This is a genomic window from bacterium (assembly GCA_031082185.1).
Lineage (GTDB): Bacteria > Sysuimicrobiota > Sysuimicrobiia > Sysuimicrobiales > Humicultoraceae > VGFA01.
Map to the genome: position 1 here is coordinate 56,996 of JAVHLI010000002.1, position 56,722 is coordinate 113,717.

59 protein-coding genes and 1 other RNA gene (1 of these 60 only partly in view) are annotated in these 56,722 nt (G+C 67.9%); 2 read left to right on the plus strand and 58 right to left on the minus strand.

The annotated features are described in order from the left end of the window. Positions 1-11 precede the first annotated feature (11 nt). The 58 genes from RDU83_02635 to RDU83_02920 all read right to left on the minus strand — a co-directional run bounded on the left by RDU83_02635 (position 12) and on the right by RDU83_02920 (position 55,163). The gene (locus RDU83_02635) at positions 12-1,148 is read right to left on the minus strand and encodes a hypothetical protein (GenBank protein ID MDQ7839907.1); all 1,137 of its coding nucleotides are present in this window, start codon (positions 1,146-1,148) and stop codon (positions 12-14) included. 361 nt (positions 1,149-1,509) lie between these two features. Further along, the gene (locus RDU83_02640; protein ID MDQ7839908.1) at positions 1,510-2,322 is read right to left on the minus strand and encodes a VanW family protein; all 813 of its coding nucleotides are present in this window, start codon (positions 2,320-2,322) and stop codon (positions 1,510-1,512) included. A gap of 13 nt (positions 2,323-2,335) precedes the next feature. Then, on the minus strand, positions 2,336-7,120 hold the full coding sequence (locus tag RDU83_02645) for an MG2 domain-containing protein (protein MDQ7839909.1): 4,785 nt from the start codon (positions 7,118-7,120) through the stop codon (positions 2,336-2,338). Between the two features lie 8 nt (positions 7,121-7,128). After that, positions 7,129-8,772 (minus strand): hypothetical protein, encoded by a 1,644-nt coding sequence (locus RDU83_02650; GenBank protein ID MDQ7839910.1) that lies wholly within the window; start codon positions 8,770-8,772, stop codon positions 7,129-7,131. A gap of 630 nt (positions 8,773-9,402) precedes the next feature. Beyond that, positions 9,403-9,752, minus strand: a transfer-messenger RNA (tmRNA) gene (gene ssrA, locus RDU83_02655). Positions 9,753-9,805: 53 nt separating this feature from the next. Beyond that, a complete protein-coding gene (locus tag RDU83_02660) occupies positions 9,806-10,900 on the minus strand; it encodes an L-threonylcarbamoyladenylate synthase (GenBank protein ID MDQ7839911.1) in 1,095 nt (364 codons plus the stop codon). 5 nt (positions 10,901-10,905) lie between these two features. Next, the gene (locus tag RDU83_02665) at positions 10,906-12,117 is read right to left on the minus strand and encodes a 5-(carboxyamino)imidazole ribonucleotide synthase (GenBank protein MDQ7839912.1); all 1,212 of its coding nucleotides are present in this window, start codon (positions 12,115-12,117) and stop codon (positions 10,906-10,908) included. After that, complete coding sequence (purE, locus tag RDU83_02670; GenBank protein MDQ7839913.1) at positions 12,114-12,614, minus strand: 5-(carboxyamino)imidazole ribonucleotide mutase; 501 nt, start codon at positions 12,612-12,614, stop codon at positions 12,114-12,116. The genes RDU83_02665 and purE overlap by 4 nt, the downstream gene beginning before the upstream one ends. Beyond that, positions 12,611-13,111: an SsrA-binding protein SmpB gene (gene smpB, locus RDU83_02675; protein ID MDQ7839914.1), complete on the minus strand. Its 501-nt coding sequence runs from the start codon at positions 13,109-13,111 to the stop codon at positions 12,611-12,613. The genes purE and smpB overlap by 4 nt, the downstream gene beginning before the upstream one ends. Further along, entirely contained in the window at positions 13,104-13,370 is a 267-nt protein-coding gene (locus RDU83_02680) for a hypothetical protein (GenBank protein ID MDQ7839915.1), read from the minus strand. Before RDU83_02680 ends, smpB begins: the two co-directional genes overlap by 8 nt. 54 nt (positions 13,371-13,424) lie before the next feature. Then, positions 13,425-15,869 (minus strand): DUF4962 domain-containing protein, encoded by a 2,445-nt coding sequence (locus RDU83_02685; protein ID MDQ7839916.1) that lies wholly within the window; start codon positions 15,867-15,869, stop codon positions 13,425-13,427. A gap of 21 nt (positions 15,870-15,890) precedes the next feature. Continuing rightward, positions 15,891-16,763 (minus strand): GNAT family N-acetyltransferase, encoded by an 873-nt coding sequence (locus tag RDU83_02690; protein ID MDQ7839917.1) that lies wholly within the window; start codon positions 16,761-16,763, stop codon positions 15,891-15,893. A 7-nt stretch (positions 16,764-16,770) separates the two neighbouring features. Beyond that, complete coding sequence (gene rsfS / locus RDU83_02695; protein ID MDQ7839918.1) at positions 16,771-17,157, minus strand: ribosome silencing factor; 387 nt, start codon at positions 17,155-17,157, stop codon at positions 16,771-16,773. Then, the gene (gene nadD / locus RDU83_02700) at positions 17,150-17,791 is read right to left on the minus strand and encodes a nicotinate-nucleotide adenylyltransferase (GenBank protein MDQ7839919.1); all 642 of its coding nucleotides are present in this window, start codon (positions 17,789-17,791) and stop codon (positions 17,150-17,152) included. The genes rsfS and nadD overlap by 8 nt, the downstream gene beginning before the upstream one ends. Then, positions 17,788-18,870 (minus strand): GTPase ObgE, encoded by a 1,083-nt coding sequence (gene obgE, locus RDU83_02705; protein ID MDQ7839920.1) that lies wholly within the window; start codon positions 18,868-18,870, stop codon positions 17,788-17,790. The genes nadD and obgE overlap by 4 nt, the downstream gene beginning before the upstream one ends. Positions 18,871-18,941: 71 nt before the next feature. After that, entirely contained in the window at positions 18,942-19,208 is a 267-nt protein-coding gene (gene rpmA / locus RDU83_02710) for a 50S ribosomal protein L27 (protein MDQ7839921.1), read from the minus strand. 21 nt (positions 19,209-19,229) lie between these two features. Further along, positions 19,230-19,547, minus strand: coding sequence for a 50S ribosomal protein L21 (gene rplU, locus RDU83_02715; GenBank protein MDQ7839922.1), 318 nt, complete (start codon positions 19,545-19,547; stop codon positions 19,230-19,232). Positions 19,548-19,597: 50 nt separating this feature from the next. Next, entirely contained in the window at positions 19,598-21,286 is a 1,689-nt protein-coding gene (locus RDU83_02720) for an Rne/Rng family ribonuclease (GenBank protein ID MDQ7839923.1), read from the minus strand. A 38-nt stretch (positions 21,287-21,324) separates the two neighbouring features. Next, positions 21,325-22,416, minus strand: coding sequence for a rod shape-determining protein RodA (gene rodA, locus RDU83_02725; protein ID MDQ7839924.1), 1,092 nt, complete (start codon positions 22,414-22,416; stop codon positions 21,325-21,327). Continuing rightward, positions 22,413-24,185, minus strand: coding sequence for a penicillin-binding protein 2 (mrdA, locus tag RDU83_02730; protein MDQ7839925.1), 1,773 nt, complete (start codon positions 24,183-24,185; stop codon positions 22,413-22,415). The genes rodA and mrdA overlap by 4 nt, the downstream gene beginning before the upstream one ends. Next, on the minus strand, positions 24,182-24,712 hold the full coding sequence (locus RDU83_02735) for a hypothetical protein (GenBank protein MDQ7839926.1): 531 nt from the start codon (positions 24,710-24,712) through the stop codon (positions 24,182-24,184). Before RDU83_02735 ends, mrdA begins: the two co-directional genes overlap by 4 nt. Then, positions 24,709-25,524 carry a rod shape-determining protein MreC gene (gene mreC / locus RDU83_02740; GenBank protein MDQ7839927.1) on the minus strand — a complete coding sequence of 272 codons (816 nt, stop codon included), beginning with the start codon at positions 25,522-25,524 and terminating at the stop codon, positions 24,709-24,711. Before mreC ends, RDU83_02735 begins: the two co-directional genes overlap by 4 nt. A gap of 36 nt (positions 25,525-25,560) precedes the next feature. Continuing rightward, on the minus strand, positions 25,561-26,598 hold the full coding sequence (locus RDU83_02745) for a rod shape-determining protein (protein MDQ7839928.1): 1,038 nt from the start codon (positions 26,596-26,598) through the stop codon (positions 25,561-25,563). Between the two features lie 24 nt (positions 26,599-26,622). Continuing rightward, positions 26,623-27,321 (minus strand): DNA repair protein RadC, encoded by a 699-nt coding sequence (gene radC, locus RDU83_02750; protein ID MDQ7839929.1) that lies wholly within the window; start codon positions 27,319-27,321, stop codon positions 26,623-26,625. An 85-nt stretch (positions 27,322-27,406) separates the two neighbouring features. After that, positions 27,407-28,018, minus strand: a complete 612-nt coding sequence (locus tag RDU83_02755) for a nucleoside triphosphate pyrophosphatase (GenBank protein ID MDQ7839930.1) — start codon at positions 28,016-28,018, stop codon at positions 27,407-27,409. A 62-nt stretch (positions 28,019-28,080) separates the two neighbouring features. After that, entirely contained in the window at positions 28,081-28,341 is a 261-nt protein-coding gene (locus tag RDU83_02760) for a DUF4321 domain-containing protein (GenBank protein ID MDQ7839931.1), read from the minus strand. A gap of 9 nt (positions 28,342-28,350) precedes the next feature. Beyond that, positions 28,351-29,085, minus strand: a complete 735-nt coding sequence (tatC, locus tag RDU83_02765; protein MDQ7839932.1) for a twin-arginine translocase subunit TatC — start codon at positions 29,083-29,085, stop codon at positions 28,351-28,353. A gap of 5 nt (positions 29,086-29,090) precedes the next feature. Then, positions 29,091-29,276: a twin-arginine translocase TatA/TatE family subunit gene (gene tatA / locus RDU83_02770; GenBank protein MDQ7839933.1), complete on the minus strand. Its 186-nt coding sequence runs from the start codon at positions 29,274-29,276 to the stop codon at positions 29,091-29,093. A 252-nt stretch (positions 29,277-29,528) separates the two neighbouring features. Then, complete coding sequence (locus RDU83_02775) at positions 29,529-29,930, minus strand: phage holin family protein (GenBank protein ID MDQ7839934.1); 402 nt, start codon at positions 29,928-29,930, stop codon at positions 29,529-29,531. Positions 29,931-30,004: 74 nt separating this feature from the next. Beyond that, positions 30,005-30,697 (minus strand): deoxyribose-phosphate aldolase, encoded by a 693-nt coding sequence (gene deoC, locus RDU83_02780; protein ID MDQ7839935.1) that lies wholly within the window; start codon positions 30,695-30,697, stop codon positions 30,005-30,007. Next, positions 30,694-31,380: a response regulator transcription factor gene (locus RDU83_02785; protein ID MDQ7839936.1), complete on the minus strand. Its 687-nt coding sequence runs from the start codon at positions 31,378-31,380 to the stop codon at positions 30,694-30,696. The genes deoC and RDU83_02785 overlap by 4 nt, the downstream gene beginning before the upstream one ends. Then, on the minus strand, positions 31,377-31,916 hold the full coding sequence (locus tag RDU83_02790; protein ID MDQ7839937.1) for a 2-oxoacid:acceptor oxidoreductase family protein: 540 nt from the start codon (positions 31,914-31,916) through the stop codon (positions 31,377-31,379). The genes RDU83_02785 and RDU83_02790 overlap by 4 nt, the downstream gene beginning before the upstream one ends. A 4-nt stretch (positions 31,917-31,920) precedes the next feature. Next, positions 31,921-32,670 (minus strand): thiamine pyrophosphate-dependent enzyme, encoded by a 750-nt coding sequence (locus tag RDU83_02795; GenBank protein ID MDQ7839938.1) that lies wholly within the window; start codon positions 32,668-32,670, stop codon positions 31,921-31,923. Positions 32,671-32,678: 8 nt separating this feature from the next. Further along, positions 32,679-33,731 (minus strand): 3-methyl-2-oxobutanoate dehydrogenase subunit VorB, encoded by a 1,053-nt coding sequence (vorB, locus tag RDU83_02800; GenBank protein ID MDQ7839939.1) that lies wholly within the window; start codon positions 33,729-33,731, stop codon positions 32,679-32,681. Then, a complete protein-coding gene (locus RDU83_02805; protein ID MDQ7839940.1) occupies positions 33,728-34,009 on the minus strand; it encodes a 4Fe-4S binding protein in 282 nt (93 codons plus the stop codon). Before RDU83_02805 ends, vorB begins: the two co-directional genes overlap by 4 nt. After that, the gene (locus tag RDU83_02810) at positions 34,006-34,653 is read right to left on the minus strand and encodes a CBS domain-containing protein (protein MDQ7839941.1); all 648 of its coding nucleotides are present in this window, start codon (positions 34,651-34,653) and stop codon (positions 34,006-34,008) included. Before RDU83_02810 ends, RDU83_02805 begins: the two co-directional genes overlap by 4 nt. A 10-nt stretch (positions 34,654-34,663) precedes the next feature. Beyond that, on the minus strand, positions 34,664-35,284 hold the full coding sequence (locus tag RDU83_02815; protein MDQ7839942.1) for a GNAT family N-acetyltransferase: 621 nt from the start codon (positions 35,282-35,284) through the stop codon (positions 34,664-34,666). An 87-nt stretch (positions 35,285-35,371) separates the two neighbouring features. Then, complete coding sequence (locus RDU83_02820; GenBank protein ID MDQ7839943.1) at positions 35,372-35,881, minus strand: hydrogenase maturation protease; 510 nt, start codon at positions 35,879-35,881, stop codon at positions 35,372-35,374. Then, positions 35,868-37,172, minus strand: a complete 1,305-nt coding sequence (locus RDU83_02825; GenBank protein ID MDQ7839944.1) for a Ni/Fe hydrogenase subunit alpha — start codon at positions 37,170-37,172, stop codon at positions 35,868-35,870. Before RDU83_02825 ends, RDU83_02820 begins: the two co-directional genes overlap by 14 nt. A gap of 16 nt (positions 37,173-37,188) precedes the next feature. Beyond that, complete coding sequence (locus tag RDU83_02830) at positions 37,189-37,989, minus strand: oxidoreductase (protein ID MDQ7839945.1); 801 nt, start codon at positions 37,987-37,989, stop codon at positions 37,189-37,191. Further along, the gene (locus RDU83_02835; protein ID MDQ7839946.1) at positions 37,989-38,858 is read right to left on the minus strand and encodes an FAD/NAD(P)-binding protein; all 870 of its coding nucleotides are present in this window, start codon (positions 38,856-38,858) and stop codon (positions 37,989-37,991) included. The genes RDU83_02830 and RDU83_02835 overlap by 1 nt, the downstream gene beginning before the upstream one ends. Continuing rightward, a complete protein-coding gene (locus RDU83_02840) occupies positions 38,855-39,979 on the minus strand; it encodes a 4Fe-4S dicluster domain-containing protein (GenBank protein MDQ7839947.1) in 1,125 nt (374 codons plus the stop codon). Before RDU83_02840 ends, RDU83_02835 begins: the two co-directional genes overlap by 4 nt. Before the next feature lie 10 nt (positions 39,980-39,989). Beyond that, positions 39,990-40,466 carry a Crp/Fnr family transcriptional regulator gene (locus RDU83_02845; protein ID MDQ7839948.1) on the minus strand — a complete coding sequence of 159 codons (477 nt, stop codon included), beginning with the start codon at positions 40,464-40,466 and terminating at the stop codon, positions 39,990-39,992. Between the two features lie 68 nt (positions 40,467-40,534). Continuing rightward, complete coding sequence (gene hypB / locus RDU83_02850; GenBank protein MDQ7839949.1) at positions 40,535-41,218, minus strand: hydrogenase nickel incorporation protein HypB; 684 nt, start codon at positions 41,216-41,218, stop codon at positions 40,535-40,537. Then, on the minus strand, positions 41,215-41,454 hold the full coding sequence (locus tag RDU83_02855; GenBank protein ID MDQ7839950.1) for a hydrogenase maturation nickel metallochaperone HypA: 240 nt from the start codon (positions 41,452-41,454) through the stop codon (positions 41,215-41,217). The genes hypB and RDU83_02855 overlap by 4 nt, the downstream gene beginning before the upstream one ends. Positions 41,455-41,465: 11 nt before the next feature. Continuing rightward, on the minus strand, positions 41,466-42,245 hold the full coding sequence (locus RDU83_02860; protein ID MDQ7839951.1) for a DUF6390 family protein: 780 nt from the start codon (positions 42,243-42,245) through the stop codon (positions 41,466-41,468). 92 nt (positions 42,246-42,337) lie between these two features. Beyond that, positions 42,338-43,189, minus strand: coding sequence for an ABC transporter permease (locus RDU83_02865; protein ID MDQ7839952.1), 852 nt, complete (start codon positions 43,187-43,189; stop codon positions 42,338-42,340). Next, complete coding sequence (locus tag RDU83_02870) at positions 43,186-44,145, minus strand: ABC transporter permease (protein ID MDQ7839953.1); 960 nt, start codon at positions 44,143-44,145, stop codon at positions 43,186-43,188. The genes RDU83_02865 and RDU83_02870 overlap by 4 nt, the downstream gene beginning before the upstream one ends. Positions 44,146-44,164: 19 nt before the next feature. Further along, positions 44,165-45,679, minus strand: coding sequence for an ABC transporter substrate-binding protein (locus RDU83_02875; GenBank protein MDQ7839954.1), 1,515 nt, complete (start codon positions 45,677-45,679; stop codon positions 44,165-44,167). Between the two features lie 451 nt (positions 45,680-46,130). Continuing rightward, positions 46,131-46,841, minus strand: coding sequence for a CBS and ACT domain-containing protein (locus RDU83_02880; GenBank protein MDQ7839955.1), 711 nt, complete (start codon positions 46,839-46,841; stop codon positions 46,131-46,133). Between the two features lie 119 nt (positions 46,842-46,960). Further along, the gene (locus RDU83_02885) at positions 46,961-47,452 is read right to left on the minus strand and encodes a vitamin K epoxide reductase family protein (protein MDQ7839956.1); all 492 of its coding nucleotides are present in this window, start codon (positions 47,450-47,452) and stop codon (positions 46,961-46,963) included. Further along, complete coding sequence (locus RDU83_02890; protein MDQ7839957.1) at positions 47,421-47,897, minus strand: thioredoxin domain-containing protein; 477 nt, start codon at positions 47,895-47,897, stop codon at positions 47,421-47,423. Before RDU83_02890 ends, RDU83_02885 begins: the two co-directional genes overlap by 32 nt. Before the next feature lie 179 nt (positions 47,898-48,076). Beyond that, a complete protein-coding gene (locus RDU83_02895) occupies positions 48,077-48,529 on the minus strand; it encodes a universal stress protein (protein MDQ7839958.1) in 453 nt (150 codons plus the stop codon). 70 nt (positions 48,530-48,599) lie between these two features. Beyond that, positions 48,600-49,820 carry an alcohol dehydrogenase catalytic domain-containing protein gene (locus RDU83_02900; protein ID MDQ7839959.1) on the minus strand — a complete coding sequence of 407 codons (1,221 nt, stop codon included), beginning with the start codon at positions 49,818-49,820 and terminating at the stop codon, positions 48,600-48,602. A gap of 4 nt (positions 49,821-49,824) precedes the next feature. Next, a complete protein-coding gene (locus tag RDU83_02905) occupies positions 49,825-50,436 on the minus strand; it encodes a molybdenum cofactor guanylyltransferase (protein MDQ7839960.1) in 612 nt (203 codons plus the stop codon). Beyond that, the gene (gene mobB, locus RDU83_02910) at positions 50,433-52,178 is read right to left on the minus strand and encodes a molybdopterin-guanine dinucleotide biosynthesis protein B (protein ID MDQ7839961.1); all 1,746 of its coding nucleotides are present in this window, start codon (positions 52,176-52,178) and stop codon (positions 50,433-50,435) included. The genes RDU83_02905 and mobB overlap by 4 nt, the downstream gene beginning before the upstream one ends. 121 nt (positions 52,179-52,299) lie before the next feature. After that, positions 52,300-52,740, minus strand: coding sequence for a rhodanese-like domain-containing protein (locus RDU83_02915; protein ID MDQ7839962.1), 441 nt, complete (start codon positions 52,738-52,740; stop codon positions 52,300-52,302). A gap of 293 nt (positions 52,741-53,033) precedes the next feature. Continuing rightward, the gene (locus RDU83_02920) at positions 53,034-55,163 is read right to left on the minus strand and encodes an acetate--CoA ligase family protein (protein ID MDQ7839963.1); all 2,130 of its coding nucleotides are present in this window, start codon (positions 55,161-55,163) and stop codon (positions 53,034-53,036) included. A gap of 185 nt (positions 55,164-55,348) precedes the next feature. On the opposite strand from RDU83_02920, the gene RDU83_02925 reads away from it, so the two are divergent. Next, a complete protein-coding gene (locus tag RDU83_02925; protein ID MDQ7839964.1) occupies positions 55,349-56,596 on the plus strand; it encodes a (Fe-S)-binding protein in 1,248 nt (415 codons plus the stop codon). Continuing rightward, positions 56,593-56,722, plus strand: the 5' portion of a protein-coding gene (locus RDU83_02930) for an electron transfer flavoprotein subunit beta (protein MDQ7839965.1). The gene runs 641 nt beyond the window's last position; the window shows 130 of its 771 coding nt (coding positions 1-130); its start codon is at positions 56,593-56,595; its stop codon lies off the right edge, out of view. Before RDU83_02925 ends, RDU83_02930 begins: the two co-directional genes overlap by 4 nt.

Genomic DNA, 56,722 nt, shown 5'->3' on the forward strand with positions numbered 1-56,722 from the left:
CGGGGATAGGATCATCCGCGCGCGTGGGGGCGCTGGGACGCGCCGGGCTTTTCCTTGTAGTAGCAGTCACTTCCGCCCCCGGCACCCTGTCTGCGCGTGGTGTCGCCCTTCCGCCACCATCGCACTTCTCCGCACATCTTGCGACCGTCCGGGAATACCTTCCAGGCGGTGTACTCCCCATCGTGGAGGCCCCCGGGATTGTGGGTATCCCTGAAGGTCCCACTGAGGACGCCGGCGACGTAGGTGCCGTGCCCCTCGTGCCTGATCCCGGCGGATGGGATCTCAAGGACCCAGCGCACCCTGGTGCCCGTCTGCTCGATCAAGAAGGTACCCCCACCCTTCAACCACCACGTCCCCGAGATATCTGACGTGGACCGGGCGGTTGTGACGCGGCCTCTGCCTTTGCGGGCTTCCGTCTCCAGGGCCCGGGCCAGATCCCGGAGCTTCAGGGCAAGGAGTTCCGCCGTCTTCGCCTTCCAGTAGTCGCGCAACCGGGGCCACCCCCGGTCGGCTTCCTGGCGGATCGATCCGGGCATACCGCGCAAGGGGCTCGTATAAGAGTCCCAGATCTCTCTCAGCCGCCGCTCGGTCTTCACCTTCACGGCTATGTTGACCTCGGTGATCCCGAACTTCCGACCGGCCACCTCGAAGAAGGACGGATGGCCCCGCAGTGGATTTCGCAGGTCGCGGAGGAGGTCGAAGCGCGAACCGCCGAACACGATCCGGTCAATTTGCCGCTCGTCGGCGGCCTCATAGAGCCGCAGCACCGCATAGGTGGACCCGCCGATCACCACCCTGCCGGCGTTGATTGCGATGCCCAGGGCGGGGAACTGCATCGCCACCCCGCTCTCCAGCAGCGCCCGGTAGGCCGCGCCTAGCCGCTCGGTCTCGCCGGTGGTGAAGTAGGCGACGAGTGGGGAGATCACGATGGCGTCAACGTCGCCTGCTATCTTGCCGCCCACCGACCCTGCCGCGCGGAACACTACCTCTTTGGCCAGGCCTTCGAGCCCTTCCCCGACCGGTCCCGGCGATTGCGCCCCTGCCGCAGGAGGCGGGATCAGCAACGCGGTCAGAAGAGCTGCCAGCAGTACTGCGTGCAGGCGACCCACGATGTCGGCTGGTGATCTTCGGTGAACTCTGCGGCTCATTGCAGCCACCTCCTGGGTTGTACGTGGGTTTTGCCCGGGTGTGTTCGGGCCCAGACCGGTCGAAGGTCACGAGGCCCGCCCCCGTTTCCTGTGGGACCCCCTTCAGTATCGGGTGTCTGACGAAGCCGGGCGCGGTGCAACCGCTGGCGGCGCGCATCGACATTCTGCAGGTATGCCGCCAACCCTGAATCCGCCACTACGACCTTTGGGGTCTTGAGCAGTCGCTTCCGTAGGGTGGCTGTCCACACCGGCACCCGGACGACGAGGAAGGTAGCCTCAAGGAGCGTGAGGTGGCGCAGCACGGTTCGCTGGGAGATCTCGGAGGCCCTCGAGGGAGATCAACGGGATGCTCGCCGGAGGCCTATGGTGCCTGCGCCTGCATCAGTGTGACGACACGGTTGGCGGCTTGATAGGTATCGTCGGACAGCAACTCGCGCCGCACCACCTGCCCGTCTTGAGAGACGATGCGGTAGGTCAGCACCCGGTAGCCGGTCGCGCCCGGACTCCGCTGCCGGGTGCGGCCATTCGGCTCACCCGCCTGGTCCGGCGCGAGAGTCAAGCGGGCCGGGGTGGTGACCGAGGACACATCAGAGGTGACCTCAATGGTCGGATCCAGACGCTGGCGGCCGAAGAGCCGGACTTCGAGGCGATCACCAACGACCCGCGCCTGGATTCGCACCGGCCAGGCGTAAGGATTGCGGAAGCGCAGGTCGATGTCGTGCTGCGCCACAGCCGCGTCGCGACCGGGTGCTACGTAAGTCGGGGCGAAGACATGAGAGTGCCGCTCGACGATGGGCAGCCCGGCCAGGAGCGCCGCGTTGTAGAGGGTCGTAGACGTCTGGCAGACGCCGCCGCCGAATGCTCGTATCAGTTCGCCGTCGAAGCTTACCGGCGCTTTGACATAGCCGCGGTCTACGGTCCAGGACCGCACCGTGCGATTGTACGAGAAGGTGGCGCCCGGTGCGATCCGCACGCCGGTCAGCGCCTGGGCCGCGAGGCGGGCGTTGTGACGCTGGCCTCCCGACCGACCGGTCAGTCTTGTGGCGTAGCCGGCCAGTTCGACCTCCTGTGGCTGGGTCGCAACGATGCGGGCGATCCCGGCTGCGCCGAACACGAGGATGGCCGCCAGCGCCGCGCCGGTAGCGAGCATCTGGAGGTCGGGGCGCCGCGTCACGCGATCACCGCCATCACCGAATGATCACCCGCGCGCCCGAGGACTCGGCGCGCATCTTCGGCGTGTACATGCCCTCCAGGAGCGTCGGCATCGCGTTGTATGTGCCCGGAGTCTGCGCCCGCACGTTGTACTCGATCACGTGCTTGCCCGCCGGAATGCGGCGAGCGAAGATCGCGATGCGGTCGTCGCGCACGTCCGTGTAGTCCCACCACCAGCGCCAGTCGTCAATGGCGACTTCAGCGCGTCCGCGCTCGGTAACCTCGAAGCCTGCGGGGAACGGATCTTCGATGATCACGTACGCCAGATCACGCGGGGTGGTGATGGTCAGCCGCACCAGCACCCGGTCGCCCTGTCGCAGCACGTTTCGCGTCGGCTCGGTTTGCAGCGACCAGATGCCGGCGCCGGCGCGCTTCGGGAGCAGGCGCAGGTATTCACGCGCGATGCGGATATCGGCGGGAGCAAGCGCGGGTATCGCGTCCATGGCGATCGTTTGCCGCAGCGTCACGGTGTAGAACACCCGGCTTGTGCCACCCGCGCGCTCCACGGTGATCCGGTTCTCGCCTGGCTGGAGCGCGCTGCCCGACAGGGTGAGGACCAGATCGCGCGCCTCACGCACGGTCGGCGTGAGGCGGTAGGTCTGCACCACCCGGCCGTTGAGCGCCACGCGCACTTCGCCGGTTGCCGAGGCCGCGCCACCTTCGGCCCGCAGGTAGTCGGCCAGCGCCGCCAGCACCCACGACGTGTCTCGCGTGCTCCACCAGTAGGAGCCGGTGCGGTTCAACATCAACCAGCGGATGATTCCCTCGATCCGCGGATCGCGGGAATCTACCGCGAGGATCGCCCGCAGCGCCAGGGCGGTGGCCATCCGCTCGTTCCAGTCCCAGCGCGTCGCATCGTCCGACCGCCAGGACACGGTGCCGTCCTCGGTAACCGACCGCCGGCCCAGTTCGGCGAAGGCCGGCCGCACATTGCGGCCGAGCAGCCGGTCGAGCAGCACCGCGTATGCCACGCCCTCGGTCTTGAGTTCGGACAGCGTGGTCTTCGCTCGGAGTCCTCGCGCCGTCTCGGGGTCACCCGCCAGCGCCACCGCGTAGAGCAGGAACATGCGTGTGTCGGGGTCGGCCCGGCCGGCCAGTTCCAGGGCCGCCCGCCGGCCTGATTCGAGCACGCTCTCCCGCACCGGGTACCCCTCGGCCTTCGCCGTGGCGAGGCCGTACAGCACGTAGGCGGTCATCCACGCGCTGCCCTCGTCGAACTCCCACCAACCCCATCCGCCCTCTTCGTTCTGGAACCGGTACAGGCGGATGAGACCATCCTGCACCATGTCCGGAATCCGGCGCTCCAAGTCGGGCTGCGGCAGACCGCCCGCCCGCAGCACCCGCTGTACCATCACCGTGGGCAGGAACCGGCTCATGGTTTGCTCGACGCAGCCCCAGGGATAGCCGATGAGGTACTCCAACGCGCCGGCCGCGGCCTGCGTCACCGACGGCGTGATCCGCACGGTCAGGCGGCTCGCCTCGGGAATGGCGCTGCGCTGCAGCACCACTGTCTCGGTCTTCGGCCCCTCGGCGGTGATGTCTCCCGTCTGCCCCGTGATCTGCGTGCGTCCGTAGGGCCGGACGGGAACGGTGATCTCCACGCCGTCCGAGCGCGACGGCTGGCCCGCAGCCTCCGCGGTCACCAGAATGCGGGCCTCGCCGGGCCGCCGGGCGGAGACGGGCCAGATGACCTCCTCCACCTTGCGCGGCGCGAGGGTGACGGTCTGCTGCGGCGATCCTGCGGTCTGGAGCCCGTCGGCCTTCAGCCGTACTGTGGCCTGCAGCGGCGTGTCGGTCTCGTTGTGAACGAGCGCGGTGATGCGCGACTGGTCGTCCTGCGAGAACAGCCGCGGCGTCTCGATTCGCACGAAGAACTCTCTGGCCACGATGGCCTTGTAGACACCCCGGCCCAGCCGCGTCTCCTTGGTGTGCGCCAGCACCGTGGTCCGCCACGTGGTCAGGTTGTCAGGAAGGTCAAACGACATGGTGGCTCTTCCCTGCGCGTCGGTCACGAGCGCCGGCTGCCAGTAGGCGGTGTCCTTGAACCGCCGGCGGATCATGATCTGGCTGGCGTCCTTGTCCGCGTCACCCAGATACCACAGCTCGAACGAGAAGTGCGTGCGCACCAGATTCCATCGCCGAGGGTAGAACGCGTTGCGCAGCGCCCTTGGATCGTCTTCCTGCAGGGCATATATGGCCTCGTCCACGACAGCGAGGGAGAGCTCGGCCTGCTGTGGCCGACCGGCCGCGTCGGTGACCTGCACCTTGTAGGTGGCGCGGTCGCCCGGGCCGTAGCGCGGCCTGTCGGATGTCACCGTGACCTTCAACTCACGCTCGGGCACGGTGACGTTGAGCGCCACCTCGCCCCGCGCCAGCTTCTTGTCCCTCACGTAGAGCGCCGACAGGAAGACGTTGGGTCCGTACTCCGGGAGCAGCGGCACGCTGATCACGGTCGTACGGCGCACGACCGGCACGGCAAACACCCGGTGGATGCGATCGCCCTCGATGGTCACCAGGGCGGTCTGGCCGGTCTTGTCGGCGTTGAGCAGCACCCGCGCCGTCTCGCCCGCCCGGTACCGTCGCTTGTCGGTCTGCAACGAGAGGTCGGTGTATCGCACCCCGAAGTCGCCGCCTGCTTCACTGGAGGCCCACAGCCAGGTGTCGCCTCGGATCTCGCGGCCGGCAGTGTCTCTGGCGATCGCCAATATCTGCACATAGCCGCTGCGCGGCAGCGTCACCGTCGCCGGGACCGAACCGTCCGGTCCGGTGGTGACCGTTTGCGTCCACGCCTTCAGGCCAACATACTCTCGGCGGCCGTAGTCCCACCGCACGTACGACGTCTCCAGCGTCACGCTGACGCCGGGCACCGGGCGCCGGTCGAGGTCGCGCACCAGCACCGTCGTACTCACCGGGCGCCCCGGCTCGACGAAGTATCGCTCGGGCCTCAGCATCACCCTGAAATCACCGGCGGCCACCTCAATGTCGCGCGAGACCGTCACCTCCCGGCCGCTGGTATCACTCACCGACACCTGGACGCTGAAGATCTGATCTTGCGGCGTGTCGGTGGCGTCGGGGAACTCCGCGCGGAAGCCGATCGCCGCCTTGCCCTGCTCGTCGAGCTTCACTTCGCCCTCGGCGACCGGGCGACCGTCGCCGTAGTAGCCCTCGGACGTCCCCATGTCCTCGTCCGGTTCCTCGTCGTAGAGTGCCTGCCACTGGGCATACCAGTTGGGCGTCCGGTATACCGTGTAGCTTGCCTTCGCGCCCGCCACCGGCGCGCCGAAGTAGAACTGCGCCGACAGCTCGATCCGCACCTGATCGCCGCGGAGGTACCGCGGCTTCTCCGCGGCCAGCGAGACCGAAAACTCGGGCTTGCGGTAGGCCGCGACCACGATGTCGTGCGTAGTCGTGGACTCGCCCGCAGTGAGCACCAGGGAGTAGAAGCCTGTGGGCGCCTCAGGGCTGAGGTCGAACTCGCTGTGGAACGACCCAAAGGCGTTGGTAAGGTGCCGCTGCCGCAGCAGTGGTTCGCCGTCTGGATCCTGCACCTCGATGCGCACGGCCTCGCCGGCGGGCACCGCGTACGGCGCGCCGCGACCGACCTTCCGCCGGACGATGCCCTTGAAGTGGATGCGCTGACCGGGCCGGTAGATGGGACGGTCGGTGTAGGCATGCAGGGCAAACGGACCGCCCTGCTCGAGACGGTAATCCCTCCTGCCGATCACGGCCTCATCGGCGCCACGTTGCGCTATGGTCATGAGGTAGAACGTGTCCAGGGTCGCAGGGAGTGCGATCCGGGCGATGCCCTCCTTCGAGGTGCGACCCTTCGCAAGGACTTTTCCGTCCTTGTAGAGGCGGACCGTGCTATCGGCGACGGGCGTGCCGGCCAGCGCGTCTGCGACGAAAGCCAGGGCCTCACCGGGTGCCCGTTTCAGTACCAGCGCGGTGTCTGACACCAGCAGCCAAGTGGACACCGTGGCGCCAACGTACCGGGCTTCGACGAGATACAAACCCACCGGCTGTTGTCCGAAGTCGAGCGTCTTCGTGTAGAAACCCTCTATGCCAGCTTCATTGACACGATACCCGCGTTCCAGAACCACCCGGGGTGGCGCCACCCCGGGTGGATGGAGCAGGACCTCGGGGAGGGGTCTGTCGGGCCGCCAATCCTCGCCGCCGTAGGACAGCGCGCGGGCGGTCCTCTGATCGCTCAACAGATCTGAGAGGCGCGTTCGAAAGACCCGGACCGCGATCTCCCGCGCCGCGCCCGTCGTGGAATCCACGTACCCACGCACCGGCAGGGTCATGCTCTCCGCCGTCGTGAAGTGGCGTTTCGGTCCAACGAGCTGCAACTGCGGTCTGGCAAAGGACAGCGCGAGCCTGATGGAGGACGTGCGGGCCTCATCAACGCGCACATATTCTTCCTCGACCGAGAAGGTGTCCAGATAGGCGGCGACCTGGTACTCGCCCGCCCGGACATGCGCCAGGGAGAACCCGCCGGACGCATCGGTCAGCGCATAGTACAACTTCGGTTTCTCCTCACCCTCGGCGTTCACGGAAGTCAAGACCACCTGGGCGCCGGCCACCGGCACATAGGTCTTGGCATTGACGACCTGGCCCTGGACGCGGCCGACCGGCGGCTGCTCAACTATCGCGTAGGCCAGGACCGCTCCGACGCACACGCAGGCCGCGATCGCCGCGGCGAAACGAGGCCGGATCAAGTGCGCAATGCGGACCGCCGGGGATGCCGAAGGGCTACTCACGACTCGACTCATTTCTGCGCTCCCTCGGCGGCGAGGAGCTCACGCCGCCTGTTCCACCAGCCTGCGATCCGCGGCCAGTAGTCCACGGCCAGGATCGCCACAAGCACTACCGCGGCCAGCCAGCCCAGCACGCGGAGTTTCTCGGCCCGCGGCAGGTCGGCGACCCTGAGCACCTCATGCGACCACTGGGTCAGCGGCAGCGCCAGTGCGAGCGCCACCAGCGCATGCAGCCGGCCTCCCTGCACGATCGCACACGACAGCGCAAGCCCGGCCAGCAGCCCGATGGCCGCGCGCGCTCCCCACAGGACCAGCAGCGCACCCGGCAGTGCCAGCGCAACGACCAGGACGAACAGCAGTCTCATCAGGCCTCGCCCGGGCGATTCCCCACCGCCGCCCCCGGACGACAGCATGCCGGCCAGCAGCGATGGGGCCACTGCGCCGGCGATGAGCGTGAAGATCGCGAAGTGATCGGTCAACACCGCGCCCGACAGATCGGTCTGGAATCGCTGGAGGAACAACCGGTAGAGCAGCACGATCACACCGAGGGTCAGCAGCGAGGTGATGCGGGCGGCCGGGTCGCTCACCGCCTCCTGCGCCGGGCCGCCGCCCTCGGGTGCGCGGCCGACGCCGAGCGCCAGCACGACACCGGCAGGCAGCCAGGCAGCCACCAGCATGACCCCCACGCCATAGCCGATCAGCAGATAGAAGGACGCCACCGTGGCGCCCAGCACCACGAGCGCCGCGAGCGCCACGTCCACAGGGAGTCCGTTCGCAGGGGAGCGTGAGCCGCCGCGGGCCTCGCGCATGCCTTCGCTGGTGAGCCACCAGAGGATGAAGGGCGCAACCAGACCAACGGCTGCGGCCAGCACGAACCGCGGCTGCATCAGGATGTGCTGCCCCACGATGTACGCCAGTGCGGCCAGCAGGAGCGCGCCCAGCAGCGTCCACAAGGCGCCGGAGGACCGGCCGGAGCGGCTCGCGCCGCCGCGACCGGCCGAGGCCAGCAGTCCGGTCACCAGCACGATGAGCGGGACACCGGCCGCCAGGATCACCGCGGCAATGCTCCACTCCGCGCCTTCTGAGGCGGCCGTATCCCGGTAGTGCCCCATGGCGGCGGTCGCGAAGAGCGTAACGGCGAAACCGGTCCCCGCGGCAAGCAGAGTGGAAGGCGCGAGGCCGGATGAAGCCGTGTCCGCAGACGCCGGCCCTGGGACGCGGATTGCGCCGAGCGCCAGGATCAGCGAGACCAGGAGCCATCCCGACGCGGCGCCTATCAGACTATCCACGAGAGTGGGGCGCAACCAGAGCAGAACACCTGCGGCGGCGGCCACCGCCGCGAAGTACGATGCGACGATCGCTGCCATGCCCCTAGATCTGCTGGTCGCATTCCCAGCGGGCAGCGCGACCCATCCTGCCAGCAGCGCCGCCAGACCGCCGAGCACCGCGCCATGGCCCCATCCCTGACCTGCCGGCCACAAGGCCCGCCCCGGAATTGTCAGGGCGGCGATGAGGACAAGCGCTCCAAAGGCGGCCACCGCGAACACCGGAGTGAACCGGCGTCCGTCTGCGCGCTCCCGCCGGATCAGCAGCCATCCGGCGATCCACCCGAGCAACCCAAGGATGAAGACCCCGAGCAAAAGGCTACGGTCCATACGACACGCTCCTCCGCCACTTCCAGATCGAGAACGTCGCCGCCGCGAGAACCATGAAGGCGACGATGCCCGCTGCAAGGCATGGGGGTGATTGGGAAATAGCGCTTGCCGACGTGTGTTGAGGGACGGTAGTCGGAACTTCAGGGTCTAGAGGGCTACCGCACACCATGGCGACGCTCCCCTCTGCGTAGAGTGACTGCCGCGAGCATCGCCCTTCCGGCGGGCGGCCATCGGACAACCCATTGCGTCTATTCGGTCCGGCGGCGATCCTCCCTCTTGAGATTCAGCCCTCGCGCCGGAAGTCGCACCTCCCTCAGAACCGATCACCGATGCGGGGGAGGCCCCGCATTGCGGGCAGTGTGCTGCGACGGACGGGGCAGAACACTTGGGAAGAAGCCCGCGCCCGGCGACAGCAGATTCGACAGAACCGGCCAGGGGCCAAGGAGCGGCGCGGGTTCACGAGCGAGCAGGGAGGCCGCGAGAGGCACTTTGCGACCCATCCGGTTCGAACCAACACGTGGGGACTTCGGCAGGCCGTACTGCCTGGCGCGGACATCAATCGACACCTTGGCGCTGCTCGACACGCTACCCGAGGGGGACAGTCTGGAAAACGGTTCGAATTCTTTGCGATGGTGGAGGCGGCGGGAATCGAACCCGCGTCCTGAGTGGATGAGGGCGGAGCCTCTACGAGCGTAGTCCGCGCTTTGGTTCTCGCCGTCTGGGCCTCCCGCAGACCGGATGCCCGAACAGCCAGCCCGTTGGGATTCCCGTCACGCGTCCCGGGCCAGGACGCCCGACGGTAGCCGGCTTGTGGCGCTCAGCCCGGGCCGCCGGCCCTACCAGGTGAGCGTCGACGCTATTTAAGCGGCGAGTGCGTACTGTGTGTTGGCGTTTATGCGCCTGCCAGTTGATTAACGAGGACCTGACCACCTCGGCTCGCAGCTCTGCTGCTTCCCACCCAGTCGAAACCGATCGCCCCCACATTCTGGCTGCGGTCGCAACCAAGCACCCTCATTATACCATGAACACGGGCTCACCCGGCCTGGCCTGCCGCCCTGCGCAGCCGGTCCATGACCGCCCTGCCCAGGCCCTGTTCCGGAATTCCCTCCACGACGATCGCGTCGAGACCCGCGTCGTCGAGCTCGCGCAGGAGGGCGAACAGCTTGGCGGCGACCGCCGCCGGATCGGTGCGCGGCCCCATCACCCGCACGACCGCACCCTCGGGAACTCCGGAAGCGGCCTCGGCGGTCACCATAACGCCGACGCGCAGGCCCTCGTCCCACAGCAGGCGCACGGCCGCGGACAGCTCGGCGCCGGGCTGCGCGGCGCCGACCTCCTCCGGCAGAACCTTCTCCGGTGGGACCTCCACCAGCACCACCCTTGCCCGCGGCGCGTAGTGACGGTATCGCGTGCCGGGCGAGCGTTCCAGCGCGACCTGCACCTCCGGCGCAGCGGTGCCTGCCGCGGCGGCACCCGGCGCGGGAACGGTCACCTGACCGACGATCGTCACAAGTTGTTCCAGCGATACCCCGCCCGGCCGCAGGAGCACTGGAGGATCGCAGGTGAGGTCGAGCACCGTGGACTCCACCCCCACCGGGGTCGGGCCCCCGTCGAGCACGAGTTCAACCGACCCACCCAGGTCGGCAAGCACGTGCTGCGCCGTGGTCGGACTGGGCCGGCCCGACCGGTTCGCGCTGGGCGCGGCCACCGGGCATCCGGCGGCGCGGATCAAGGCAAGTGCAACCGGGTGCGCGGGCATGCGCACGGCCACCGTCGGCAGTCCGCCTCTCGTCACGGAAGGCACCACCGGCGCGGCCGGCAGGACGAGGGTCAGCGGTCCAGGCCAGCAGCGCGCTATCAGGGTCTGCGCCGCCGCGGGCACGTTGCTGACCAGTCCGCCCAGGGCGTTGGAATCGGCGATATGGACGATGATCGGGTTATCCACCGGGCGGCCCTTGGCGGCGAAGATACGCTCCACCGCACGCGGGTTCAGGGCATCCGCGCCCAAGCCGTAGACCGTCTCCGTGGGAAAGGCCACAAGGCCGCCGTCAGAGAGGACCGCGGCCGCCTCGCCGATGGCCGCGGGGTCGGGTGTGCCGGGATCAACCGTCAGGATGCGTGCGGGCATCTGCCTCAGGCGCGGAGGGGCGCCGGCTCCCACCGGAGCATCGCTGCCGCGCGCCGCGCGCGGTCCAACGCCTCCTCGGCGATCTCCCCTAGCGCGGTGACGTGCCCCATCTTGCGCCGGGGCCACGCCTCGGCCTTCCCGTAGAGGTGCAGCGAGATCCCGGCCACGGCCAGAGCCTCCTCGACCCCCACCAGCCGGACCGGACCCTCGCGATCGCCCAGCAGGTTAACCATCGCAGCAGGCGCCAGCAGGCCCGCGTCACCCAGCGGCAACCCGCAGATCGCACGCACGTGCTGCTCGAACTGCGACGTTGGACAGGCGTTGATCGTGTAGTGGCCTGAGTTGTGGGGACGCGGCGCCAGCTCGTTCACGAGAACTTCGCCGCGATCCATCACGAACATCTCGACCGCCAGGACGCCGACGAGATCGAGCGCCGTGGCGATGGACTCGGCGATGCCGGCTGCCCGGTCGGCGACAGTGGCAGGAACCTGCGCCGGCGCCGCCACCTCCACCAGGATTCCGTCGTCGTGCACCGTGCGCACGACCGGGTAGACGCGCCGCCCGCCGTCCATCCCGCGCGCGACAACGACCGCGACCTCGCACGCGAAAGGGATGTGCCGCTCCACGACCAGCGGCCCGCGCTCGAACCCCAGCGCGGCGGCTGCCGGAAGATCGTCGTGCGACGCGACGCGCACCTGTCCGCGCCCATCGTATCCAAAGAAGGGAATCTTCACCACACAGGGCAGACCCAGGCTGCCTACCGCCTCCTCCATCTCGGCAGCGGAACCGGCCTGGCGCCAGGGGGCCGTAGGAAACCCGTGCTCCCGCAGGAACTCCTTTTCCCGGATGCGGTGCTGGCAGGCGGCCAGGACCTGGCTCGAAGGCCGGACCGGCCGCAGCGCTTCCGCGGCCAGCGCGCATGCCAGTGGAACGTGTTCGAGCTCGAACGTCACCACGTCCGAGCACGCAGCCAGATCGGCCACCGCCTCTGCATCGTCGAACGGAGCCTGAACGTGCGTATCGGCCAGCGCCGCGGCCGGTGCCACCGCGGATGGATCAAGAACGGCCACGCCGTAGCCCATCCGCCGGGCATCCAGCGCCAACATGCGGCCCAGTTGGCCGCCGCCGACGATGCCGATCGTCCCACCCGGGGCTAGCGGCGTTGTCTGCGCCAGCGGGGAACCCGCTATCTGCGGAGCGGCCCTGCCTGCGATCACGCCTGATCGGCCTCCCGCACCGCGGCAGCCTGCGCCTCTTGCCGGCGCCGCAGCCGCTCGCGGATCGTCTCATCGCAAAGACCCAGGATGCGCGCTGCCAGCAACGCGGCGTTCGCAGCGCCGGCACGGCCGATCGCCATGGTGCCCACCGGCACGCCGGCGGGCATCTGCACGATCGAGAGCAGCGAGTCGAGGCCTCTCAGGTGCTCGCTGGGGACCGGCACGCCGATCACCGGCAACACGGTCTTGGCAGCGGTCATGCCGGGCAGGTGCGCGGCGCCACCGGCGCCGGCAATAATCACCTTGATGCCGCGTCGCTCCGCGGCGGCCGCGTACTCGAACATCCAGTCGGGGGTCCGGTGTGCGGAGACCACCTTGACCTCGTGCGGTATCTCCATCTCGGTCAGGATCTCGACCGCGGCCTCAAGGACCGGCCGGTCAGAGGTACTGCCCATGATGATGCCAACGAGTGGTCCCTGGCCCCAAGCCTGTGTCATCCGCCCTCTCCCTTTCTCCTGCGCACGCGCGGCTCGACCGACTGCTTCAAGGCGCGCTGCGCCTGGCGCTGTGCCTCCCTCTGCCCGATCGCCTCGCGCTTGTCGTAGAGCTTCTTGCCGCGTCCCAGCGCCAGCTCGACCCTGGCCCTGCCCCGACGGAAGTACAGGCGCAGCGGCACGAGCGTGTAGCCCTTCTGCGCGGCCGCCTCTGCCAGGCGCCGGATCTCGCGCTGGTGGAGCAGCAGCTTGCGCGGCCGCAGCGGGTCGTGGTTGAAGATGTTACCGGCGTCGTAGGGCGGGATGTGCAGGTGGAGCAGCCACGCCTCGCCGCGCTCCACGCGTGCAAACGCTTCGCCCAACGTGACGCGACCACTCCGCAGTGACTTGACCTCGGTACCGGTCAGCACCAGGCCGGCCTCGACCGACTCCTCGATATGGTACTCGTGTCGAGCCTGGCGGTTGGTGGCAATCAGCTTCTCGTCGCTGTGCTCAGGCACGGCCAAGGGACCTCAGCATGGAACAGGTCAGGATGCACAGCGCACCGACGGGCGCTGTGCTGATCGCCAGAACCCACAGATCCGGGCGGAACGCCGCGGCTCCAAAGGCAAGTGTCAGTATCAGCCAGCCGGCGGTCTCCAGGTGGGCGAAGAACCCTCCCTGTCGGCGACCGCTCAGGTAGGCCGCGTGGTGGCGCACCGTGGTCGCGAGGGTCACCAGGGAAACAATCAGAGCCGCTAGGCGTAGCGCGTCACTCATAGATACCACTGGCTTCGCCCACGCGGGAAGCCGCCCCTGCCCAATCAGCCGATGTCAGGGCCAGGTGGCCGTGCGTTCCGGGCCCCCGGGCGCCAGATCCCTGTCACCCAGCGACAGGCGCCGCCCCTGCCCAACCAGCCAGCGCCGCAGGACGCCTCCTGGTGCCGTGCCCACCGCGAACACCGCGGCGTCGGCCTCGATCCCCTCAATCCTGACTGCCTCGGAGCGGCCCGGCCTGCGGAAGCCCACGAGGTCGCGCCGGCCGTCCGGCCAGGCCAGGGCGACGCCCAGCGCGCCCTCTCCTTCTACCTTGGTGATGCGAGGCAGGCCCGAGGTCTCCGCGGCCCGGTGCGGCATGAGCACCGTGAGAAAGACCGTGGCGGTGTGCGCCGACCGCGTCGAGGAGGTCAGGTGCCACTGGTTGGGCCGCCCGTCCTCCGGCGGCACGGTGAAGCGGTCGGTCTGCGCGAACGCAAGGCCGCCTGGATCGAGGAAGCGTACGACCATTCCTGCCCTCCCCTCGCGCACACGGACCTCGGCAGCGCCCTCATCCACCTCCATCCGTGAGAGAGCGTGCAGCCACCACTCCCAGGTGACCGGCTGGGGCGCGGCAACCTCGTCGTAGACGACGAACACACCCGGACGCACGTGCACGATTCGGCGCACCGCGCGCAGCAGCCGTCCTTCGTAGGCAGGCGTGGCGTCACCAGAAGCGTAGTCATAACCGCCGCCGGTGGCAAACGCCTCGATCCTCCCGCGCGCCCGGATGCTGCGTTTGCCCTGTCCCTGCCCGCCGTTGATCGTAATCGCGTTCGAGGCCCGGGTTTCGCGCGTCCACAGGTCGTGGTGCGGCGAGGCGTACCAGGGGTAGTATCCCGACGCGATGGCCAGGGCTTCGCCGTAGGCCTCAACCGTGAACGCGTTCTGGTTGGAGTGTCCGTGGCTGTGCGAGCCGTAGGGACTGCTGCGCAACAACAGATAGATGTCGTTGTCCGGATCGCCCAACGCGCTGTGCATGGCGACCAGGCCCACCGACGGAAAGACCCGGCTCTGGGGCAGCGCGGTCGGAGGCCGTCCTGCCAGGGTCGCGTCCGCCAGGACGACCCCCAGAATGTCTGAGCTGGGCCCGCGCCGGCGCGCGTCCGCATACCAGCGCGCCACCGGGTCACGCAGCACCGACGAGAACCAGTACATGAGACTGCCCAGCTCGACCCGGCTGTGCTGGCCGTCTCCGAACGGTGCCAAGCGGTGATAGGGCGGCGCGGTGTACACGGCGTAGTGCGGTGTGTTGGCGAAGAACGGCTTGCCCATGATGTCCGCGCCCGCGGCGGTCCGCAGCGCCACAGCGAAGTGCAGCATGAAGTTCATGTACGAACCCCAGTACGCCGGGCCCTCGGCCCAACCGCCGTCGTCACCGCCCCATGCCGGATAGGAAGTCCAGTAGCCGGTAGCCACGTAGTCCAGCCAGTCGCGCGCCTCAGGCCACTCGTGGATAAACGCAAGCGCGGCCTCGCCCAGGAACCCGATGATCCGGCCGGCGTGACTTTCGTAGGGGTTACTCTCGAACGGTCGGCGTCGCAACACCTGGTGCATCTGCTCGGCGCGCACCCGCATCACGCGCTCAATCGCCTCGCGCTCCTCGGGCGGGACGCGGTCGTGGATCCAGTCGTAGGCCCGCACCCCGCGCATCATCATCCACATCGCCGGCTCGTCGTTGTGCGCCAGCTCGGTCGGTCCCAGCGGGTCCCAGGAGAAGAAGTGCCGCAGGCGGCGCCGCGCCTCATCGGCGAAGCGCGCATCGCCGGTCAGCAGGTAGGCCAGCGCAACCCGCTCCATCGCGTCCATCGCCGGCCGCGTGCCCCGGATGATCTCGGCGAAGACGCGGCCGCGGTCGGGCTGGGTGCGCGGCAGGAAATCGGGTTCCGGAGGCAGCGGCCCGCCCAGGTCGCGCTCGGCAGCGCGCACGATGGGCGCCGCCAGACCGCGGAGGTCGCCGTCCCGCGCGCGGCCGCGGTAGGCGGCCACCTCCTCGGCGCGCACGAACAGACGCGGTCGCCCTCTGGGTACCCGACCGACCATGGCGTCCACACCGGGATAGGGCCAGGCGCGCGCGTCCACAGCTACCGTGAAAGCCCGCACGCGGCTCCAGGAGACGGTGCCATCGGAGGACTCGACGCCGTACCTCCATGCCCAGCGTCCGGGAGCGAGCGCCTCGCGCAGCGCGTGCGAGGCCATCGTAATCCCTCGGACCGTTCGGCCTCCAGACGTTGCAGGATCCGGAGCCGGCCCCACCTGCAGCGCGTACCGCGCGCCCCGTGCAACCGGAATCCAAACGAAGGCCGGCGGTGTGATGGAGACCACCGCGCCGTCGGCAGGCGAATACGGCAGTTCGAACTCACCCGGGGGCCGGTCGAGGGCGGCAGGAGCCGGCCCCCCACCTGCGGGAAGCGCGAAGGCCAGCAGCAGGACAGCCAGGGATGCGGTCCTGGTGGTCCTCACCGCGCTACGCGGGTCGCTGCGCTAAAGCGGCTTCTCCACATAGAGATACGTCCGCTCTACGACGAATCCAAGAGCGCGCAGGAACGGCCCGGCTATGGGGTCGAGTGCCCAAACGGTCGCGTACGGCGGCGTCCCGCGCGCCGCCATCGCGCCGATGACCGCGTGCGCGAGCGCGCGCCCCAGCCCGCGGCGCCGGTGCGTCTCGCGCACGCCGACGAACCAATCATGCCGGCCCTGACGCATCTCGACCGTGGCAACACCAACGGCCAGGCCATCCCTGCACGCCACGTGGCCCTTCCCGTCCTTGGCCCGCAGCGCCCGCTCGACCTCGTCAATGCGGCTGCGGTCAGGCGTTACCTCGCGCACCAGCCGGCCGACCTCGCGCGCGTCGGCGGGCATCCATCGGCGGACCTCGTAACCCTGTGGAGAGCCGATACCGGGGCGCTTGGGGCCGCGATACCGATAGACCAGCAGGGCGTTGGTGAAAACCGCGTGCAGGCTCCGAACCAGGAGGAGGCCGAACGGGCTCGTATCGGCCACGCGCAGGAGCATCGCGTTCTGGCCCGCGCGCTGGAACAGGGCCGTCAGGTGGGTGCTGATCCGGCCCAGAAGCGCCTCCTGCGTCCGGGCCGGGTACCCGGAGAACCCGTCCAGCAAGATCTCCTCAGCAAGCCACTGGCCGCCGCTGCGGCCGACCACCAGCAGCCCGGAGGGATCTCGGTTGACCTCGATCACGCTGATGTCCTTCTCCGACCGGGCCCACCACAGATCGTTGGGCTGCAGCGGACCGTCGCGGTCGAACGTGGCCGAGTAGCCGCCGGCGTACGCCGCGTCCAGCACGCGGACGAGCGTGGTGCCGTCCTCGATCGTCGCCGGCCGGACGGCCAGGTGCATCGGCCGCCTACCGGTCCACGACCGGCGCATCGGCCCAGAGCCGTTCGAGCCTGTAGAAGGCCCGGGTCTCGGGACCGAAGACATGGACTACAACGTCGCCGTAGTCGAGCAGGATCCACTGCCCGGTCTCGGCACCCTCGCGCACGCCACGGGTCTGGTTGCCCTTGAGGGCCTCGGCAATTGCGTCTGCCACGGCACGGATCTGCACGCGGCTGGTCGCGGTGCACAATACGAAGTAGTCGGTCACGAGGGTCTGCTGGCGCAGGTCGAGGACGAGCACGTCCTCGGCACGCTTCGCCTCTGCCGTCTCCGCGGCCAGCAGCGCCTTGGGCAGCGACTCCGGAGCGGGCGCCTTGCCGCCGGGCGCCTTTCCGCGCGGGCGGGGCCTAGCCACCTGATGGCTCCGGACGCGCCGGATCTTCTTTGTAGAGGCCGTGCTTGACGATGTAGGCCTCGACCGCCTCGGGTACCAGGTACTTGATGGGCCGCATAGTGCGCACGCGGGCGCGGATTTCCGTGGACGAGATCGCCAGTGCCGGAATGGCCATCGCGTGAACATTCACCAGGGGCCTCCCCGTGCAGTTGTCACGCCTAAGCACATCGAGATCCAAGACGAACCCGGGCCGGGTGGCAGCGATGAACTCGCACAGACCGAGCAGCTCGGGTGACCGCTCCCACTCTCCGCGCATGATCTGCATGATGGCGTCGGCGCCGGTAACGTGGAACAGCTCCGCGCCGGCGAACTCCTCCGCCAGCTGACGGATCGTGTCAATCGTGTACGATGGACCGGAGCGGTCGATCTCCAACCGCGACACGCTAAGGTGCGGGTTGGAAACCGTGGCCAGAAAAGCCATAAGGTACCGGTGTTCGGCGGGAGTGACGTCGGCAGGATCCTTGTGGGGCGGCTGTCCGCTGGGGACGAAGATGACGCCGTCGAGATTGAACTGGACCCGGGCCTCCTCGGCGGTGACCAGATGCCCGTGGTGAATCGGGTCAAAGGTCCCGCCCATGACGCCGACCCTGGTCACGCCGTCGCCTCGCGCCCGCCTTGGCTGCGGTCCTTGGCCCGCACGGAGGTTGACTTCTTCCCGCCCGCGGAGGTCTCCTCCTGGTCGAGGCCTAGGCCCAGCGCGCCGTAGGCCGCGCGTATCAACGCCTCCAGCCCTTCTCCGGTGGCGCCGGAGGTCGGCAGAGCCAGCATCCCCAACGCGGAAAACCGGGCCAGCAGGTCCGCCGAGCGCGCCCTGGCCTCGGGCAGGTCCATCTTGTTGAGGGCCACAATTACAGGACGCTCAAGCAGGCGTGGATCGTACAGCCCGAGTTCCCTGCGGATGGCGCCGAAACCCTCGACCGGGTCTTCGGGACTGCTGGCGTCCACCAGGTGAATCAGCACGCGCGTCCGGGCGGTGTGCCGCAGGAACGCGTGCCCCAACCCGGCACCCAAGTGGGCGCCTTCGATCAGCCCGGGCAGATCGGCGACCACGAAGCTCACTCCACGCTCGATCTCAACCACGCCCAGCGTCGGCTCTGTGGTCGTGAAGGGGTAGTCGCCCACCTTGGGCCGCGCGGCCGAGATGCGGCGGAGTAGCGTGGACTTGCCAGCGTTGGGCAAACCCACCAGGCCGACGTCGGCCAGGAGCCGCAGCTCCATCTCAATCTGCAGTTCCCCACCGGGCTGCCCTGGATCGGCGCGCCGAGGCGTCCGGTGCGTGGCAGTGGCGAATCGCGCGTTGCCCCGGCCGCCCCGGCCGCCGACGGCGATCGTGGCGCGCCGGCCCTCCTCGGCCAGATCGGCGATCACCTCTCCGGTTGTGGCATCGCGCACGATCGTTCCCACGGGCACGGAAACGACCAGATCCGCGCCGCGGCGGCCCGAGCGCTTCGCGCCCTCCCCATGGGCGCCTCGACGGGCGCGCAGGTGCCGGCGATAGCGGAAGTCCACGAGCGTCAGGAGTCCGGGGTCGGTCACGAAGATCACGCTGCCGCCGTCCCCGCCGTCCCCGCCATCCGGCCCGCCCTTGGGTATGAACTTCTCCCGGCGGAAGCTGAGACAGCCGTTGCCCCCATCACCGGCCTTGACGTAGACCTTCGCCTGATCAATGAACATGGGAGGCCTCGCAGGAGAAGCGAACGGCCCGGGTCATGCAACCCGGGCCTGAGCCGCGCGCACCTGTTGGGCTAGACCGCAACTGCAACCGGGTAGACGCTGACCTGCCGGCTGTCCCGGCCGCGGCGCTCGAAAGCCACGACGCCGTCCACGAGCGAGAACAGCGTGAAGTCGCGGCCTCGGCCGACGTTGTTGCCGGCAAATACCTTCGTACCCCGCTGGCGGATCAGGACGCTGCCCGCGCTCACGGCCTGACCCGAGAAGCGCTTGACGCCCAGGCGCTTACTATTGGAGTCGCGGCCGTTCCGGCTGCTGCCAACGCCTTTCTTGGATGCCATCTCCCTACCCCCTGGTTCTGTCTAGCCAGCCGGCGCGGCTATGCGCTCGATGCGCAACTCGGTGAAATTCTGCCTGTGGCCGGTCTTCCGGCGGTAGTGCGCCTTGGCCTTGTACTTCATCACGATGATTTTTTGCGCCCGGGCCTGCCGCACGACGCGTGCCTGCACCGAAGCGCCTTCAACCGTCGGCGTACCCACCCGCGTCTCGCCGTCACCAATGAGCAGCACCCGGTCCAGGGTTACCTGGTCGCCCGGCGAGCCGGCTATGCGCTCGACGCGCACCAGATCGCCCTCGCGGACCGTGACCTGCTTGCCTCCAGAATCAATAACCGCGTACACATCGCACCTCCACCAGACCGGACGAATTCTACCACGGGGGCAGGAATGGGTCAATTCGCTTGCTCGCGCCTTCCCCGCAGCAACCCCAGCACCCGCGCGACGACTCCCTTTCGGCCGGCCCCCTGCCGTGGCTCCTCGGCCAGCGCCAGGGCCAACTCGTAATCCGGGTCCGGCTCCGCCAGCGAGAGAACCTCGTCGGGGCCCCGGTCCATCCAGAACTGAACCCGCTTGCCGCCCTCAGTAGAAACCGCCTCCAGCTCCTTCAAACTCTCGCCCTCGGCAACGTTCAGGCGCTCCAGGTGCAGTCCCTCTCTGCCGCGGAAGCGCACGCGCCTGCCCGAGGCCTCCTCCAGCGATCGCACCCAGTCGGCGCCGTCCCGCAGCAACGCGCCGGCCACCTGTGGGTGCACCTCGATGAGCACCGCGGGTGCCTTCGTGCCGCGGACCAGCCTGCGTGCCTCGCGCCGCACTCGGACCGCCATCGTCTCCGGAGAGAGCACCCGGCCGCGGCCCTCGCAGTACGGGCACGGAGTCCGCATGATCTCGTCCAGGTCCTGGTAGACGCGCTTGCGGGTGATCTCAACCAGGCCCAGGCCGGTGAGGTCAATCACGTGGGCCTTGGACCGGTCATGTTTCACGGCCTCCTCCAGCGCGTCGAGGACCCGCTGGCGGTGATCCGCCTTTTCCATGTCAATGAAGTCCACCAGTATGATGCCGCCGATGTCCCGAAGCGTGATCTGGCGCATGACCTCGCCGACGGCCTCGAGGTTCGTGCGCAGTATCGTGGTGGTCAGGTCGGTCTTCCCGACGTACTTGCCGGTGTTGACGTCAATGACGGTCAACGCCTCGGTCCGGTCTATCACCACGTACCCGCCCGACTTCAGCCAGACCCGCCGGCGCAGCGCGCGGTCTATCTCGCGCTCGATCCCTCGGCGCTCGAAGATCGGCTCAACGTCGCGGTGGAGCACAAGCCGGGATCGGAGCTGCGGGGCAAACGAGGAAAGCAGGTCCGCGATCCGTCCGTACTCCTCCGGCGAGTCCACCACGAACCGATCCACGTCCTCGGTGAACAGGTCGCGCACGACGCGCCGGATCAGGCGCAGGTCCTGGTAGACGGGCGCCGGCGCCTTGCCGGCGCGCGCGCGTTCAAGCACCCGGTTCCACATCTGCCGGAGGAACGCCACGTCGTCGGAGAGGACCTTCTCTTCGACTCCCTCGGCGGCGGTGCGCACGATGATGCCCACCTTCTCGGGCCGAACCCGTTCGGCGATCTGGCGCAGCCGCTTGCGCTCGGCCTCGCTGGTGATGCGGCGGCTCACCCCCACGTAGTTGACGGTCGGCATCAGCACCAGATAGTGGGCCGGCAGGGCCACGTAGGTCGTAACCCGCGCGCCTTTCGACCCCATCGGCTCCTTGGTGACCTGAACCAGGATCTCCTGGCCGGAGCGCAGCCGCTCGGCGATCGCACCGCGGCCGAACGACTCCTCGATCTCCTCACCCTCCTCACCGTCGAGCCGCTGCGATCGGATGTCGGCCACGTGAAGGAAGGCGTTGCGATCAAGGCCGATGTCCACGAACGCTGCGTCCATCCCCGGCAGGACGTTGGTGACCCGGCCCTTGTAGATGTTGCCGGCCACGGGCTCTGACCGCTCAACAAACAGGTTGACGAGCGTGCCGTCTTCCAAGACGGCCACGCGCGTCTCGCCTGCCTCGATGCTGGCGATTATCTCTCTTTCCATGATCCCATCTCCCTGTTCTCCCGGACCCGCCTCCCCTGTCAGCTTCCCGGGCGCCGGCGCAGGTGGATGCTGAGCAGCATCCCCGTGCCGGCAAGAGTTGTGAGTATTGCCGTGCCTCCGTGGCTCACCAGCGGCAGGGGAATGCCGGTTACGGGCATCAGCCCCACCGTCATTCCCACGTTGACCACAACGTGAAACGCGACCATCGCGGCGATGCCGGTGGCCACCAGCGCTCCAAGGCGGTCGCGCGCGCCCTCCGCGATGCGGAGCGCGCGCCACAACCACACGAGGTACAACCCGAGCAGCAGGGTGGCACCGACCAGACCAAGCTCTTCCCCGACCACCGTGAACACGAAATCGGTGTGCTGCTCTGGTATGAACCGCAGCATGCTCTGGGTGCCGGCAAAAAGCCCCTTGCCGAAGATCTGTCCAGACCCAACGGCGATCTTGGACTGTATCAGCGCGTATCCGGCGCCCAGCGGATCGGCACCCGGATCTAGGAACGCCGTCAGTCTCCGGCGCTGGTAGTCGTGGAGCATCCTCCACAAGAACGGGGCGGCGACGGCCGCGGCGGCCGCGACCCCGGCCAGATCCTGCGCGCGCGCGCCGGCCACGTACAGCACGGCCGCCAGTACGGCAAGCAGCACCAGCGCGGTGCCAAGGTCGGGCTGGCGGACGATCAGCACAGCCGGAAGGGCGATGTGCAGGGCGAACGGAAAGAGCGAACGCAGGCGGGGCAGTGACTTCACACCCTCCAGGTGCCTGGCAAGCGTGATCACAAGGGCCAGCTTGGCGACCTCCGACGGCTGGAAGCCACCGAACGCCCCCAGCGCGATCCACCGCTGCGCCCCCATGCGCGTGTCTCCGAGGACGAACACCGAAGCCAACAGCACCAGAGTGCCCGCGTAGACCACCTGCCACGCGCCGGCGAACTGGCGGTAGTCCGTCGCCGCCAGGGCAACCAGCGCCAGGGCGCCGAGCGACAGGTGCAGCGCGCGGGCGCGCAGGAAGGACGCCGCATCCGCGGATCCGTGCCGCGCCGAGATCAGTGCCACGACGCCAAAAGCGGCAATCAGGATGGTGGCGCCGATCAGCACCCAGTCCACCTCGCGGAGCCGGCGCGCCCTCACGGCCGCACCAGACCTGCCGGCTGCGGCGCCAGGAGCGGCCGGGCCGCCTCAAACAGCGCGCGCGCGATCGGCGCGGCGACCTCACCGCCCCGGCGACCGTGCTCTATGAAGACGACCACGACCAGCGCCGGGCTCTCAATTGGAGCGTAGCCCGCAAACCAAGCGTGCGGGATGCCCCTGGGGTTCTCGGCGCTGCCGGTTTTACCGGCGATCGCCATGCCCGGCACCGCCGCCGCGGCACCGGTCCCGCCCTCGACCACGGCGCGCATCCCCTCGCGCATCGCGTGGCGGGCAGCCGGCGTCAATGTCAGCGGTGCGTCCTCGGTCTCCCGACCAAATACCATCACCTCGGTGCCGTCCGGCGACAGCACTCGGCGCGCCAGGTGCGGCCGAACCAGCTTCCCGCCGGTCGCCACCGCGCCCACCATGCGGGCAATCTGCACGGGTGTGGTCAGGACAAACCCCTGGCCTATGCTCATGTTGAGCGTGTCTCCGGGGTACCAGGGTTCCTTCCAGACCCGCTGCTTCCACGCGGCCGAGGGAACAAGACCGGCGGCCTCGCCCGGAAGATCAATCCCGGTGACCCGGCCAAGTCCCAGGGCCCTGGCGTAGTGTTCCAACCTGTCCTCTCCCAGCGCACGGCCCAACTGCCAGAACATCACGTTGCACGATACCGCGGTGCCCTTGATGAAGTTGACCGTGCCGTGTACCACCAGGTCCCGGAAGACCCAACGGCCGAGCCGGAGCGATCCCGTGCACTCGAACCGGCTGTCGCGCTGCGTCACACCTTCGCCGAGCGCGGCGAGCCCTGTGACCACCTTGAAGACCGATCCGGGCTCGTAGGTGGACTCAACCGACCGGTTCAGCAGCGGGAGCCTGCGGTCCGCGGTCAGTTGCCGCCAGTTGGCGGGACTGATCCCTCCGGAGAACAGACCGGGGTCAAACGTGGGCGCGCTGGCCAGCGCCAGTACCTCTCCGCTCCGGGGGTCCATCACCACCACCGCGCCGGTGCGCCCGCGCAGGCCCTTTTCCGCAACCCCCTGAAGGGTTGCATCAAGGTTGAGCACCAGGGAGTTGCCGGGGCGGGACGATTTGCGGCTCAGCACGCGCACCGGCCGCCCGGCTGCATCCACCTCGACGCGCAGCCTGCCGTTCTCTCCCCGCAGGTGCGTGTCGTGGGTGCGCTCCACTCCTGACTTGCCGATTAGGTCGCCGGCCCGGTACTGTGGCTTGGCGCGGAGCTCCTCTTCGGTGATCTCTCCCAGGTGACCGAGGGCATGCGTTCCCAGGCTCCCCAGAAGGTACTCGCGTACCGGCTCTGCCTGCACGATCACGCCTGGGAGGTCGAGCCGGCGCTCCTCGATTGTCATCACAACGCTCTTAGGCACGTCCCGGCGCAGGGCCACGGGCTCAAACGGCCTGACGCGGCCGGCTTCCAGGCGGGCCAGCAGTTCGTCGCGCTCGACCCCCAGGATGGAGGCAAGCCCTGAGGCCAGTCGCTGCGGATCGGACACCTCCATGGGCAGCACGCTCACCGTGAAGGCCGGCCGGTTGGTCACCATCGGGTGCCCGCCCCGATCGTAGATGACGCCGCGCGGCGCCGGAACCTTGTAGTCGCGCAGCCGGTTCTGCTCGGACAGCTCGAGGTAGCGGCCTCCGTCAATGGCCTGCAGAGACCAGAGGCGCCCCTCGATCAGCGCAAACACCAGGAGGATAATCAAGCCCAACCGGGCCACGCGCGGGCTCCAGGGCGCGGTGTCCATGTTCATCGTATCGCCCTTCGAGCCACGATCTTCGTCGAATCGCGACCGCGGGAAACGGTCTCGGCCCATGCTACAACCGCGGCAACGGGCCGGGCAAAGAGCGCGTTGAAGGCGGCGGCAGCAGCAGCTTCCCGCAGCAGTAGGGGCCAACCCACGGAGGCGAGACCGGTGACGGCCACCACCAGACCGCTCGTAAGCGACAGTCCCATCGTGGCGAGCGCCGCAGCGGCGGCATACAGATACCTCTGCCGCAGATCCACCACGGCTGCGAGTGCTCCTGCCGCGGTGCCTACTGCCAGGTAGGAGAGGGTGAAGACCCCAAGAGGGCTGCCGCCGGTCACGTCCCGGAGGTATCCGGCAGCAGCGCCGGCCAGAGCCCCGGCCTCCACCCCCCCCCGTAGGCCGAAGGCCACGACGATGAGAAGCGGCAGGTCGGGTGAGGCCCACCAGGGCAGCCGGGACAGCCAGGCGCCGTCAACGACCGCACCTGCTACAAGCAGGCCCGCGAAGAGCGCGATCCTCAGCAGCGTCACGGCTTAGGAGGGCTCCCGATCAGAATCAGCACCTCTTCGATGTGGGTCAGGCTTGCTGCGGGACGGACGGTTGCCTCCTGGTGAAGGGCGCCCTGCTCGCGCACGAACGCTGAGATCGTTCCCACCGGCAGGCCGCGGGGAAACACGCCGGCCTGGCCCGAGGTCAGCACGGCCTCTCCCTCCGCTATCTCGCGCGCCCTGGACAGGTACTTCACGCGCAGCAGCGGCCCACCCTGACCATCCACCACGCCCGATTCGCGCGACTGCTGTAGCACCACGCCCACGGAGCTGCGCGAGTCGGTTATCAGCAGCACCTGCGCCGTCGAGTGGGTGACGGCAATGATGCGGCCTACGAGACCTCCGGCACCCACCACGGTGTCGTTGCGCTGTACGCCGTCCCTGGCGCCGCGATCCACCTGGATGACCGCAAACCACTGCGCGCCGCTTCGTCCAATCACCCGTGCGCCGATCGCGCGGCCTGGGGCTTGGCGCCTGAACTCAAGGAGCCGTTCCAGCCGCTGCGTTGCCTGGGCCTGCTCGCGCAACCGAACCGTCTCTTCGGAGAGGCGCTCAATATCCTCGCGCAGGCGCGTGTTCTCGACGCGCAACCGCCCTATCTCGGAGTAGAGGCGCCAGAACCGTGTACCGGCATCACCCACGCGCGAAAGCACGCCCTGGGCGGGACCAAGCCACGCCAGCAGGAAGGAACTCACGGGACCCAGCGCCCGGCGTTCGGGCAGGCGCACCTGAAACGTCAGCAACGCTAGCGCTGCCGTTGCTAACACCGCCACCAGTACGATCCGCCGTCTCACCTAGGCGACACTCGGCCCCATGGTGCGCCAGCGCTCCTATCCGCGCTTGGACGCGACCAGCACCTTCTGCAACGTCTCGATATCTTCCAGGACTCTCCCGGCGCCCATGACCACGGCCGCCAGCGGGTCTTCCGTGAGCGAAACCGGCATGCCTGTCTCTTCCGCCAGCAGGCGGTCCATTCCGCGCAGTAGGGCGCCACCGCCAACCAGGATCATCCCGCGGTCAACGATGTCGGCGGCCAGCTCCGGAGGCGTCCGCTCCAGCGTCTGCTTCACCGCGTCCACGATCGCCTGTACCGGCTCGGCTATCGCCTCGCGGACCTCCCCACTGGTCATGCGCACCGTACGCGGCAGGCCCGAGACCAGGTCGCGCCCGCGTACGTCCACGGCGTTCTCCTCCCGAACGGGAAAGGCGGAGCCTACAGCGATCTTAATCCCCTCCGCCGATCGCTCGCCGATGAGCAGGTTGTACGAGCGGCGGGCGTACTGGATGATCGCCTCGTCCAGTTCGTCGCCCGCGATGCGTATGGACCGGCTGGCCACGATACCGCCCAACGCGATGACCGCTACCTCGGTCGTGCCTCCGCCGATGTCCACCACCATGCTGCCGATTGGGTCTGAAACCGGCAGCCCCGCGCCGATCGCGGCGGCCATGGGCTCCTCGATGAGGTAGGCGTTTCGGGCACCCGCCTGCAGCGTTGCGTCAACGACCGCCCGCTTCTCGACCTCGGTGCAGCCCGACGGGATGCCCACCACGACCCGCGGCCGTATCCACATCCGGCCGTTCGAAGCCCGGCGGAGAAAGTAGGCAAGCATTGTCGCGGTCGTGTCGAAATCGGCAATCACGCCGTCGCGCAGCGGCCGCGTGGCCACGATGTCCCCAGGTGTGCGGCCGATCATCCGCTTGGCCTCCTCGCCCACTGCCAGGATCAGGCCGTCGTCGAGGCGCTTGGCGACCACCGAAGGCTCGCGCAGGACAATGCCCACGCCGCGTGCGTAGATCAGGGTATTGGCCGTACCCAGGTCCACCCCCATGTCGCGCCCAAAATGCGCCAGCAACCTGTCCAATATCATCTCAGCCTCCAGGGCACGCAGGCGTCAGCCCGCCAGCGCGCCGCGTTCCCGCAAACTCACAAAACGCCCATCACCGATGATGATGTGGTCGAGCACCTCAATGCCCACCACGCGCCCGGCCTCCTGCAGACGGGCGGTAATACGCAGGTCGTCCCCGCTGGGCTCAGGCGTGCCCGAAGGGTGGTTGTGCACCAGGATGACCGCGGCGGCGCTCCGCCTGATGGCCTCCTTGAACACCTCCCGCGGGTGTATGGGCGCGCTGTCCAGCCCTCCGACGGCCACGCTGGTAACGTCCAGCACCTCGTGCCGGGTGTTGAGCAGCACGGCCCGGAAGTGCTCGCGGTCCAGGTGTCGCATCTGCCCGGCCAGCAGCGCCGCCACGTCACCCGGCGCCCTGACCAATGGCCGGCGCGCCGCCGGCGCGGCCTGCACCCGCCTTCCCAACTCGAACGCCGCCAGCACTGCCCCGGCCTTGGCCGGACCTATCCCACACTGCCGCAGCAGATCGTCCGGCCCTGCCTGGCTGAGGGCTTGAAGCGAGCCGTAGGAGACAAGCAGCTCGCCTGCGACCTCGGCCGCGCCGGAGGAACGGGTGCCGGTTCGCAGCAGCACCGTCAGGAGGTCCACGGAGGACAACCCGGCAGCGCCGCTGCGCAGGAGGCGTTCCCTGGGTCGGTCTTCTGGGGGAAGCAGTTTGACGGACAGCCCACCAGCCACCACCATCAACGCTCCGGTTCCAGCGCCATTTGGGGACACCCGTTCGCCCCCGCGCGGGAGGCGGCGGGCTGAACCGGAGCGGCCGGCGGAGCTAGGCTGGTCGCACGCCGATCGTCTCCAGCATGCGTGCCAACCGTGCCAGCGGGAGACCCACCACCCCGAAGTAGTCCCCCTCCAGCTTCTCCACGAATAGCGCCGCACGGCCCTGAATGCCGTACGCCCCCGCCTTATCCATCGGCTCGCCGGACGCTACATACCGGAGGATCTCCTCCGGCGGCAACACCCGGAACTGCACCGCGGTGGTGGAATCATCGGCCAGCGTCACGCCACGGCGACCGTGGGCGACGACGACGCCGGTGATCACGTGGTGCGTGCGACCCGAGAGGCGATGGAGCATCTCCACCGCCTCGCCCGCCGTCGTGGGCTTTCCCAGCACGATCCCATCTACCATCACCACCGTATCGGCGGCGATGACCACCGCGTCCGGCCGCGCTTCGCTGACGGGCCTGGCCTTCCCCAGCGCAGCCCCGCGCGCGTACGCCCGCACCTGATCGAGGGTCCACCCTTGGTGGCCCGCGCCGGATGCAAGCACTCCCAACGTCTCATCCTCCGCGACCGTTGCTGCGGTCTCGAAGGACCACCCGACCTGACGCAGGAGCTCATCGCGCCGGGGAGAGGCGGAAGCCAACACCAGCGGCGGCACCCCGTCCCCCAGAGGGGCCGAAATATGCACGTCAGGGCAAGTATATCAGCCGGGATGGGGAGCTACAACAACCGGTAGATCCAGACCGCGATCACCACGCCCAGCAGCATGGCCAGGTTGAGCCGGATGATCCCGCCCGCGGTCAGGCTTATGATGCGCAAATCGAGCGTGACCGGAGGGTCAACGCCGGCGCGGACCTCGCGCGCCAGGAAGCCGAGCACCGGGTAACCGACCACCGCCTCGGCGATGACGCTACCCAGCAGGCCGCCAAACAGGATGATCACGAACAGGACCCACCAGGGATTCCGGGTGCGACGGGCCATCGCTCACCTCTACTCGACGTAAGCCTGGGCGCTCGAGGCCGGCCGAGGAGCAACTAATCGTGCCAGCCAGATGCTGATCTCGTAGAGCGCGTACGTCGGCACTGCCATGAGCATCTGGGAAACCACGTCGGTCCCAGGCGTCAGCACCGCGGAAAGCACGACGATGCCGACTATGGCGTACCGGCGGCCCGCCACCAGCGTGGCAGGCGACACTATGCCCAACCGGGCCAGGAAGACCACGACGATCGGCAGTTGGAAAATGAACCCGAACGCCAGCACGAACGCCATCAGGAACGAAAGCGCCGGCCCAACCGCAAGCATCGGCTGCAGCCTCTCGGTCTGGTACCCCAGCAGGACCCGGACGCCCACGGGCATGATCACAAAGAGCCCGAACGCCGCGCCCAGCGCGAAGAGCACCAGCGAGGGCGGCAGCAATCCCATCACCGCGCGCCGCTCGGTCCCGGTGAGCCCCACGGCAATGAACGCCCAGAGCTGGTAGAGGATCACCGGCAGGCCTATGAAGACACCCAGCAGGAGGGCGATCTTGATGCGGATGAACAGCGCCTCCGCCGGGGCGAAGAAGACGACGTGCGGAACTTGCAGCTGGCGGATTAGCAAATCGAGCACGCGGTCCACAAAGGCAAATCCAATCACCGCACCCACACCCAGCGCGGCAAACGCGATGAGGAGCCGCCGCCGCAGCTCCTCCAAGTGCTCCACGATCGTCATCGGTCGGTCGTGCATGTGATCTAGGCATCCGGCTTCGAGGGTTTCGTCTCGTTCACGTCGTCCTCTACGTCCCGGATCGCCTTGCGGAACTCCTTGATCGTCTTCCCGGCCGCCGCCCCCAGGCCCGCGAGCCGGCTGGCTCCGAACAGAAGCAGCAGGATCAAAAGGATAACGAGCATCTCCAGGGGACCCACGCTGCCGATCACCGCCGGCGGTACGAATCCAGTCATCTTCAGTTACCTCCAGCTCTCATTATAGACCCCGGGCCGGCCGTCTACTACTGCACCGGGCCCGCAAGAGCCTTCCTACCGCCAGTCCGGCGGCCGCGCCCAGCGAGGCTACCCCAGCAATGCCCGCGCGCTCCGAGATAACCGGACCGAGGCGGAAGGTGACGGCCCCCTTGCGCAACCGAAGGCGCAGTTCGGCCAGATCCCGGCCGATGCGGTGGTGGAGCGTCGCTAACTCCGACGAGACAACAGGGTCTGCAGCCAACGGATCTCCTCGGCCATGCGTGCCGCCCAGGCCGCCCTCCGTCGCCGCAACCGGACCTTGCCGAGCGACAGCAGGACGCCCATCGCGGTTATCATGACGCCCAGGACCACCAGGGCGGCCAGCCATCCTGGCAGCCAGATCGCGGCCACCATCACGAGCGCGGCGACGGCCACGCCTACGGCCATCACGCCCAGCGCCACCGCGGCGCCAATCATGATAGCGGCAAAGGCGAAGTCCATTGCCAGAGCGTGCAGGTGTTCCCGTGCGGCGCGTCCGTACACTCCGCCAAGGGCCGCCGCGTCGGCGAGCAGCCGGCGCAGCAGTTCGCCGGAGGACTCGCCTGGGGTGGCGCGTTCATCATCCGCCATTGTGCCCCCATATTTCAGGGCAGGTCGGGCCTTCTCCTCTGCCGTAAGGCCTAGGAAAGCCGCGTCGCGCGCGGTCAGGCGACGGAGTCGGCCTCGTCTAGGATCGCTTCGGTCTGGCTCGTTCCGATGAGGTCGGCGCCCGCGCCGACCATGGCCGTCGCATCCGCCAGCGTGCGGATCCCGCCCGACGCCTTGACGCCCATGCCGGAGCCTACCGTGCGCCGCAGCAGCGCCACGTCGGCCACCGTTGCCCCTGCCCTGCCAAATCCCGTGGAAGTCTTCACATAGGCCGCGCCGGAGGCTGCTGCCAGCCCGCACGCCTGAACCTTGACGGCGTCATCCAGCAGCGCGGTCTCCAGGATCACCTTCACCGGGCGGCCGCCGGACGCGGCCACGACCGATCGGAGCTCCTCCTGCACAACCTCCCATCGGCCATCGCAGAGAGCGCCGATGTTCACTACGACGTCCACCTCATCGGCGCCGTCGCGGACCGCGGCGGAGACCTCCGAAGCCTTCACCGCCGACGTAGAGTTGCCGTGGGGGAACCCGATCACGCTCACCACGCGGATCCCGCTCCCCTCCAGCAGCCTGTGGGCCAAGGCGACGTGCACCGGCTTGACCACCACGGATCGAACCCCCCACTCCCGCGCCACGGTGCAACCGGATTCCACGTCGGCCTGACCTGCTTCGGGCGCCAGAACCGAGTGCTCGATGCGTCCGGCCAGCGTCCGGGCTGAGGTCGGCGCGCCCTGATCCTTCGGGATCATGCGGTGACCAGCCCCTTCCGGACCGCGTAGCGCACTAGGTGTGCGCGATCGTGTAGGTCGAGTTTCTCCATGATGTGCGTGCGGTGGGTTTCAACAGTCTTGACGCTGATGTGGAGTCGTTCCGCGATCTCCTTGTTGGTCAGGCCATCGGCGATCAAGCATACGACCTCGCGTTCCCGTTCCGTCAGGCCGTCGAACCGCCGGCGTTCTTCGTCGCGGTTGGTGGACGTCTCGTGATCCGAAACCAGCCGCCGCGCGATCATCGGATGCAGGAAGGTATGGCCTCCGACCACTGCGTGTACGGCATCCACCAGGTCGCGGGCGCTGGCCCGCTTCAAGACGTAGCCCGATGCGCCCGCCTTCACCAACTCGAAAACATAGTCCTCGTCCTCGTGCATGGTCAGGATGACCACCCCGACGTCCGGCAGGGAGGCCTTGATGCGCCGGGTCGCCTCCACCCCGTTCATCCTCGGCATGCTAACGTCCAGGCACACCACGTCGGGCTTGAGACTCTGGGCCAGCTCCACGGCCGCGACGCCATCGCCCGCCTCACCCACGACCTCAATGTCCGGCTCGGCCTGGAGCAGGCGCTTAATGCCCTCCCGCACGATGGCATGGTCATCGGCGACAATTAGCCGGATGGTCCTGGGACCTCCGGGCGCAACGTCTTGGAACTGGCTCACGGGCGGGAGCCCTCGCGCGCGCCACGCTCGAACGCCGCCGCGTTGCGCGCGATTATCTGAGGGTCTGCCACCATCCCGTCCAGGGCCGCGCGCACGCTCTCGGCAGAGAGGATCGGCCGAGCAGCGAGCGTGGCGCCAAGCAGCACGACGTTGGCCGCCCGCGCCGCGCCCAGTTCGACGGCGATGGCCGTCGCCGGCACCGCAATGACCTCCACGTCGGTGCGCTCAGGAACCCGCCCAGTCAGCGTGCTGTCGCAAACGATGAGACCCCCGGGCCGAACGGCGGGCTCAAACCGGTCCAGCGAAGGTCGGTTCATTGCGATCATCACGGTTGGGTCGGAGACCACCGGCGAGCCGATGGGTTCGCTGCTGATCACTACCGTGCAGTACGCGGTGCCGCCCCGCTGCTCCGGTCCGTACGCGGGCAGCCAGGTGACCTCGCGCCCCTCGCTGAGGGCCGCCTGCGCCAGAACCTCGCCCAGGAACAGCACGCCCTGCCCCCCGAAGCCGGCTATCACGATCTCGTGAACGGCCATGCGGCTACTCCCCGCTCCTGGTGGTGTCCTTCAGAACGCCCAGAGGGAAGGCGGGGATCATGTTGGCCTCGCACCACGCGATGGCCTCGACCGGCGGGAGCTTCCAGTTTACCGGGCAGGTCGAGAGCAGCTCGACGATGCCCAAACCCCTGTCCTCAAGCTGCGCCCGGAACGCGGCCTCCACGGCGCGTCGAGCCCGGTGGATGCGGGCCGGGCTCGTGACCGCTTCGCGTGCGGCATACGCCACGCCGTCAATGCCGGCCAGGAGTTCGACCACCCGCAACGCCCCCCCCGCCTGGCGAACGTCCCTGCCGTAGGGGGTGGTCGTGGTCTTCATTCCCGACAGGGTGGTCGGCGCCATCTGACCGCCGGTCATGCCGTAGATCGCGTTGTTCACGAAGATGACCGTGATGCGCTCGCCCCGCGCGGCGGCATGGAGGATCTCAGCGATGCCTATCGAGGCCAGATCGCCGTCGCCCTGGTACGTGAACACGACGCGGTCGGGCAGCACGCGCTTGATGCCCGTGGCGACCGCCGGAGCACGGCCGTGTGGAGCCTGCTGGAAATCCACCTTGAAGTAATTGTAGATGAAGACCGAGCACCCAACCGAAGCAACCCCGATCGTCCGCTCCCGGATGCCGAGGCTGTCAATCGCCTCTGCCACCAGGCGGTGAATAATACCGTGCGTGCAGCCCGGACAGTAGTGCAGGGGCACGTCCACCAGCGAGCGGGGCCTGGCGGTAACCTCAACCATATCCTTGATCATGCCCAGGCCACCTCCCCGGCCACGGCCGACCGAATCGCCTCCGACACCTCCACCGGAGAAGGCACTACCCCACCGACGCGGCCGTACAATCCGACCGGCGCCCTGCCCGATAGGGCGAGGCGAACGTCCTCCACCATCTGTCCCGCGCTGAGTTCCACAACCAGCCACCGGCGCGGCGACCTCTCGAACGCGGAAGTCGGGAACGGCCAGAGGGTGATCGGCCTGATCAAACCAACTGCATGTCCCTGCGCACGCTCGCGATCCACGGCCGACCGGGCCACGCGTGCCGCTATTCCGTAGGCAACAACGAGTACTTCTGCATCGTCGGCGCGGTAGGCCTCCCATCGCTGCTCGCGCTCACGGATCTCCTGGTAGGTCCTCATCAAAGAAAGGACGTGCTGTTCGAGCTCTTCCGGGGCCAGGTAGATAGATGAGATCACGCGAGGAGTTCCCACGGCGCCGGTCGTGGCCCAGTCAGGAGGCGGCGGCGGCGCGATGGGTTCGGGTAGCGTCACAGGCTCCATCATCTGCCCGAGGATGCCGTCTGCGGCGACTATCACCGGCAGCCGGTAGCGCTCGGCCAGTTCGAACGCAACCGGCATGAGGTCAACGATCTCCTGGACCGTGGACGGCGCCAGCACGATGCCGTGGGTGTCACCGTGCCCCAGCCCGCGGGTAACCTGGAAGTAGTCTCCCTGCGCTGGCGCGATGTTACCGAGTCCGGGACCGCCGCGCATCACGTTGGCCACGACGCACGGCAGCCTGGAGCCGATCATGTAAGATATGCCTTCCGTCATCAGGCTGAAGCCAGGGCTGCTGGTGGTGGCCATGGCACGGACGCCGGCGCCTGAAGCGCCGTGGACCATGTTGATGGCCGCGATCTCGCTCTCGGCCTGGACGAAGACACCACCCGCCTTTGGCATGTGGCGGGCCATGTACTCCGGCACCTCGTTCTGCGGCGTAATCGGATAACCGAAATACGCCCGGCAACCGGCGCGGATGGCCGCCTCGGCCAGCGCCTCGTTTCCCTTCATCAGGGTGCGCTTCACTTGGGACCCTCCCGCTTAGGGGGGGATTTCCGGGGGCGCAGCACGGTGATCGCCACCTCCGGGCAGACCAGCGCGCATGCCGTGCAGGAGGTGCACCGGGCCTGGTCGGTCACGTGTACGACAGCATACCCCAAACGGTTGAGCGAGCCCAACTCCATGATCTCCGGCGGGCAGACAGCCACGCAAAGCCCGCAGCCCTTGCACCGCTCCGCGGCGATGAGCACCCGCTGCGGTAGGATCACCCCTGTGGGAGCATCACCTTCCGGGCACGCCGTCATGCGTGGTCCCCTCTCTCCTGCACTTCCATGACTTCTGTTTCGAGAGCAAGGCGGCCCAACACCTCCCGGGCGCTCCCCACATCGCTCTCATGAACCACGAGCTCGACGACCTCTGTACCCGAGGCACGCATGCTGTGCATTGCAGCGATTGGAATCCCGGCCCTGGTCAGGCCGGACACGATCCTCGGCAGTTCAACGGAGATGCTGCCAACGGTAATGTGGAGCTTGACCTCGCGCGGGCCGGCTCCCAGCATCTCTGTGAAGGTCTCGAACAGATCGCTCTCGGTGATAACGCCAACCAACCGGCCGTCTTCGACCACCGGTAGCCCCCCGATCTTGTGCCGCCGCATGAGCGTTGCCGCCTGCTCGATCGTGGCGTCCGGATCAACCGTGACGGGCGCGCTTGCCATCAGGTGTCTGACGAGGACTCCCACCGACAGGCTGGGAGTGCTGTGGGGGCCTTCCACCGCCGGTGGGTGCATGCGTACCACGTCGGTCCAGGTGATGATCCCAACAAGGGTCTCGCCGTCAACCACCGGCAGACGCCGAATGCGGTGCCGCCGCATTAGCCCCAGGGCCTCCCAGGCCGGGGCCTCCGGTCCAACCACCAGCGCCGGGGCAGTCATGCGGGTGCGCACGCGCATCGCTGTTCCCTCAGGCGACCTGTTCGCCCCGCTGTGCCAGGCGAAAGCGGCTGACGAGCGCATCGGGCACCTCCTGCCCGATGCGCACCGCTAGAAAGTTCAGCGGCTCCAAGGCCACGTTGGGCTCGTTGGTCCACTCGCGCCGGAACCCAAACCTCTCAAAGAGGGCAAGCAGCCGGTCGGCGTAGATCCCGGCTTCGATGATGGTGTCCTCGATGTCCCAGCACCACACGTAGCCGGTGGCCACGTATATCCGCGACTCGACCTCCGGCCGGGCGAAGGCACGGCGGAACAGCGATTGGGCGATCCCCTTCCCCCTGTGCCCGCGCGCCACCTCGATACCGACCTCCAGCACCCTGGGATCCCCCAGCCGGCCCCAGGGCTGGTCAATGCCGGCCGGCACCAGCAGCAGGTAGCCGACGATGGTCGTGTCGAGAACGGCGACAAACACCTCGCCGCCCGCAACTCGGATCGCCCTACCCAGCGTCTCGCGAACGATCTGCGCGCGCCGGCGGCCATAGGCGGAGAAAGCACCGAGGCCTGGAGCGATCTCGTACTCCGCCAGTGCCGCGCCGCCTTCGAGCGCGAGGATCTCGGGGAATGCCCGTGCCTGTTCCGCGGCCGGGACCATGAGTGTTCTCACCGGTAGCAGAATAGCCCGCTCGGGCGGAGCAGACCATCGGATGGGAACAGTATTTCCGCCGGAGGGGGGCCGGCGCTACCCTAAGTCGCCAAGCACGCGCTCGGCCACCGCCCGTGCCGCGGCCTCGACCGCCCCCGAGGGCACCCCGCCTGTCGAGAACGCCCGGCCCTCGATTCCGTAGACGATGAACCGCGGCGGCAGCCGGTCCAGTGCCCTGGCCAGTTCTATCGCCTCGGCTACCCCAAATGCGTGGGTCGAGCACCGGCGTAGTCCGGCGGGCAGCGGTTGGCTGCGGGCATCAAAGCGGTGAATGCTGCCCGGATCCGCGCCGGAGAGGGCCGCGTCTATCAGAATCACGGTCCCTGCGCCCTCCCAAAGCGCCATAAGAGCCGTACCCTCGCCATCCTGCTCGAGCACCGCAACGCGCCCTTGATCCGGGGGGTCAGGGAGGGCGAGAAGCGCCTCCCTGATCAGGCGGGCGGCGATCAGCCCGACCGCATCGTCCCCCCGTGACGCGTTGCCAATTCCGATGATCAGCGCAGTGAAGGGGCCGGCACCCGCCGGGTTCCCCTCACTCCCGCTCAATGTGGAGCTTCAAGAAGTGCGTGGCGCACGAGATGCACGGATCGTAACTGCGCACAAGCTGCTCGCAGCGCAGCGTGGCCTCCTCGTGGGGCAGGCGCAGCACTCCGGGCACGTACTGCCACAGATCGTCCTCCATCCGCTTGAGGTTCTGCGAAGTGGGCGGAACGATCCTGGCGGAGGCGATCAGGCCCTCTGCGTCCACCGCGTAACGGTGGTACAGCAGACCGCGCGGTGCCTCGGTGGCGTGGGCTCCCTCCCCGGCCTGCGGAGGCGTGGGTATGGGCGATCTGGATGGGACTGGCTCCACGTAGGAAGCGATCAGCTGGAGCGCCTCTTCATAAGCGTGGACCAGCTCCAGCCCGCGCGCGAGCAGGCTCATGAATGGGTTGCGCACGGGCAGGGTCAGCGCGATGTCACGCGCCGCCGCCTGCGCCCTCGGCGAGAGCCGGTCAAAGTTCAAGTTCACCCGCGCCAGCGGTCCCACCATGTAGCTTGTCTTGCTGCCCGCGCGCCGCGAGTGAAGCGCGTTGGAGTGCTCTACATGCTCCTCCAGGAAGTGCCGCTCATACTCCTCAACAGGAATGTCCAGGCCGCTGGATGAGACTACGCGCCCCTCGTTGTAGGGATACTCGTCCGGATGTGACAGGGAGACGAACTCGTAGTCGGCGGTGAAGTCGGGGTAGTCCAGCGTTGCCGCCCACCGCACGGCCTCCACTGCGCGCTCAAGACCCCACTCAAGATCCGGGACCAGGGCGGTCAGCGCAGACTTGCGCGGCGCTCGGTAGAAACCGCCCACACACGCCGAGACCGGGTGGATCTCGCGCCCCCCGATAACCGTAACCAGGTGATTGCCGATCTTCTTCATGCGTAACGCCTGCTCGACCAGCGGACGAAGGGCCGGATCGCCTGCCATGCTGATGGCCGATTCGTGTCCGATGAAGTCCGGTGCATGCAGCAAGAAAATGTGCAGCACGTGGCTCTCGATGTACTCGCCGCAGTAGAGCAGCCGGCGCAGGGCGCGCACGCCAGGCGGAGGGGTCACGCCCAGGGCCTTCTCCAGCGCGTGGGCGGCGCTCATCTGGTAGGCCACCGGGCAGATGCCGCAGATTCGGGCGGTTATGTCCACGGTCTCCTGGGGCGTACGGCCGCGCAGAAACGCCTCGAAGAAGCGGGGCGGCTCAAAAATGTTGACCTGCACGTCGGTAACTCGATCGCCCTTGATCTTCACCCGTAACCCGCCCTCACCCTCGACGCGGGCCAGGTAGTCTACGTTGATGCGTCTCTCGGCCATTGCTTCTCTCCCCCGACTATCTTGGGATGGCGTCCTTTTCAAACTGCTCGCTTGCCGCCCGGAAGACCGGCGAGTAACCGTTGAAGCTTCGGAAGGCGCGGCTGACCTCCCGAGGGGTCTGTCCCAGCGCGATGAATCGGGCGCCCAGCGCGGCCGGATTGGGCAGCTCCATTGGTCCGAAGCACCCGTAGCACCCCCTGTTGTAGGCCGGGCAGATTGCGCCGCACCCGGCCTGCGTGGCCGGACCCAGACACGGGATCCCCTGCGCGACCATCACACAGACCGTCCCGTGCCGCTTACACTCGTTGCACACCGAATGTTCAGGAACCGACGGCTTGCGCCCAATCAGCAGCGAGGTGACCAGATCCACAAGCTGCTGCTTGCTGATGGGGCAGCCGCGCAGCTCGAAGTCCACCGGCACGAAGTCACTGATCGGACGCGATCGGTCCAGTGTGTGGATGAACTCGGGGCTGGCGTAGACGGTCCGTGTGAACTCGCCCACATCCGCCCAGTTGCGCAGGGCCTGGATGCCGCCGGCGGTGGCGCACGCGCCGATGGTTACCAGCAGACCGGACTGGCGCCGCACTTCCTTGATTCGCTCGATCTCCTCCTCGGTGGTTACCGAGCCCTCTACCAGGGTCACATCGTAGGGGCCCGGGAGAACCTGCCTGCGCGCTTCGACGAAGTTGGCGATCTCCAGCGCGTCGGCAATGGCGAGCAGAGCATCCTCACAGTCCAGCAGCGAAAGCTGGCAGCCGTCGCATGAAGCGAACTTGAACACCGCCAGGCTGGGCTTGCGCTTCTTTTGGGTGGCCATCAGAACTCCTCCACGGCGAAGAACGGCTCAATGCGATCGTAGCTCAGAACCGGCCCGTCTTTGCACAAAAAAGTCGGGCCGTACTGGCAGCGGCCGCAGAAGGCAACGGCGCACTTCATGTTGCGCTCCAGCGACAGGAAGATACGATCCTTTGGGATACGGCGCGCCAGCGCCTCGTAGACCACAAAGTGCATCATGATCTCCGGGCCGCAAGTGAAAACCGTGGTGCGCTTGGGATCGGGCCGCAGCGCGTAGAACAGAATGGGAACGACGCCCACGCGGCCTTTCCATGTCTCGTCGGCGCGGTCCACCGTAACCACGACCTCGACATCGTGGCTTCGCCACGCGTCGTACTCCTGCGGGTAGAGCAGGTCGGCCGGCTGACGCGCGCCGTTTAGGATGGTCACCTTGCCGTAGTCGGCCCTGTGCCGGAGGACGTGGTAGATGGCCGGGCGCAGTGGGGCCAGGCCGATGCCGCCGGCCACGATTATCAGGTCGTCTCCCACGGCCCGGTCCACGGGCCAGGAGCTGCCGTAGGGACCGCGCAAGCCGATCACGCCGCCGACTTCCATCCTGGAGACGGCCTGGGTTACGTTGCCGGCGATGCGGACCGTGTGACGCAGATCGGCGGGCTCCGCCGGGTCCGAACTGATGGAGATGGCCGCCTCCCCGATGCCGGGCAGGTAAAGCATGTTGAACTGGCCGGGGCGGAAGCTGTATGCCTCGCGCACAGCCGGGTCCCTGAACCCGAGCGTGTACGTCGTGACGCCTTGCGCCTCGGGTTGCACGTGGGTGATCACCGCTGGTTGGGGTACCATGGGATGATCGGTGGCCGGTAGACTTTGGCTCTTGGCCAGGGTTGAATTCATAGCGGGCTCTCCCCTCTTATCGCCGCGAGTTCTTTGGTCAGGTCAATGCCCACGGGGCACCACGTTATGCACCGACCACACCCCACGCACCCCGAGACTCCGTACTGGTCCGTCCACGACGCCAGCTTGTGCGTCAGCCACTGTCGATATCGGGCGCGGGTGTTGGGCCGCAGGTGTCCCCCGAACACGTACGAAAACTCGCGATTGAAGCAGGAGTCCCACGCGCGCACCCGCGCGGCGGTCTCGCCCGCGAGGTCGCTTGTCTCCTGCACGTCCGAGCAGAAGCAGGTGGGACACACCATGGTGCAGTTGGCGCAGGAGAGGCAGCGCTCCGCCACGTTCGCCCAGTGGGGGTGTTCCAGGTTGTCGTATAGCAGGTCAGGCAGGTTCTGGGTGTTGAGCCCTCTACCCATGCGCGTCTGGGCCTCGGCCATTACCTGCCGGGCACGGCTGAGTTCGAAGGCTCCTGCTGGACGCCACTCTACCCCGGAGAGCATCTGGGCACCGAGTGCAGAACCGACCTCAAGCAGGAATACGTCGTCCAGCTCGGTGAGGGCCAGGTCAAAACCCGACGAACACCGAGGGCCCGTCCTCATGGACGCGCAGAAACAGGTGCCGCCCGGCTCGGTGCAGTTCACAGCCAGGACGAAGGCACACTCGCGGCGTGCCTTGTAGTGCGGCTCCTGTACCGGACCATCGAGAAACACCCGGTCCTGCACTGCAATGGCCGCCAGTTCGCACGCTCTCACGCCAACGAAAGCATATCTAGGAGGGGGATCCTTGCTCGTCTCGACACTGAACCCGTCCCCGTTCCGACGCGTGGAAAAGAGCCTCAGCGACGGCGGGTATAGATACCTCTTCCACGAGTGCGGGCCGACGACGAACCCGAAGTGCGCCTGATCGCTGCGGCGATGAAGCCGGTAAGTGCCCGGCGCCTGCTCGTCGGCCCAGCCGACGGGGAGATCAGACAGGTGGGCGATCTCGTCATAGACGATGGCGTCCTCGCGCACGGTCGGGCCGATCAAGCTGTAGCCGGCTCCGCGCAACGCATCAAAGAGTTGCTGCAGAGCGGGCTTTGAGATGACCACCTGCCCGCCAAGAATAGGTGCCTGCTCAGCCATCAACCGTCCCTCACTCTCCCTTGCCTACCGCGTACACGCTCAGAAGTTGCAGGCGTGTCGCGGTCAGGCGGCTGGCAATGACGTGTGACAAGGTACGATAGAGGTAGTAGCCAAGGTGGTGATCCTGCTCGCAGACCGCGCACAGTGCGTCCGCATCTATGGCGATAGCCCGCGTCCGCTGCAGCGCGCGCGCGCTGGCGGTCTTCTTCCCGACAACCGGTACGGCCGCCGACCACCCGAAGACCTCGTGCGTGCCGGCAGTCAGGATAGTAGTGCGGCCGCGGTTGGGGATGTACATCTCCAGAGCCACCAGCCCCTCGACCACCAGGTACAGCCTATCATCGGTTTCGCCTTCACGAAACACGACCTGGTCCTCGGTCCAGGTGACCTCAGTCGCAATCGCGGCCAGCTTCTCCAGATGCTGCGGCTCCAGCGCCCCAAACAATTGCGCGGAGCGTAGTGCCTCGGCGAGAGAGCATGGCTCCATGTCACCACCCCCTTTGACTAGCCCGTCCCTACCCCATCCGCCACCGTCGAGTCCCAACCGGAGGCGTCCTAGGGACGAACCGCATCGCGTGCATTACCATCCTGCTGTTCCTCCACCCATGCGATCCAGCCCTCCAAACCCTCTCCCGTGCGCGCCGAGACGGGAAAGAGCGGTGCCGCGGTGACCTCGCGCAGGCCGGCCGTGAAGGTCTCGAGCGAGAACTCGGTGACCGGTACGAGGTCTACCTTGTTCAGTACAACCGCGTCGGCCCAGGCGAACGTGGACGGGTACTTGTACACCTTGTCGTCGCCCTCGGGAACGCTGGCCACCACGACGCGCAGGTGCTCACCCACATCGTACGCCGCGGGACAAACCAGGTTTCCAACATTCTCTATGAAGAGGACCTGCACCTCCGTCAGAGGCAGATGGCCGATGGCGGCCCGCACCATGCTCGCGTCCAAGTGGCATGCGTTGCCCACCAGGCGGGTCTCGATCTGCACGGCGGGAATGCCGCAGCGGGCAACGCGCTCGGCATCACGGGTCGTGGCGATGTCTCCCTCTACAACCCCGAGTCGGATCCGCGGGTGGAGCAGAGCCGCGGTCCGTTCCAGGAGAGAGGTCTTCCCGCTGCCCGGGGAACCGATCAGGTTGATGGCAGTGATGCCGGCCTGATCGAGCAGGGCGCGGACCTCGGCGGCCAGTGCGTCGTTGGCACGCAGGATGCGCTCCACCACCTCCACGCGCACCGTCATTCTCCCTCCAACCACTCCATGCGAAGATCAGCCCCTTCGGTGGTTCTTAGGTCCAGCACCGCACCACCGGCGCAGCCCTCGCGCAGGATCTCGAACACCTGCATCAGGGCCTCTGCCGCGACGCCGCTTCTGTGACCCACGCAGACCCCCACCGCCGAAACGCTCTTCAGCCCATGCCGCGAAGCCGCGGCCGTGATCTCAGTCAGCAGCGCCTGTGCGATTGCCACCTCGTGCATCCGCCTCTGCCTCAGAAAGTCTGATTTGCCAGGGCCAGCATTCCCCGGGTGTACCGCTCGAGGCTGGCCACCTGCGCCGGGGCAAGCGCGAGGCATGCCCAGCGCCAGTGGAAGGCGATCACGTCGCCCACAGAGACTTCATCCAGGAACTGATCCTTGCCCATAGCGCGGAGCACGCGCTCGCCCTGGGGCTCGCCGAAGGTCAGGCGTCCCCCGCGGAGGACGATCGGCCGGTACGTCACCGTGAAGGCGCCGGGTTCCACGGCATTGACGGTCCCCCAGCTGATGCGGCAGAGATCGAGCGCGGCGTCGCCCTGGGGCAGTCCGGTGCGGAACGACACATCGAACACGTGGAATGCATGGTGGGCGCGCGCGCCGGCGCGCGGCTTGCCCACGAGCAGCTCCATCGTAGCCGGACGCACCCGACCGCTGAACCGCTCGTGAAGGCGCCTGGCGTGAAACGCCCAGTCCACCGTCTCCAGCAGGTCGCTGCCGATCCAGTATGCTTCTACCACACGCGCATCAAACGGATCGGCTATCCCATTGGATTCCGCGATTACCTGGAGGTAGGGTAGGGCGCCGGAAAACGCCTGGAGGTGGCGGCGCAGCCCCTGGTCGGATACGCCTTCACTCATGTAGGCCAGCAGCGCGGCATTAGAGTCGTCACCGCAGTAGCCCAGGTGGTTAGGCATGAAGGCGAACCGGGCAAAGAGCAGCATGCCGTCCAGGACTCCTCCCGCTCCCACCGCGGCAAGAACAGGAGGGTTGACCTGCAACGATCTGGTTGACATCCAGGGCATTCCTCCACGGACATAATAGGATGGGGACCGCAGGCCGCCCATCGGTGCCGCGCACTATGCCCCGCCCATGACGTCCCTAGGGTCTACGCCGGAGGACGCATGGCCGGGTTGAGCCACAGATCAACGTCCTGCCCAACGGCCATCAAGGCCACGGTCACCACGACAATCCCGATCGCCGGGGGAACCGCCCACCAGATCCAGGCACCCGTCAGGAAGAGCAGCGGATACCCAAAGGCCTGATGGAGCACGAGCCCCCAACTCACGCGCCCGGGGTCGGCCAGTCCCAGCAGCCCCAGCGTGGCCTCCATGAGGACCGCCCAGCGCACCGTCAGCAGGAACTTCGTGAACAGGATCGGGGCCACCTCCATGAGGACGATTGCCCGGAGCACGCGTCCTTCCGAAGCCCCCAGCGCGCGGGCCGCCTCAACATACTCCTTCCGTAGGGTCACCGAAACCTGCGCGCGCACCACGCGCGCAAACGCCGCCCATCCGATCAGTGCGAGAGTACCCACGAGCGACCAGAAGCCCGGGCCCCAGAAGACCACCATCAGCACGATGAGCGGCACTTGGGGCAAAGCCAGGAAGAGGTCCACCAGCGCCATGAGCATGCCCTGGCCCCGCCGCCACATGCCGGCGGAGATGCCGACCGCGGCGGAGAGGCCCGTGGACAGGCAGGCGGCAAGAAACCCCACAAGGAGAGAGGTCCGCGCTCCGTAGAGCAGGTGGCTGAACAGGTCCTGCCCCAACGCGTTTGTGCCCAGCCAGAAGCGCGCTCCAGGGGGTTCGGCCGGGTCTCCCGCTATCCGGCCGGGTTCCTCCGGGGACAGCAGGGGCGCGGCCAGCGCCACGAGGATCAGGGCGAGCAGCACCGCGCCTCCGGCGGCGGCTGGGCCGTGTCCGGTGCGCCGGCGCCGCGTGTGGCCGGAAGTGTTCACGCCTGCCCCTCAACACGCGGATCGAGCCTGGCTGCAATGAGATCCAGGAGCAGGTTGACCGTCAGCACCGCCAGGCTGGCGACCAGAAACACGCCCTGCATTAGGGGATAGTCGCGCGCGCTGACCGCTTCGTACAGAAGCAGGCCCATCCCGGGGTAGGCAAAGATGCGCTCGACCACGGCCGCGCCGGCGACGGCCGTACCCAGCCGGAGTCCCAGGAGCGTGGCCACGGGCGGCAGCGCGTTGCGCAGCGCGTGCCAGACGACACGTCCGGAGGTGAGCCCCTTGGCCCGTGCCGTGACCAGGTACCGCTCACCCAACACTGGAACCAGCGCGCTGCGCATCAGCAGGGCAAAGGCCGGGGTGAAGCCGAGGACGAGCGTGAGCCCGGGGAGGGCCGCGTGCCACGCCACATCGAGCAGGCCCCACATCAGACCCGCCTCGCCGGCGAACGGCGTGGTGGCACCCCCGGATGGAAACAACTGTAGGCGAGAAGAGAATACCACAATCAGGACCATCGCGATCAGGAACTCGGGCAGGGCGCCCACACCCACGGTCGCCGCGGTCAGGAGGCGGACGGCCCGGCGGCGCCCGTGCCAGGCGGCCGCCCACCCCAGCACGCCGCCGAGCGCGGCGGCCAGCACGACGGCACTCCCTACAAGAAGGAGCGTCCAGGGCAGCCGCTCCATCACAATGCGGGCAACCGGACGGTGCGACGTCAACGACCATCCCAGATCTCCCCTGGGCAGCCCGGCAAGGTACCTGGCGAGTTGGGCCTGCAGTGGAAGGTCGAGGTGATAGGTGGCGACCAGCGCCTGGTAGGCGGCAGACGGCAGGACCGCCGCCTCGTCGCCGCCCCCGCCTGCCGCCGGACTCCCAGGAAGCAGCCGCGGCACCAGGAAGTTCAACAGGATGACGGTGCACACCAGCCCGACGTAGCGTGCCAGACGTCGCACGGTCGTATCCTTACCCCGGCTACCGCCCCAGGAACGCGAGCTTGTTCTCGATCAGCGGGATCCCGTTCATCAATCCCCCGGCAGTGGCTGTGGGGACGAACTTGCGGCTGTCGTAAACCCAGTAGAACCGCCTGTAGTAGAGCGCCAGGGTAGGAAGTTCGTCCGCGAGGATCTCCTGCATCCTGTAGACGCTCGCGCGGCGGGCGGCCCGATCGAGGGTCCGGGCCTGCCCTGCGGCCAGGCGCTGAAACTCGGGGTGGGTGAACTCCACCGACTGCCCAAAGAGGTTCGCCTCTCCGCCGCCGAGCCACCGCCGCAGGTAGTCGGGGTCCCCTCCGGCCCCGATGTGAAACGTCAACGCTGCCTGGTACTTGCCCTCCGCAACCAGGGCGGCCCTTGTCCGGGCGTCCACGGTGCGCACCGCCACCTCTATGCCGGCGCGCCGCAGCATCTCCTGCACTACCGGCACCACCGGCGAAGGGCTGGCCAGGAGCTCAAACGAGAGGGGCGTGTGGCCTGCCTGCGCGACCAGACTCCGGGCCCTGCTTGGATCGTAGGGATAGGCCCGGACACGCGCGTTATGCCAGCGGTCCGTGGGCGGAACGATGCCCGGGCTTCCAGGAACTCCCGGCCCGCGCGTAACCAGCGTCGCCAGTTGCGTGCGATTGATCCCGTAGGCCACCGCCTGGCGTGCCGCCCTCTGATCGAAGGGCGGCCGTTCCAGGTTGAACAGCAGCCGCGCGACCGACAGGGGCTCGCTCTGCCAGACCCGCAGGTATGGGTGGCCGGAGAACGCGCGCACCACGTCGTACGTATCGGACATCGCCGCGTCGGATTGGCCGCTCTGAACCGCCAGCAACTGCCGCTCCGCGGGAATGACCGTGTACTGAATCTCTTCGAACTTGGGCCGGCCCCGGAAGTACCGCCGGTTGGCCTCAAACCGGTACTCTCCGGTTCCCGGCCGGTACTCTGCCAGCCGATACGGCCCTGAGCCGGTCGCCATACCCAGACCCTGCGCCTTACGCGGCTCGCCCACCCCTTCCCAAACGTGCGCCGGAATCACGGGAACGATCCCAGCGACGTCCTCGAGGAAAGGAGCGAAATGTTCGCGGAGTACGAAGGTCACGGTGTACGGGCCGTTCGTGGTAACCTCCGCAACGACGGATGTATCAACCCAGACAAAGGGGTGGGTGCGGTAGTACTCAAAGGAAAACTGCACGTCGCGGGCCGTCAGCGGCCGGCCGTCGTGCCAGACCACGTCCGGGCGCAGGGTAAACGTCCACCGCCTGCCGTCGCGGGAGATCCGCCAGGATTCCGCCAGCCAGGGAATCACGCCGGTGTGATCCTTCCACACCAGGGTGTCGTAGAGGAGCGAAAGGCGTACTACCCCGCCCGGTCCCAGCGTTGAAACAGCAAACGGCGTCGGAAACCCTACGTCCGTCCACCACACCAGCCGCAGCGGCCCGGCAGGCAGCGCCCCTGCGCTCTCCGAGACGGTAATCAGGAGCAGCAGCGACACGACGAACGTTGCCACGTGACGGCGCGCACACGCGGGGCGAACGGGTTGGAAGCGGATCATTGCGCTAAGGGCGGATCCTGCCCTGCCATCTCGGCCAGAAGCCCGAGGATTTCTGCCGCCTCGTCTGGGGGGACCTCGCGGATTGCGGCCCCATAGACCACAATGACGTACGCTCCTGGGGCAAGTTCACCGACAAGGTGGGTCGTAATGGTACGCTCCCCGTCCGGGCCCTCTGCTAGGGCCTTTCCGGGTCCGAGAACCCTGGTTATGCGGAGCGGCAATGCCAGACACATGTCTCTGGAGGTGAAGTATTGCACATTGGGTCAGGCGGGGGAATACTCTCCCGGCTGGATGGACGCACCAGGGTCGGTGCGAAACTCCTGGCGGGGTGGCGGCACAGTCTCCGCATCGGTTGTCCGACGGGGGGTGAGGAGTGTCCGCACCACCACCGTCGCCAGGATTGCCCTTACCGCGCCGCGGATTCCCAGGCGCGGGAGTAGGTAGAGTACCGCCGCTTCCCCCTGGTCGCGTCCGATTCCGACGGCGGGGCGGCGAGGTGCAGCACCGGGAATCCCCCTTCGCTGAGCGCTTCGACGAGGTGCAAGGGGTACGGCACGGCCACGCGCACGACGGCCAGCCTGCGGTCGCACTGCTGATAGGTGGCCAGCGAGTCGAGAGGAACACCGGCTCCGTCGGCGATGGCCGCGAGCCCGGCGATGGCGTTAGCGCGGCCAGAGAGATCCACCACCAGCCGTGCGCCACCCTGGCGCAGGCCGGTGAGGTCAATGAACGCCTCAAAGATGTCGCTCTCGGTAACCACACCCAGCAGTGACCGCTTCTCGACGACCGGCAGCCCGCCGATCTTCTCGCGCCGCATGATCACCGCGGCGGCCTCGATCGGCGCGTCGGGCCCGATCGTCATGGGACCTGGGCTCATGATCGCGCGTACCGCGGTCCGTTCCAGGAAGGCTGAGGCCGCCTCGGCATCCACCCCTGCAACGAGGGAGGGCTGCGCGCGCATCAGGTCGGTCCAGGTAACGATTCCCACAAGCCGGCTTCGCTGCAGCACAGGGAGTCGGCGGATCCCGAGTCGGCGCATCATACCGAGGGCTTCGGCCAGTGAGGTACTGGTCTCCGCCGTGATCGCCGGAGTGCTCATCCGATCGCGAACAAGCATGATATCCAAACCCCGCCGCCCCAAAGGCGTAGGTGCGGTTGGCTCCATCGTAGGAAAGCCACTGGACGGCACAATAGGGTTCTGGACGGATATTGGCCGAGCTTCAGTCTGAGGGCGGCTCAGGGACTCCTGCGTGCGATCACGATGGACAGTACTAGCAGCACCACCCACAGTCCCGCGCTCAGTGCGCACCAAGCGCAGACCGCCTGCAGCACGGCCACCTGCAGCCAGGTAAGGTAGGCGGAAAAGGTCGCGCCGAACACCGCGAGGCCAAATAGAACAGGGGACGCCCAGGACCTAACCGACGCGCGGGACGCGGCCACGATCGCTACGAAGGCGACCGCCACATAGAGCGTCAACCCCAGGGCTGCGTTCGGGATTCCGAGGAACCGCGCATAGGAACTGGTGGCGACCTCGGCGCAGGGACCTGCCAGGCACACGGGCGCGATGTTCCGCGCATAGCTGATGAGCAGGTATCCGGAAACCGCGATTCCGGCCACTGCGACCGCTGCCGCTGCCGGCCAGGCGCGGCTCGATCTACCGGCGACGGATACGCGGACGGCGTTGGCGCGGACGGTGTTAGCGCGGGCGCGCGGCTTCGATGGCGGCACGAAACGCCTCAATGGGTTGAGCGCCTACGATCGTCCGGCCGCCCACGAAACTGGTCGGGGTACCCTGTACGCCGCGTCGCAGCCCCTCATTCCGGTCGGCGTCCACGCGGGCGCGCATCTGCCCACTGCGCAGGCAGCGGGTGAACGCCGCCTGGTCGAGACCTATCTCGCGAGCAGCGGATTCCAGGTCCCCGGCCCCGCGCAGCTCACCTCGGGGCAGTCGCGCAAACAGCGCGCCGTGGTACGCCCAGAACTTGCCCTGGTCGGCTGCGCACAGGCTGGCCTCGGCGGCCTGCTCAGAAAGCGGGCCTCCCACCGGGAACTGCCGGTACACCATCCGGACGATCCCAGTGTTGACGTACTCGGACACAATGAGCGGCTCAACCGTCTCGGCCAGGACACCACAGTACTTGCACCGGAAGTCCGAGAAGATCTCAAGCGTCACCGGCGCATCAGGGCGCCCGCGCGCCGTGCCGGTAGCCGCTTCCGGCGCGGGCCGCGAAGGTACTGCCGCCTGAGGCGCCGCGGTCCTCCAGTGGAGCACTGCCGCACCGATCGCACCGGAAACGGCCACAACTCCAATGATGGCCCACAGGCCTCGCCGGGAACGGTGTCCGGATCTCATCATTCCCTGGACCCTCTGACGGTGAAGACAGGGACTTCGGCGTGTCGGACCACGTGCTCGGCCACGCTCCCGAACAGTAGGTGCGCAAGTCCGGTGCGTCCGTGCGTGCCCATCACGATCAGGTCGGCCCCAACCTCCTTGACAACCTCAAGGATCTCGTGACGCGGCGTGCCCTCCCTGATCACGGGCGTCGCTCCCGGCACGCGCGCGACCACCGCCGCCATCTCCGTGCGCGCCTCTTCACGCATCTGGTCCAGCAGCGATTCCGGAGGCGGCGGAACCATGACGCCGCCGGGACCACCCATAATGGCGCTCACCGACACGTCAATCACGCTGAGCAGGACGATCTTCGCACCGAATGCTCCGGCGAGTACCTGAGCCCACTCGACCGCAGCCGCGGACCCGGTGGAGAAGTCAACCGGTACCAGAATGGTGCTTATGCGAGGTGGCATGCTTGCACCTCCGTAGTTCGCGCGCGTGGCCGTATTCTACCAGACGAAAGGGAGCAACGCACCTGCCCGCCTATGATGGCGCCAGGAGGATCTTGACGGCGCGGTGCCGCCGCTTGTCGAGAGCCACCTCGATCGCGCGGTGGAACTCCGCCAGGGGAAACCGGTGCGTGATCAGTGGTCGCAGGTCCACGCCACCGGTCGCCAGCAAGTCCATGGCCAGGTCCATGGACCGGACCACGCGGCCGTCCACCCGTTCGTGCGAGTAGACGAAGCCCCCATGTAGCGCGATCTCGCGCAGCCAGATCGGGGTCCAGTCCACGCCCCGCGGAACCGCTGCCAGCCCCAGCAGCACAACCCTGCCCCCGGCCCGCGTCAGGCGGAATGCATCGGCGATGCTGCGCCCGGTTCCCACGCACTCCAGCGTAACGTCCGCGCCTCCTGTCAGCACCGGCGGCCCCAGCAGGGGTTTCAGTATTCTGGAACCCGTGAGTGAGGCGATCTCCCGGTAGTGGGCGTCCCCGGCAGGGGCAATCACCGCCGAGGCCCCAAAGCGGCGCGCCAGGTCGGCCTGATGCGGGTACCGCGCCAGGACGATGGCCTTCGATCCCGGCCGGAGCGCGCGCAGCGCCGCCACAGTTGCAAGCCCGATCGCTCCTGCGCCGGCCACCAGCACCGTCTCCGCGTCTGGGGGCACGAACCTAAGGATGGCGTGCACCGCCACTGCCAGCGGCTCCACGAGGATGGCCTGCTCATCGGAGACATGGGCAGGGACGGAGACAAGTTGGGAGCGATGGGCGACCATCACTTCGCCCCATGCACCACCGGTGTCGCGGCAGGCGCCCTGTCCGAGCCCAGGAGAGATGCACCCCTCGGCGAACCGGCTGCACAGGTTGTAGTCGCCTCGCGCGCAGGCCACACATGGATCGGCGAAACCGCGCGCCGCGCACGCGAGTACCGGCTCCACCACAACCCGGCTGCCCACCGTCACGCCCGCATCAGGACCGACCTCCACCACGGTGCCGACGTTCTCGTGCCCGATGACGAACGGCATCGAGGCGTATACCGTGGCATACGGGCTCGTTTCCAGGAGCACCACATGCAGGTCGCTCCCGCAGACTCCGCCCAGGTGCACGCGCACCTTAACCCAGTCAGGTCCGGGCAGGCGGGGTTCGGGGATGTCGGTCAGACGGACCGGGCTCAACCGGCTCCAGAACGCGGGCCGCCAGAAGCGGCCCAGGGCGCGCGCAGCCAGGTATCTGGGGATCGTGATGTTGGAAACGACGGCCTTCACGTGGTTACTCTTCAATACGGTCGGGACGCGACCCTCCTGGCCGGCGGTACTCCTGGGCCGTGTTGACGTTGTGCAGCGTGCGCAGGCCTGGGTCAACGGCCTCCAGTTCTGCCGCCGTCACCTGGCGCACGCGCAGTGCCCCGAGGACGGCCCACATGCGCCTTTCTCCCGCCGCCAGCTGCGCCTCGAATAGGGGCAGCGTCCCCGTGGCATAGACGGCGTGCAGGGGGTGCCAGCGACCCTCCACCCTGGGAACGGCCGCGTCAAAGCCTTCTGCCAGCCCGACCAGGAGCCGCACCGCATCCGGCGAGAGGTACGGCATGTCGCACGCCGCCACGAACGCCCAGGGCGTCGTTACCGCCCATAGACCGCTGCAGACGCCTACCATCGGCGCCTGGACGGCAGACCTGTCCGGAATCACGTGGAGCCCCAGGTGCCCGTAGGCCGATGGCTCCTTGGCGACGATCAACACTTCGGAACAGCACGCGCAGAGGACGCGGATCACCCGCTGGATCATCGGCACGCCTTCGACCTCGACAAAGGCCTTGTCGGCCCCCATGCGCCTGCTGGCGCCTCCAGCCAGAACCACCCCGGTAAGTCCGGGCGTCAGACTCATGGGGGAGTCACCTTGCGCACGACCAGGTCGGCAACCGCTTCCAGATCCTGCCAGGTGAACACCGGAGCGCCACCGCCCTCTGCGCCGCAGGCAGGTCCGTCGCTCACTATCGCGATGATCGGGCCCGCGGGCTGCGGTCGGTCCTGCGTAACACCTTCCCTGATCACGAGGATCTTCGGCCAGGGTGACCCGCTGTATCCTTCCACCAGGACCAGGTTCGCGTGGCGCAATCCTGCCAGTACCTGCACCACCGGCGGATCGCCCTCAAAGGGCCGCCGGTACACGGCGCCGCCCGGACCTGCCAGCACGGTCTCGATCGCGCCTGCCTGTTCCGCGCGCCAGGTGTCCGTTCCCTCATCGTCAACCGACCGCATGTGCGCGTGGTGCTTCACAACCGCGACCGTCAGGCCGCGCCGGCGCAGAGGCGGGATCAGCCGCTCAATCAAGGTGGTCTTGCCGCTCCCGGATCCGCCGACCACACCCAGGACAGCCGGTCCTCCGCCATCGGCGGTGCGCAGTCCGGCCGGCACGAGGAGCCGGACGGTAACCCGAGCACCCGCGGGAAGATCGGAGTCCCCTGGCTCGATCACGATGAGGGCGTTGGCCTCGCTCGCCGAGCGCAGCGTCGAGGTCCCCTGCCGGGTGAGCGGGGCGACCTCGATGCCGAAAGCGGAGTGGGCTGCCCGGCCCCACAAGAAGCGGCGGCGCCCTGGTTTCACGCGCAGCGCACTCGCCAGCGTGGCCGTCACAACGTCGCGGTGGATCTCGCGATGGCCCATCATCGCGCACAGCGCCGGGCGCACCAGCACTTCGAAGGCGATGCGGGCCGCCCCGGGCGTGCCGGGAAGCGCAAACACCGGCCGCGCGCCGACCAGCCCAAATGCCACCGGCGAGCCCGGCTTCATCCGGACGCCGGCGAACTTCATCTCAACGCCGAGCCGGCGGAGGGCGGTTCTCACCAGGTCGCGCTCGCCGACCGATGCCCCGCCGCAGATCATCAGGGCATCAGCCGCCAGCCCCTCCCGGATCCTCTCCCCGAGAACTGCCAGATCGTCCGGCGCTATCCCCAGCTGGAGCGGCGCCGCGCCCAGCGCCGCCACCTCGGCGGCCAGGGCAACTGAGTTGCTCTCGCGCACCTGTCCGGGGCCCAAGGATGACCCTGCCGGCACGAGCTCGTCGCCCGTGGCCAGGATGGCCACCGACGCGCGCCTGAATACCGGCACGCTGCTGCGCCCGATCGCGGCAATAAGAGCCAGGTCTCCTCCCCCCAGGATGGTCCCCACATGGAGAACGGCCTCGCCGGCACGTGCCTCTTCCCCTGCTGGGAGGACGTGGCGGCCGCGCTCGACCGGCTGGGCGATCGTCACCCGATCACCGCTGCGGCGGAGCAGTTCCTGGGGCACGACCGCATCGGCGCCCGCCGGCACCGGCGCTCCGGTGGCGATGCTGACGGCGGTGCCAGGCTCCAGGGGCTGGGTCCACACCTGGCCCGAGAAGATGGCGCCGACCACCTCCAGGGAGACCGGCGCGCCGTCGGATGCCCTGGCCAGGTCGTCGGCCCGCACGGCCACGCCATCCATGGCCGCCCGTGGGAAGGGCCAGAGGTCCTCGGTGGCCAGGACGGTCTCTGCCAGCACCCGCCCTGCGGCCTCGGAGAGCGGCACCTCCTCGACGGGCTGCCGGGAGACAGACCGCAGGATGAGAGCAAGCGCGTCCTCGACGTGGGTGACAGGCAGGTTCAAGGCGTCCCTCCTCAAGGCGGCAGCATCGGCCGCTGCTCTCACTAGACTATGGGAGGTCGGGGCGTCTGACCATAGGCGGGGCCGGGGCCGCGTTGTTCGGAGTGCGTTCCACTGAATGTGGCTACTTGACCACCGGGAAGTTCTGCGCGTTCCACTCGCGCATCCCCAGCGCCATGCCCTTCACGTTCCTGTAGCCCATGGTGCTGAGCGCCATGACCACGTACGAGGACCGCAGACCGGACCCGCAGATGACGATGATCTCGGCGTTCCGGTTGGATGGGATCTTGCCCAGGTTCCTGGGGAACGTCCTTACCGGCATCAGCACCGCGCCCTGGATGTGGCCGGTGGCGGTCTCGGTTGCCTCGCGCACGTCCACCAGGAACGGCTTCTCGCCCGCGTCCATCTTGGCCTTGAGCGCCGGGGGCGTCAGGCTCAGGAAGTCGGCCGGTAGGTTGGCGATGAACGCGAACATCGCCTTCTGGACCGCCGGCGTCTGGGCCACGGCAGCCGGGGCCGCTGCCAGTGCCACGAGCATTGCAACGATCGCGATTCTCTTGAACACTCTCTTCATCCTCCTCCGCTATCTTGGCTGCATCGGTCTGGGCGGCGCGGTTGCCACCCGGCCGTTGGCCTGCGAGCCCTGGCGGCAGCGCGATCAGGAGGACTGCGGCAACCAGCGCGGCAAGTGCAGTGTTCCGCCCGAGTCGCACCATCTCAACCCAGATCGTATCCGCGCCTCGCGATTCTCGCGGGCGCCATCCGGAAGCAGAACGAGTGCGCGCTGTTCCGGGTGTTCAGTGATCGGGCCTTTCAATCTCACCATCATGTTGGCCTGCGCCGGGTTCCAATCGAGCATCACCCTGGCGGAGGCGCGATCCGCACCCGTGCGTCCGCCACAGCGGCGCCCTGCCCCTCCGCGTACACAAACAGGGGATTGATGTCGAGCTCCACTACCTCCGGGCAATCAACCGCCAGCTGGGACAGGCGCAGGAGGCACTCGACTATGGCCTCCATGTCCGACGGGGGCTCGCCGCGGACGCCCTGCAGGATGGCCGCGGTGCGGGTCTCCTCGACCATACGCCGGGCACCCAGCTCCCGCACCGGCGCCAGGCGGAAGGTGACGTCCTTCAGGACCTCCACGTATATCCCGCCCAGTCCGAACATCAACACCGGGCCGAACTGCGCGTCGTGACTGATCCCCAGGATCACCTCATGCCCCTTGCGCGCCATCGCCTGAACCAGCACTCCATCCAACGCCGCGTCGGGGTGGTGCTTGCGTATCGAGACCATCATAGTTTCGTAGGCAGCGGCGACCTCGGCCGCGGTCCCGAGGTTGAGGCGCACCCCGCCCACGTCCACTTTGTGAATGATCTGCGGGGAGAGGATCTTGAGTGCCACCGGAAGGCCGATCTCCAGCGCGCGCTCCGCCGCCTCGCCGGCGCTGGTGGCCACTGCCCACGGCAGCAGCGGAAGCCGGTAGGCCTCCAGCAACTCCAGGGCAGCCGACTCCGACAGAAACCCCGGCTGCGCACCGGCGATGATCTGCCGCGCGCGGTTTCGGTCCACGTCGTCGAAAGCTACGTAATCGGTGCGGGGCCGCCCGATCCACGAGACGTACCGCGCCATCGCGGCCAGCGTCCGCGCGATCGCCTCAGGGAAAGGGTAGTGCGGGATCCCGGCCTCCACCAGGCGGGCAACGCCCAATTCCACGGCCAGGGCGCCAACGAACGAGGCCAGTACCGGCTTCCCGGAGGCGCGCGCCCGTCGGATGACAGCATCGGCCGCGGCCTCAACGTCAATGGTCGCCTGGCGGGTCACCAGCACCACGCCCGCGTCCACCGACGGGTCGGCCAGCACCGCCTCGAGGGCGGCGTCGTACCGGCGGTCGTCCGCGTCGCCGATGATGTCAAGGGGGTTGCCAACGTGGGCTTCGCCGGGCACGACGCGCCGCAGCGCCCCGATCGTCACATCCGAGAGCTTGCTCATCTCCAGGCCCTGCCGTATGCAGGCGTCCGTGGCCAGGATGCCGGGGCCGCCGGCATTGGTGACAATCGCGACGCGCCTCCCCTTGGGCAGCGGCTGGCGCGAGAACGCGGCCGCGTAGTCGAACAGCTCCTCGATGCTCTCGACCCGCAGCACGCCGGCCTGGGCGAAGATGGCCTCGTAGACCTGGTCGGAGCCGGCCAGCGACCCGGTGTGGCTCGAGACCGCCCTGGCACCGGCCGCGGTGCGACCCGCCTTGAGCACGAGGACGGGCTTGGGAGGCGACTGCTCGCTGATCTCGCGGGCGGTCTCGATGAAGCGCCGCCCCTCGCTCAGCTCCTCCACATAGAGCAGGATGACTTGCGTGTCCGGGTCGGCGGCCAGCACCTCCAGCAACTCCAGCTCGGTCACGTCCGCCTTGTTGCCGAGATTGAAGACCTTTGAAAACCCGATGCGCTTGGTGCGGGCGTAGTCGAGCGCGGCCGCGGTGAGCGCGCCGGACTGCGATAGGAAACCGATGTTGCCGGCGTCGGGGAGCTGCGAGGCGAAGGTCGCGTTCAACCGAACGTCTGGGGCGGTGTTGATTACGCCCAGGCAGTTAGGTCCGATCAGGGCAAAACCCCAACGCGCAACCCGCTCGCGAACCAGATCCTCCCGCTTCCGGCCCTCCTCCCCCACTTCGCGGAACCCGCCTGAAATCACCACCACGCCGCGCACCCCGGCGCGGCCGCACTCGTCCAGCACTCCCGGTACCAGGGGGGCCGGGGTGATCACCACTGCCAGGTCTACGGGATCCGGAACCTCCAAGACCGACGGATAGGCCCGTACCCCGCTGATCGCGCGGGCAGTGGGATTTACCGGATGCACCGCGCCCTGGAACCCTCCGGTAAGGATGTTGTGGAAGATCGCGTGCCCCACCTTGGCCGGATCGCGGGAAGCGCCGATGACGGCTATGGTTGAGGGTCGAATGACGGCTGTCAGGTCGCGTCTCTTAAGCATCATTTGCATCACCCCTGTTCGTATTCGCCGTCCACGGGCGAGCCCCCTGGAAAGACGTGACGGTGGCAACGAGGTATGGGCCCCTCTGAAAAGCAGGAATAGGGTGGCCGCCGTATTCTCTTACTAGGCCGGCTGAAGTGAAATTGTAGGCAAGAGAATGGGGGCTGTCCATGCCCGGCAGAGTCCACATGGGCGGAGAGGGCCTCCACAGGGGGGTCACGGTGTTGAGCGGAGACAAGCAGTCTGCGTCCTCTGCATTATCCGATCCACAAACTCCTTGGCAAAGGGAGTTCAACCCCTGCATCCAGTGCGGGATGTGCGGCGGGGCCTGTCCCCTGGCCTTTGCCATGGAGTACACACCCCGCCACTCCATCTACCTCCTCAAGGAAGGCCTGCTGGACCAGGTGCTCAAGAGCAACACCCTGTGGTTGTGCGTCTCCTGCTACAACTGCACCGCCAGGTGCCCCAGCGGATTGAAGATCACCGACGTTCTGTTCCCGGCCCTGCGCGATGCTGCCATGAGCGCCGGCCAGACGCTGCCCGCGGAGTTCAAGAAGGCGCTGGACAACACTAACCGGTATGGGAACTCGCTCGGAGAAGGCCCCAGGAAGCGCATGGAGTGGACCAAGGGCGCAGGCGTGCCGGTGCCGATCATCTCCCAACTCAAGCGGCCTGTCGAGGCGCTGTGGTTGGTTGAGTGCTACCCTTCATATCACCCGCGCAACCAACTGCAGGCTCAGGCCATGGCCCGGGTGCTGCACGCGATGGGAGTGGATTTCGCGGTTCTCGGGCCAGAGGAGCACTGCGTGGGCGACTGCGAACGGCTCTCCGGCGAGAAGGGGCTGTTCGAGAACCTGATCGAGTACAACACGGCACTGCTGGACAAGTACGGCTACGACCTCATCCTGACCGCGGATCCGCACGCCCACAACTCGCTGACGCGGATCTACCCGGCGATCACCGGGCGGACGTATCCAGTCCGCCACTACGTGGAGTTCTTCGCCGAGAGGATGGAAGCGCTGCGGCCGCTGCTGAAGGACAGCGTGCAGGCCGTCGTCACCTACCACGACAACTGCAGCCTGGGCCGGCTCAGCGGCATCTACGAGCAACCCAGGGACCTGTTGCGGGCGATCCCGGGCATCTCGCTCGTGGAGATGCCATTCGCAAGGGAGAACGCCTTGTGCTGCGGCGGCGGAGGCGGCGGAATGTGGCTGGACACCGTGATCTGGCAGTCCGCGCACGAGCGGCTGTCCGACCGGCGGATCGCCCATGCCCTCTCTACCGGAGCCGACATTCTCGCGGTGTCCTGTCCCTTCGAAGCGTCACGCTTCGAGGATGCCCTTAAGTCCACCGGGAACGAAGGCAAAATGGTCGTCAAGGACATTCTCGAGCTGCTGGACGAGTCCATTGGTGCACCGGGGGTGAAACCGGCGTGAGAATAGCGGTCCTGCTCAACATGGTCCCGGATCTGGTCGAGGAGCTGGAGATCGACTCCACGGGGACGGCACTCGATACCCAGTGGTTGCGTTACGTCATCAGCGAGAGCGACGACCACGCGCTCG

What these genes read in the sequence shown, in the direction of transcription:
- RDU83_02635 (MDQ7839907.1), bottom strand. Translation starts at nt 1,148, where the DNA reads ATGAGCCGCAGAGTTCACCGAAGATCACCAGCCGACATCGTGGGTCGC.
- RDU83_02650 (MDQ7839910.1), bottom strand. Translation starts at nt 8,772, where the DNA reads ATGGACCGTAGCCTTTTGCTCGGGGTCTTCATCCTTGGGTTGCTCGGG.
- RDU83_02660 (MDQ7839911.1), bottom strand. Translation starts at nt 10,900, where the DNA reads ATGCCCGCACGCATCCTGACGGTTGATCCCGGCACACCCGACCCCGCG.
- purE (MDQ7839913.1), bottom strand. Translation starts at nt 12,614, where the DNA reads ATGACACAGGCTTGGGGCCAGGGACCACTCGTTGGCATCATCATGGGC.
- RDU83_02680 (MDQ7839915.1), bottom strand. Translation starts at nt 13,370, where the DNA reads ATGAGTGACGCGCTACGCCTAGCGGCTCTGATTGTTTCCCTGGTGACC.
- RDU83_02690 (MDQ7839917.1), bottom strand. Translation starts at nt 16,763, where the DNA reads ATGCACCTGGCCGTCCGGCCGGCGACGATCGAGGACGGCACCACGCTC.
- obgE (MDQ7839920.1), bottom strand. Translation starts at nt 18,870, where the DNA reads ATGTTCATTGATCAGGCGAAGGTCTACGTCAAGGCCGGTGATGGGGGC.
- rpmA (MDQ7839921.1), bottom strand. Translation starts at nt 19,208, where the DNA reads ATGGCATCCAAGAAAGGCGTTGGCAGCAGCCGGAACGGCCGCGACTCC.
- RDU83_02720 (MDQ7839923.1), bottom strand. Translation starts at nt 21,286, where the DNA reads ATGGAAAGAGAGATAATCGCCAGCATCGAGGCAGGCGAGACGCGCGTG.
- mrdA (MDQ7839925.1), bottom strand. Translation starts at nt 24,185, where the DNA reads ATGAACATGGACACCGCGCCCTGGAGCCCGCGCGTGGCCCGGTTGGGC.
- RDU83_02745 (MDQ7839928.1), bottom strand. Translation starts at nt 26,598, where the DNA reads ATGATATTGGACAGGTTGCTGGCGCATTTTGGGCGCGACATGGGGGTG.
- radC (MDQ7839929.1), bottom strand. Translation starts at nt 27,321, where the DNA reads ATGGTGGTGGCTGGTGGGCTGTCCGTCAAACTGCTTCCCCCAGAAGAC.
- RDU83_02760 (MDQ7839931.1), bottom strand. Translation starts at nt 28,341, where the DNA reads ATGGCCCGTCGCACCCGGAATCCCTGGTGGGTCCTGTTCGTGATCATC.
- tatC (MDQ7839932.1), bottom strand. Translation starts at nt 29,085, where the DNA reads ATGCACGACCGACCGATGACGATCGTGGAGCACTTGGAGGAGCTGCGG.
- RDU83_02775 (MDQ7839934.1), bottom strand. Translation starts at nt 29,930, where the DNA reads ATGGCGGATGATGAACGCGCCACCCCAGGCGAGTCCTCCGGCGAACTG.
- deoC (MDQ7839935.1), bottom strand. Translation starts at nt 30,697, where the DNA reads ATGATCCCGAAGGATCAGGGCGCGCCGACCTCAGCCCGGACGCTGGCC.
- RDU83_02790 (MDQ7839937.1), bottom strand. Translation starts at nt 31,916, where the DNA reads ATGGCCGTTCACGAGATCGTGATAGCCGGCTTCGGGGGGCAGGGCGTG.
- RDU83_02795 (MDQ7839938.1), bottom strand. Translation starts at nt 32,670, where the DNA reads ATGGTTGAGGTTACCGCCAGGCCCCGCTCGCTGGTGGACGTGCCCCTG.
- RDU83_02805 (MDQ7839940.1), bottom strand. Translation starts at nt 34,009, where the DNA reads ATGACGGCGTGCCCGGAAGGTGATGCTCCCACAGGGGTGATCCTACCG.
- RDU83_02810 (MDQ7839941.1), bottom strand. Translation starts at nt 34,653, where the DNA reads ATGCGCGTGCGCACCCGCATGACTGCCCCGGCGCTGGTGGTTGGACCG.
- RDU83_02815 (MDQ7839942.1), bottom strand. Translation starts at nt 35,284, where the DNA reads ATGGTCCCGGCCGCGGAACAGGCACGGGCATTCCCCGAGATCCTCGCG.
- RDU83_02825 (MDQ7839944.1), bottom strand. Translation starts at nt 37,172, where the DNA reads ATGGCCGAGAGACGCATCAACGTAGACTACCTGGCCCGCGTCGAGGGT.
- RDU83_02830 (MDQ7839945.1), bottom strand. Translation starts at nt 37,989, where the DNA reads ATGGCCACCCAAAAGAAGCGCAAGCCCAGCCTGGCGGTGTTCAAGTTC.
- RDU83_02835 (MDQ7839946.1), bottom strand. Translation starts at nt 38,858, where the DNA reads ATGAATTCAACCCTGGCCAAGAGCCAAAGTCTACCGGCCACCGATCAT.
- RDU83_02840 (MDQ7839947.1), bottom strand. Translation starts at nt 39,979, where the DNA reads ATGGCTGAGCAGGCACCTATTCTTGGCGGGCAGGTGGTCATCTCAAAG.
- RDU83_02845 (MDQ7839948.1), bottom strand. Translation starts at nt 40,466, where the DNA reads ATGGAGCCATGCTCTCTCGCCGAGGCACTACGCTCCGCGCAATTGTTT.
- hypB (MDQ7839949.1), bottom strand. Translation starts at nt 41,218, where the DNA reads ATGACGGTGCGCGTGGAGGTGGTGGAGCGCATCCTGCGTGCCAACGAC.
- RDU83_02855 (MDQ7839950.1), bottom strand. Translation starts at nt 41,454, where the DNA reads ATGCACGAGGTGGCAATCGCACAGGCGCTGCTGACTGAGATCACGGCC.
- RDU83_02860 (MDQ7839951.1), bottom strand. Translation starts at nt 42,245, where the DNA reads ATGTCAACCAGATCGTTGCAGGTCAACCCTCCTGTTCTTGCCGCGGTG.
- RDU83_02880 (MDQ7839955.1), bottom strand. Translation starts at nt 46,841, where the DNA reads ATGCTTGTTCGCGATCGGATGAGCACTCCGGCGATCACGGCGGAGACC.
- RDU83_02895 (MDQ7839958.1), bottom strand. Translation starts at nt 48,529, where the DNA reads ATGCCACCTCGCATAAGCACCATTCTGGTACCGGTTGACTTCTCCACC.
- RDU83_02905 (MDQ7839960.1), bottom strand. Translation starts at nt 50,436, where the DNA reads ATGAGTCTGACGCCCGGACTTACCGGGGTGGTTCTGGCTGGAGGCGCC.
- RDU83_02920 (MDQ7839963.1), bottom strand. Translation starts at nt 55,163, where the DNA reads ATGATGCTTAAGAGACGCGACCTGACAGCCGTCATTCGACCCTCAACC.
- RDU83_02925 (MDQ7839964.1), top strand. Translation starts at nt 55,349, where the DNA reads ATGGGCGGAGAGGGCCTCCACAGGGGGGTCACGGTGTTGAGCGGAGAC.